Origin of the sequence: Paucibacter sp. JuS9 (assembly GCF_044043925.2) — a bacterium.
Taxonomy (GTDB): domain Bacteria; phylum Pseudomonadota; class Gammaproteobacteria; order Burkholderiales; family Burkholderiaceae_C; genus JAUASW01.
On sequence record NZ_CP194172.1, the window covers coordinates 1,300,938 to 1,354,841 of the forward strand.

The following is a 53,904-nucleotide window of genomic DNA, read 5'->3' on the forward strand; positions in this document are numbered from 1 at the left end:
TGGAGCTGAGCCTGGGTGACTTCATACTCTCTGGCGGCGAGCTGGCTGCTCTGGCCTTGCTGGACGCGATGGCCCGGCTGCAGCCCGGTGTCCTGAACGACGCGGCATCGCACCAGCAGGACAGCTTTTCAGAGGGGCTGCTTGATTGCCCGCATTACAGCCGCCCCGAAGTGCTGACCGGCTTGCCGGATCAAGCGGGAGACCTGCCGGTGCCGCCGGTGCTGATGTCCGGGCATCATGCCAATATTGCCCGCTGGCGCCGCGAGCGCTCGCTGGAACGCACGCTGGCCCTGCGCCCGGACCTGATCGCTGAAGCCCGGGCGGCGGGGCGCTTGAGCCGCAGCGACGAAGCGTTCTTGCGCAGCCTGATTCAGCCCTCAGGCAAGGCCTGAAGGTCGCGCTGAATTTTGTGGCTATAATGGTCGGCTTTTCGATCCTCTGCTGGGCCTAGTGCCGGTCGTCTTTCAAGCCGACCAGCCCCTTTGCAGGCAAGCTGCCATCAGGTTGATGGTCAGAGCCGCGGCGCCAACAAGATCCCATGGAGAAACACAATGGACTTGATCCAAACCCTTGAGCAAGAAGAAATTGCTCGCCTGAACAAGACCATCCCGGCATTCGCTCCTGGCGACACCGTGATCGTCAGCGTCAACGTCGTTGAAGGCACCCGCAAGCGCGTGCAGGCCTACGAAGGCGTCGTGATTGCCAAGCGCAACCGCGGCCTGAACAGCAGCTTCATCGTCCGCAAGATCTCGAGCGGCGAAGGCGTCGAGCGTACGTTCCAGCTGTACAGCCCGCTGATCTCGACGATCGAAGTCAAGCGTCGTGGCGATGTCCGCCGCGCCAAGCTGTACTACCTGCGTCAGCGTTCGGGCAAGTCGGCTCGTATCAAGGAAAAGTTGGCCTGAGGCCAACTTTCGCCGAAGTTAATGGTTCCGACGGAACCGTTAACGCAGGCAGAAGCTGGCTACATTACCAGCAAGCAAAGCCGCCTCCGGGCGGCTTTGTCGTTTGCGCTCTATGCTCTCGCATGGTCCGACCTGCCATCCTCCATCCGCAAGCCGTGCCGGTCACGGCGGTGGATGCCCATCTGCCTGCCGTCGCGCCGGAATCGCTGACAGTCGCTGCCTTGCGCGCGCGCTTTGCCGTGCCGCCGGATTGGCAGGTCGAGATCCCTGGCGATGGTGGCGTCTTCGCGAACCGGCCACCGGCCGCGGCCTCTGTGCTGGTGCCGCTGGTCATGCATGAACAGGGCGTTCAGCTGCTGCTGACCCGCCGCACCGACCATCTGCGTGACCATGCGGGCCAGATCAGCTTTCCCGGTGGCCGCGTCGAGCCTGAAGACGACGACGCCGTTGCCACGGCCCTGCGCGAGACCGAAGAGGAAATCGGCCTGGCGCGCAGCCATATCGAGGTGATCGGCAGACTGCCGATCTACACGACGGTGACCGGCTTCCATGTCACGCCGGTCGTGGCGCTGGTGCAGCCCGATATCGAACTGCGGCTCGACGAGTTCGAGGTGGCCGAGGCCTTCGAAGTGCCGCTCGCCTTCCTGATGGATCCTGCCAACCATCGCCGGCATCGCTTCGAGTTCGAGGGCGGCGAGCGCAGCTTCCTGTCGATGCCCTGGACCAGCCTGGATGCGGTTGGCCAGCCGCGCGAGTACTTCATCTGGGGTGCCACGGCCGCGATGCTGCGCAACTTCTATCGCTTCCTTTGTGCTTGATCCCTGCCGGATGAAAGCGGGGCGCCGCTATCATCGTCGCCCATGAACTTCTTCGCGGTCCTGTTTGCGCTCCTGGTCGAGCAGCTGAAGCCTTTGCCCCACGGCAACAAGGTCCATGATGGCGTGATTGCCTGGGTGCGCTGGACCGGCCGCAACTTCGATGCCGGCCGCGAACACCATGCTGCGGTCGTCTGGACCATCACGGCCGTAGGCCCGGCGCTGCTGGCTGCCGCCATCCATATCGCGATTCGCCAGTTCAGCGACATGCTGGCCCTGGCCTTCACGGTGCTGATGCTCTACCTGACGTTGGGCTTCCGCCAGTTCAGCCATTACTTCACCGACATCCGCGATGCCCTGGAGCGTGGCGACGAGCTGGAAGCGCGGCGCCTCTTGTCCGCCTGGCGCCACCTGGATGCGAGCGAGCTGCCTCGCACCGAGCTCCTGCGCCACGTGGTCGAGCATTCGCTGCTGGCTGCGCATCGCCACGTCTTCGGCGTGTTCTTCTGGTTCGTCGTGCTGTCGACCCTGTGGCTGGGTCCGGCGGGCGCCGTGCTGTATCGCATGGCCGAATTCGCCAGCCGCTACTGGGCATTCAAGAGTCGGACCACCGACGCACCGACCAACGAGCGCCTGATGCGCCTGTCGCGCCAGCTGTTCGGCTTGATCGACTACATACCGGCGCGCCTGACCGCCACGGGCTTTGCCATCGTCGGGAATTTCGAAGAGGCGGTGAATGCCTGGCGGCGCGACGCCAGCCTGTGGATGCATGCCAATGAAGGGATCATCCTCGCGTCAGCCGCCGGCGCCCTTGGTGTGCAGCTGGGTGGCCGTGCGGCACCGGGCGTGACGCCGGACCGCAGCAAGACCTTCGAATCCGGCAGCGATGCCGATGCCACGGGCGCCGCCGGTTCAACCCAGGGCGCACCGCTACAGCTGGGGCATCTGCAAAGCGTGGTGGGCCTGGTCTGGCGGTCGGTGGTCTTGTGGATGCTCCTGCTGGCCTTGTTGACGCTGGCCAATCTCGTGGGCTGAGCTTCTCCGCCGAGCCGGCCAGGCAAGACCGTACCCCAGCTCCGGAATTGGCTTCGCCCGCAGATTGGGGCGCACGAATGCCATCGCCGATTCCCCATCGACCGCAAATGGCCAGCTCAGCATTCTGAGCGGCATCAGCTCTATTCGCTGGCCACGCCCAATGGCGCCAACGTATCGATCCTGCTCGAGGCGCTCGGCCTGCGCATCCCGAGCTGATTCAGAACTGCTCGATCCAGCCCGATTGCAGGGCCGACTGCGGGTTCGATCCGGCTTGTCGCACCGCGGCCATTGCTGCGTCAACCGGCTGACCGTGCGCCTTCAAGATGCAGGCCGCCACGGTGCCGGTGCGGCCGATGCCGGCCGCGCAATGCAGCAGGACGCGCTCGCCCAGCACGAGGCTGTGTGCGATCTGATCCACGCCCTGGCGGAACGCCGCAGGGTCGGCGCCGAGGCCGAAATCGCGCATCGGCAGATGCTGCCAGCGAAAAGGCAGCCGGCCTTCCGCAATCGCCTTGTGATAGGCCGGCGACAGCTGCGCCACCTCATCGAGCGGGTTCAGGCAGACCACCAGGTTCAGGCTCTGCGCCCGCGCCTCGTCGAGGAATGATCCCCAGGGCTCGAGGCGGCCTGGCATCGACTGCAGCCAGAGCTTGCCGGGCAAGTGGGCGGATAGGGTGACAGCGCGGAAAGCCATGGCTCAATTCTCTATCGCTTCGGCGTCAGCCAAGGACCCTGGATTGCCTCGCGCGTCTCCTGCACAGCAATGCTCCACAACTCATCGATGACTTGGTCGTCGAGCTGGTAGTGGCCGCCGTAGCAGCCGTCACCCAGGTACTCGCGCTTGGCCTGCGGGTCGAGAAGAGCCATGTGGCCGTAGTCCACCAAAGGCTTGGGCGCCGAGGGCAGGGCAACGCCGGGCAGGCGCGTCAGCGCAAAATTCTCCATCCAGGATGCATGCGAGGCCTGCGGGTCGTGCTTGCGCACAAAGGCCAGTGTGCGCGGTGCGGCCCACCAGTTGTGCCAACGCAATTGCAGCTGCGGCAATTGCGATTGCAGCTCCGCTGCGATGCCTGCCGCCGGGCTGTTGCCGCCATGTCCATTGACGATCAGCACGCGGTTGAAGCCATGGTGATGAAGCGATGTGACCAGGTCTCGCAGCACGGCCAGCAAGGTTTCAAGCCGCAGCGTCAGCGTGCCCGGATAGGCCATATAGGTCGGCGTGTAGCCATAGGGCTGTGCGGGGAATACCGGCGCCTTGAGCGGCTCGGCGGCTGCGGCGGCCACCGCCTCCGAGAGGAGCGCATCCACTGCCAGCGAGAGGTAGGCATGTTGCTCGATGCTGCCCAAGGGCAGCACGGCCAGGTCACCGCCTTCTTGCAGATGGCGTTCGATCATCATCCAGTTGCAGTCGCGCACGCGCATGCTTGCCTCCTCCTTTGACCGCATTGTGACCCGCCGATGGGCCTGCCAATGTGCCTGTCGAGCCCATGGTTTATAAACGATACGTTTATAAATTGACAGGCATGCGGCATGATCCCGCCATTGCAAAGAACGGGGCCCGAGCCATGATCACGCCGCTGGGGCAGCCACTGAAGCTGCCAATGTCGCTGCCTGAAAACGCCATGCTGCAGGCGGCGCTGAGCGAGGCGCTGCGCCATGGCCCGAACTATGGTGTCGGCGGCCGGAGCCTGAGCAGCCACCTGCCGATGGTGCTGGTGGCGCTGGCCCGCCTGGATGCTCCGGCCGAATCGTTGCGAGCGCATCTCGTGCATTGGGCGGCGCGCTTGCCGCCGGCCGGGCCGGTGCCGAAGCTTGTCCTTGAGCAGGCCTTGCCCAGCCTGCTCCTGGCGCCGGAATCGGCGGCCTTCCATGGTGCGATCCGCCTGGCCTATGCGCTGGAGTCTGGTCATGCCGGCGAGCAAGCCGCGGCGCTGGCAGCCTGGGCCGGCACGCGCTTTTCGCTCGGCCCGGCATTGCCTGCCACGCAAGGCAGCGCCAGCCTGCGCACGACGCTGGATGCAGTCCGTGCGGACCCTGCCATGGCATTGAATCTGCCGGCCGGGCCCTCCACCATCACCGACGACATGAAAGCCGCTGTGGCCTTGCCCCGCTTCGACGACTATCTGCCCATGCCCAGATTGAGCATTGACGAACTGGCCGAAGCGTCGCTGGCCGCCTACCTCTCCACCTGCAACTTCACGGCCCTGCATCTGGTGACCGGCCTGCACGCGCTGCGCATCCTGATCTCGCAGGTGGAGGTCGATGAGGGCCAGGTCTTGCGCCATGCCTGGCGAGCCTGGCTGGCGGCCTATGTGTCGATCGGCCGGCCTGCACTGGCCTGGGCCGCAGTTCATGCGGGGCAAGCGAGCGAAGGCGACTGGGCGGCTCAGCTGCCCGCGCTTCATGCCAGCCTGAACGACCATCGCATCAAGCTTGCTGACAGCGCCCGCGAGGAGTGGCGGCTGCGCGGCTGGCCCGGCTATGCGCTGTGCCTGCAAGCGCAGGGAGCGGCGCGATGAGCGCCGTGCAGGCAACTTCGGCGCCCATCCGCCATCCGCGCCTGGTGCTGGCCGCCGTTTGTGCGCTGGCCTTGATGAGTACGCTGGGTGTGGCCTTGCCCTATCCGATCCTGGCGCCGATCTTCGTGGGCGGGCCGGTCGACAACTTCACCCACTTCGCCGGCCTCGATCCCAAGCTCCTGATGGGCCTGGCGCTGGCGGCCAATCCGCTGGGCATTCTTGTCGGCAGCCTTTTCGTCGGCCCGCTGTCGGATCGCTATGGCCGCCGCGCGGTGCTGAGTGTCACGCTCTCGGCCACTTTGGTGGGGTACCTGCTCACGGCAATGGCACTGGACCAGCGCTGGTACCTGCTGTTCGTGCTGGCCCGCTTCGGCACTGGTCTGACCGAGGGCAACGTGGCGGTGGCGCGCGCCCTGGTGGCCGACATGCATGAGCAGGTTGACCGCACGCAATCCTTCGCCTGGCTCAATGCCTGCCTCTACATGGGCTGGTTGCTGGGGCCCCTGGTGGGCGGCCTGACGCTGCGCTTCGGCGACGCCGTGCCCTTTGTGCTGGCCAGCCTGGCGATGCTGCCCTGCCTGGTCATCCTGGGCCTGGCCGTTCCAGGTGCACAGCGGCGCGCCGGTCCCTTAAAGCTGCTCCAGGCCATGCGCGAGAAGCAGGCGCTCGGGCTCCTGAAGCAGGACAAGGTGCTGGCTGCCTTCTTCGCGCTGCAGCTCAGCTACAGCATGGGTATCAATGCGCTCTATGAATTCGCGCCGCTGTGGATGTTCGAGAACCTGGGTCTGGGCAGCGCCGGCATCGGCTGGGCCACGGCGGCGCAATGCGCAGCCATGACCAGTGCCAGCATCCTTGCCGGTAGGTTGCCGCGCAGCCGGCGGCCCCTGCGTCGTGCCGGCTTGCTGGCGGTCATTGCCGCAAGCGGGCTCACCGCATTGGCCTTGCTGCCGGGCTGGTTCGGGCTGGCTGCCATCGTCGGTCTGGGTGTGCCACTGGCTCTCTACAACGCGGTCTTGCCCGCCTGGATGTCGGAGCGATTTGCCGCGCATGGCCAGGGCCGGGTGATGGGCCTGCTGTCGACGATCTTTTGCCTGGCCAATGTGCTGGTGGCCTTGGCCGGCGGCCTGATCGCGCTCCTGTCGGTCCGCTGGATCATGGGTCTCGGCGGTGTGATGTGCCTGCTGGCAGCGACACTGCTCCTGCGCCTGGCCAAACGCGAGGACGGCAGCCCATGAAGCAGACCGGCGAGCAGTTGCTCTTTCAACTGAAGAGTCGCGGGCCGCAGAGCGCGGCGACGCTGGCGGCCGCCTGTGCGATCACGCCGATGGGTGCGCACAAGCAGCTGCAGGCGCTGCAGGAGCAGGGACTGGTCGATGCCGAAGACCAGGTTCAGGGCCCGGGCCGACCCAAGCGCATCTGGCGGCTCAGCGCTGCCGGCCATGGCCGCTTCCCGGATCGCCATGGCGAGCTGGCGGTGCAGCTGATACGTCAGACGGCAGCCGTCCTGGGCGAGCAGGCCCTCGACCGTTTGATCACGGCCCGCGAGCAGGAGATGCTGGCGGCCTACGCCGGGCGCCTGCAAGGTGCGCGCAGCCTGCAGGCGCGGGTGCAGCGCCTGGCAGAGTTGCGTGCCGAGGAGGGCTACCTCGCTCGCGTCGAGAAAGCGGGCAAGGCCTGGCTCTTGATCGAAGACCATTGCCCGATCTGCGCCGCTGCGAGCGCCTGCCAGGGCTTCTGCCGCTCCGAGTTGTCACTGTTCACGCAGTTGCTCGGCGAGGGCGTCAGGGTCGAGCGCAGCGAACATCTGCTGGCGGGCGCCAGGCGCTGCGCGTACCGGATCTCCCCGGCTTGAACGGGGGCCCAGCGGGCCTATCATCGCCGCGCGCCTTGTCGCGCGAAGCCGAGACCGCCCATGTTGCTACGCCCATTGAAGATGGCCCTTGGACTGCTGAGCCTGAGCCTGCTCACACCCCTCCATGCCGCCACGCCCACCGAGAACCTCCACGCCCTGTTCCAGCAGAGCTGGGATGAGGACCTGGCGCGCAGCCCGCTGTCGGCGACCTACTACGGCGAGCACCGCTACGACGCACTCCTGCCCGACCTGAGCATCAGGGGCACAGACGCGGACCTGCAGCGCAGCCGTCAGCGACTGGCTGCCTTGCGTGCCATACCGAAAGCCAAGCTGCCGCCGGTCGAGCAATTGAATCACCAGCTTTTTGAATACGAGCTGCAGGAGGAAATCGACGCTGCGCCGTTCAAGCTCTACCTCGAAGCCATCGGCCCGCGCGGTGGGGTGCAGACGGCTGGTGAATGGTCGGAGTCCATGCCGTTCGAGAAGCTCGAGCACTACCGCAACTGGCTGTCGCGTCTGCGCGCCTTGCCGCTCTTCGTCAGGCAGACGCAGGCCTTGCTGCAGCAGGGCATGGCTGAGCGGCGCGTGCCGCCGCGCATCCTGATGACGCGGGTGCAAAGCCAGTTGCGCAGCCTGCTGGTGGACAAGCCGGAAGACAGCAGCTTCTACAAGCGTTTCATCACCATCGCGCCGGCAATCCCGGCCGAGCAGGCGCAAGCGCTGCGTGCCGAGGCACGCACGCTGATCCAGGAGCAGTTGCTGCCGGCCTATCGCAGCTTCGAAGCCTTCTTCAGCCAGCAATACCTGCCTGCTTGCCGCGAGACCGTCGGTGCCTGGGACTGGCCGGACGGCGCAGCGCTCTACGCGAACCGGGCGCGGCACTACACAACGACCACGATGACGCCGGAGCAGATCCATGAGGTGGGACTGCGCGAAGTGGCGCGCATCGAAGGCGAGATGGACAAGCTGATCCAGGAGATCGGCTACAAGGGCACTCGCGCTGAATTCTTCAACTGGCTGCGCACCGACCCGCAGCATTTCTTCACCGACCCGCAGAAGCTCTATGAAGCCTATGTGCTGGCCGCCAAGAGGATCGAGCCCGAACTTCCCAAGTTGTTCGGCAAGCTCTACCGAACGCCGTTTGGTGTGCGGGCGATCCCGGACATCACGGCGCCGCACACCTACACCGCCTACTACAACCCGCCTTCGCTGGACGGGCGCCGCGCCGGCTACTACTCGGTCAATCTGTACCGGCCCGAGGTGAGGCCGAAGTGGGAGATCGAGGTGCTCACTGTGCATGAATCCGTGCCGGGCCATCATCTCCAGACAGCCCTGGCGCAGGAACTGGGCGAACTGCCGCAGTTCCGGCGCAGCGCGGGCTACACGCCCTTCGTGGAAGGCTGGGCCTTGTACTCGGAGCGCTTGGGCTACGAGATCGGCCTCTACAAGGACCCGTATTCGCGTTTCGGTCAACTCAGCTACGACATGTGGCGCGCCGTGCGCCTGGTGGTGGACACGGGCATCCATGTCCAGCGCTGGAGCCGCCAACAGGCCATCGACTACTTCATGGCCAAGGCGCCCAAGGCCGAGGCCGACATCATCAACGAGGTCGATCGCTACATCTCCTGGCCCGGGCAGGCCCTGGGCTACAAGATCGGCCAGCTGAAGATCCTCGAACTGCGGGCGATGGCCGAGCAGCAGCTGGGCGCACGGTTCGACCTGCGTGCTTTTCATGACCATCTGCTCGGCGCCGGTGCCTTGCCTCTGGACCTGCTCGAGCGCAGGATGAAGGCCTGGCTTGCATCGCAGATGAAGTAGGACCAGGCTGCGAAGGCACTTGGAGACGTATCAATTGGTGAACGCGTCGACGGCGGCCGGCCCGGCGCGTTACAAAGTGGTCCTAGGAGTCCTTCACATGAAACGCATCATTCTTTCCACGCTTCTGGCCCTTGGCGCCGCCTCTTCGATGGCGGCCGATGTGGGTGTCTCCATCAGCATCGGGCAACCCGGCTTCTATGGCCGGATCGACATCGGCAACATGACGCCGCGCTACTACAACGTCGAGCCGATGATCATCGAGCGTGTCGCGGTGCGCCCGGCGCCTGTCTACCTGCGTGTGCCGCACGGCCACCAGAAGGACTGGCGCAAGCATTGCCGACACTACAACGCGTGCGGCGTGCCGGTCTATTTCGTGCGGGACGACTGGTACGAGCGCGAGTACGTGCCGCGCTACCGCGACCATTACGACCGCGATGCCCGCCGCTGGCGCGATGACGATCGACGCGATGACAGGCGCGACGAGCGCCGGGACGACCGTCGCGATGGTCGCCGGGACGATGATCGTGGCCACGGCAAAGGTCATGGCAAAGGCCATGACAAGGGCCGCGACTGAGCGATCAGTCGCTGGCGACGCCGGCCCGCTCCAGCATCGCGTGCAGCAAGACATTGCAGCCCGCGGTGATGTGCTCGGGCTTGGCGTCCTCGATCTCGTTGTGGCTGATGCCGTCCTTGCAGGGGATGAAGATCATGCCCGCAGGCGCCAGGCGCGCCATGTAGACGGCGTCGTGCCCGGCGCCTGACACCGCCGGCATGTTGGAGTAGCCCAGTGCGGCCGCGGCCTTGCCAACGGCCGCAACGCAATCTGCATGGAAGGGTGCTGCAGGGTAGTGCGACACCAGTTCGATGCTGATCGGCAGGCCGCTCGCAGCGCTTGCATCGGCCACGGCCTTGCGGATGTCCGCGTCCATCTTTTCGACGAGATCATCCGTGGCATTGCGCAGGTCGATGCTGAACTTGACCCGGCCCGGAATCACGTTGCGGCTGTTGGGATGCACCTGCACCATGCCCACCGTGCCGCGGCCATGCGGCGGATAGCGGTGGGCAATGGCCACCACTTCCTGCATGAGCCTTGTCGCCACTTGCAGCGCGTCCTTGCGCAGCGCCATCGGCGTCGGGCCGGCGTGGGCCTCCATGCCGGTCACCACGCAGTCGTACCACTTGATGCCCAGCACGCCGGTCACCACGCCGATGGTGACGTCGTGGTCTTCCAGCACCGGGCCCTGTTCAATGTGGGTCTCGAAATAGCTGCCGATGGGATGGTCGCCGGGTTCCTCGTCGCCGATGTAGCCGATGCGCTCCAGTTCCCCTTTGACTGTCTTGCCCTCGGTGTCAGTCGCGGCGTAGGCGTGCTCCAGCGTGAAGGCCTTGGCGAACACACCTGAGCCCATCATCACAGGCACGAAGCGCGAGCCTTCCTCGTTGGTCCAGAAGGCCACCTCGATGGGCGCCTCGGTCTCGATGCCGAGGTCGTTGAGCGTGCGCACCACCTCGATGCCGGCCAGCACGCCGTAGTTGCCGTCGAACTTGCCGCCGGTGGGCTGGGTGTCGATGTGGCTGCCGGTCATCACCGGGGGCAGGGCGTTGTTGCGCCCCGGGCGGCGCATGAAGCCGTTGCCGATCTTGTCGATGGTGATGCTCATGCCGGCCTCGCGGGCCCAGCCGAGCACCAGGTCGCGGCCTTGCTTGTCGAGGTCGGTCAGTGTCAGGCGGCAGACGCCGCCCTTCTGCGTGGCTCCGATCTTCGCAAGCTCCATCAGCGAGTCCCAGAGGCGTTCGCCATTGATGCGGATGTCTTGCAAGGCGGGCTTGGTCTTCATGTCCATGATTGCTCTCCTCAGCGAGCGACTGCGCTAGGTGCCAGGTCTTGCGAGCGGGCCTTGGCGGCGGCGAAATTCGGGCCGAAGGCCGGGCGCTTGATGTAGCGGCCCGCGCCTTGCACGGCACGCAAATCACCGTTGGCATAGACCAGCTTGCCTTGCGAAATCGTGTGGCTGGCGATGCCGCGCACGGTGCGGCCCTCGAAGATGTTGAAGTCGTTTTTCGAGTGATGCGTCTTGGCCGAAATCGTCTTCGTCCCTTGCGGATCCCAGAGCACCAGGTCGGCGTCCGAGCCTTCGGCGATCAGGCCCTTGCGCGGATAGATGTTGAACAGCTTCGCGCAATTGGCCGAGGTGATGGCAACGAACTCGGAAGGCGTGAGACGGCCGCTGTTCACGCCGGCATCCCAGATCACGGCCATGCGTTCCTCGACGCCGCCGCAACCGTTCGGGATCTTGGCGAAGTTGTCGATGCCGGCGGCCTTCTGCGAGGCGCAGAAGGTGCAATGGTCCGTTGCCGTTGTGTGCAACTGGCCGCTCTGCAGGCCGCGCCACAGGAACTCCTGATGGATCTTGGGCCGGAAGGGCGGGCTCATCACATAGGCCGCCGCGGTGGCGAAATCAGGACGGCGATAGACGCTGTCGTCGATCAGCAAGTGACCGGCCAGTACTTCGCCGTAGACGCGCTGCCCACGAGCCCGCGCCCGCGCAATCGCCTCAGCCGCCTCGATGCAGCTCACGTGCACGATATAGATCGGCACGCCCAGGACATCGGCAATCGCAATCGCGCGGTTGGCTGCTTCGCCTTCCACCATCGGCGGGCGCGACAGCGGATGACCCTCCGGCCCGGTGATGCCCATCTTGGCGACTTCCGCCTGCAGCAAATACACGAGCTCACCGTTCTCCGCATGCACCGTGGGCATGGCGCCCAGTTCGAGCGAGCGCTTGAAGCTGTTCACCAGCGTCTCGTCGTCGCACATGATGGCGTTCTTGTAGGCCATGAAGTGCTTGAAGCTGTTGATGCCTTCCTGGTGCACCAGGCGGCCCATGTCGGCATGCACGCTTTCGCTCCACCAGGTCACGGCGACGTGAAAGCCGTAGTCGGCGGCTGACTTTTCAGCCCAGCCGCGCCATTGCTGGTAGGCGTCCATCAGTGGTTGCTGCGGGTTGGGGATCACGAAGTCGATGATGGACGTGGTGCCGCCGGCCAGGCCCGCTGCGGTGCCGCTGAAAAAATCGTCCTGCGTCACCGTGCCCATGAAGGGCAGTTGCATATGGGTGTGCGGGTCGATGCCACCGGGCAGGAGGTACTGGCCCGTGCCATCGAGCGTTTCGCAGCCGGCCGGTGCCTCGGCCAGGGCGCGCGTGCCCAGGGCCGCGACCTTGCCGCCCACGCACAGCACATCGGCGGCGAATTCGCGGTCGGCGTTGACGACGGTGCCGCCGCGTATCAGCAAGGCATTTGCGGTCATGGTTGTACTCCGGTGAGCCTTCAGCGTTTCTTCGCCGTCAGGTAGTAGTAGGCGCCCGCCACGGCCAGGCTGAAGAACCAGCCGAAGTCGAAGAGGGCCAGCAGCAGCGGCGGCACGGCGGCTTTGTCGATCAGGCCGGACACCGCCAGGTAGCCCGGTAGGCAGGGCAGCACGCCCAGACCGAAGGCGATCAGCGCGTGCACATTCCAGCCGCCCTGGTACTCGTAGTCGCCGCCGCGGCGGTAGAGGTCGTCGAGCTTCAGTTCGGTCTTGCGCACCAGGTAGTAGTCGGCCAGCAGGATGCCGGCGATGGCGCCCAGCAGCGTGCCGTAGCCACCCAGCCAGGTGAACAGGTAGCCGCCCGAGGTGGCCAGCAGCTTCCAGGGCATGAACAGCAGGCCGATCAGGGCCGCGATGAGACCGCCCATGCGGAAGCTGATCCGGTTCGGAGAGAGCTGGCTGAAGTCGTAGGAGGGCGAGACCAGATTGGCCGCCACATTGGTGGTCAGGTTGGCCAGCAGGATCACCACCAGACCGATACCGGCGGCCACCGGCCCCATCTGCGTCAGCAGGCCGTCGGGGAACAGCTGGGCACGGCCGTAGAGGATCTGCGAGACCGAGAAGCCGATCACGCCCACCAGAGAGAAGAGCGCCATCGGCAGCGGCAGGCCGATGGCCTGGCCGATCACCTGCTCGCGCTGGCTCTTGGCGAAGCGGGTGAAGTCGGGGATGTTGAGCGCAAGCGTGGCCCAGAAGCCCACGAGGCCCGTCAACGCTGCCCAGGTCTTGGGCCCGCCCTCGACCACCTTGGCCGGCAGGCTGAAGATCTGCGCCGGCGACACGTTCATCAAGGCCCACACCACCAGGGCCAGCGAGGCCGCGATCATCAGCGGCGCGGCGATCACCTCGAGCAGGCGCACTGATTCCAGGCCCTTCCAGATGAACCCGATGTGCACAGCCCAGAACAGCAGGAAGCAGACCAGCTGCGAGGTCGAGATCGTCTCGCCGGCCGAAGGCGTAGCCAGCCCCATGCCCAGCGTGTTGCAAAGGCCGTGCAGGGCCAGTGCGCCGAAATAGCAGTTGATCGAGAACCAGCCGCAGGCCACCAGACCGCGCAGCACGGCCGGCAGGTTGGCGCCCCTGACGCCGAAGGACGCACGGGTCAGCACCGGAAAGGGGATGCCATGCTTGGCGCCGGCGCGGCCGATCAGCAGCATGGGCACCAGCACGATGCAGTTGGCCGCGAACACCAGCCAGATCGCGCGCTGCCAGCTGAAGCCCTGGTCCAGCATCGAGCTGGCCATGGTGTAGGTGGGCACGCAGATCACCATGCCGACCCACAGTGCGGCAAAGTCCTTCCAGCCCCAGTGGCGCTGGGCGGCGGTGGTGGGCAGCAGGTCGGCGTTGGACAGGTCCTTGTCCGCGTTCTGGATCATCCGGTCGCTCCTCGGTTGAGATGGCTCTGGCGTCGCAATCTTTGTGCCTGCGCGCACAGCGCGCCATGCGGACTTGCCCGCTCGCTCAGGCGGTGCTGCGCATCGGGTTGTTCGGATGCGTCGTCCAGTTGGCGTACTCGCCGCTCACCGGCTTGCCGGTGCGCAGGTCCATCTCCCCGGGTGCGAGCTTTCGCATCGTGATCGTGTCCGGCACCGGACAGATCGAGACGCACAGGTTGCAGCCCACGCACTCGGCCTCGTTGATCTCGAAATGGCGTTGGCCGTCTTTCACGGCAAAGATGGCCTGGTGCGAGGTGTCTTCGCAAACCACATGGCAGCGGCCGCACTGGATGCAGCTGTCCTGGTTGATCACCGCCTTCTCGGTGTGGTTGAGGTTCAGCTGGTTCCAGTTCTTCACCGTGGGCACGGCCAGACCGCGCATCTCGTCGATGCTCTTGTAGCCCTTCTCATCCATGAAGTTGGAGAGGCCCGAGCACATGTCCTGCACGATCTTGAAGCCATAGACCATCGCGGCGGTGCACACCTGCACCGTGCCGCAGCCCAGCGCGATGAACTCGGCCGCATCGCGCCAGGTGGTGATGCCGCCGATGCCGGAGATGGGTAAGCCGGCCGTGGCTGCATCGCGCGCAATCTCGGCCACCATGTTCTGCGCGATGGGCTTTACCGCCGGGCCGCAATAGCCGCCGTGCGAGCCCCAGCCATCGGTGCTGGGGTTCATGATCATGCGGTCCAGATCCACGCCGATGATGGAGTTGATGGTGTTGATCAGCGACACCGCATCGGCGCCACCCGCCTTGGCCGCACGCGCGGGCATGCGCACATCGGTGATGTTGGGTGTCAGCTTCACGATCACCGGCAGGCGGGTGTACTGCTTGCACCAGGCCGTGACCATCTGGATGTACTCGGGCACCTGACCCACGGCCGAGCCCATGCCGCGTTCGCTCATGCCATGTGGGCAGCCGAAGTTCAGCTCGATGCCGTCGGCACCGGTGTCTTCAACCAGCGGCAGGATGTTCTTCCAGCTCTCTTCATTGCAGGGCACCATCAGGGAGACGATCATGGCCCGGTCCGGCCAGGCGCGCTTCACGCGCTTGATCTCCTCAAGGTTGGTGCGCAAGGGGCGGTCGGTGATCAGCTCGATGTTGTTCAAGGCAATCACGCGGCGGTCCTGGCTCATCAGCGTCGTGTAGCGCGGGCCCGATACGTTGACCACCGGCGGGTCTTCGCCCAGCGTCTTCCAGACCACGCCGCCCCAGCCTGCCTCGAAGGCGCGGGTCACGTTGATCTCCTTGTCGGTCGGCGGGGCCGAGGCCAGCCAGAACGGGTTGGGGCTCTTGATGCCCAGGAACTTGCTGCTGATGTCGGCCATGTTCAGCTCCTCAGTGCGGCATCGATGGAAATGGCGGCCTGCTTGCCGTGCTCGACGGCTTCGACCGTCAGGTCGCGCCCGCCGAAACGGCAGTCGCCGCCGGCCCACACCTTGGGGTGATTCGTGCGGCCGGCATCGTCGGTGGCGATGCGGCCGTTCTTCAGGGCGATGTCGGGCACGTCGGCGGGTTCGAAACTCTGGCCGATCGCCTTCAGGACCATGTCGGCTTCGAGCACGAATTCCTCGCCGGTCTCGACAAGCTTGCCTGCGCGCGCCTCGGTCACGGCAAAACGCACGCCGGTGACGCGGCCGCCGCTGGCGATGATCTCCTTGGGTGCGGCCCAGGTGCGCAGGGTCACGCCGTTCTTGCGGGCCCAGTCCTGCTCGTAGCCCGAGGCGCTCAGCGACTCTTCACCACGGCGGTAGACCATGGTGACCTCACGGGCGCCGAGCAGGCGGCTCTGCACCGAGGCATCGACGGCCGTCATGCCGCCGCCGATCACCACCACCTTGCGGCCAACAGCGACTGTGGCCGGATCGGACTGGCGGAGCTCGGCGATGAAGTCCACCGCATTGGCCAGGCCCTTGACCGAGGGCTCGTTCACGCCCAGCGAGTTGACGCCTGATAGACCCAGGCCCAGGAAGACCGCGTCATGGCTTTGCGTGAGCTGGGCCAGCGTGGTGTCGCGTCCGAGTACGGTCTCGTGCCGAACCTCGATGCCGCCGATGGACAGCAGCCACTCGACCTCCTTCTGCGCGAAGTCGCCCGTGGTCTTGTAGGTGGCGAGGCCGTATTCGTTCAGGCCGCCGAGCTTTGGGTTGGCATCGATCAGCGTGACGTCGTGGCCGCGCCGTGCGAGGCCATGCGCTGCGGCGAGGCCGGCCGGACCGGCACCAACGACGGCGATCTTCTTGCCGGTGGCGGCGGCGCGAGTGAAGAGCGGCGCGCCGCCTTTGGCGAAGAAGGCATCGGTCGCATAGCGCTGCAGGAGGCCGATCTCGACCGGCTTGCTCTCGTTGGTGTTGCGCACGCAGCCTTGCTCGCACAGCACCTCCGTCGGGCAGACCCGTGCGCACATGCCGCCCAGCGGATTCGATTCGAGGATGACCTGCGCAGCGCCGCGCGTGTTGTCCTGCGCGATGCGCTGGATGAAGCTCGGGATGTCGATGCCGGTCGGACAGGCGGTGGTGCAGGGCGCATCGAAGCAGTAGTAGCAACGCTCGGCCTCGATCAGCGCCTGGGTGCGGTTCAGCGGCGGGTGGGCATCGCAGAAGTTCTGCGCGTACTGCTCGGCGTTCAGGCGCGCGGCATGTAGGCCCGGCTGGTTGGGGTCCATGGGGATCTCCTGGCTTGGCATGGCAAGACACGGCGGACTGAGCCGCTGACCGTGAATAATTTACCGACTGGTAAAAAATAACCAGTTGGTAAATTCCCGCATGGCGCGCCGGCGCTCTCATGTTGAGATCAGTGCCTGGACGCAGCCGGGATAATTCCTGCCATGCCATTGACGAACAGGAAGAAGACCGCCAGCGCCGTGCGGCCGCCACGCCAGGCGCGGGTGCGCAAGGAAGCCCAGATTCGCGCCGAGGCCGAACGACAGTTCGCCCAGTACGGTTTCGAAGGCAGCTCGCTGGAGATGATCGCGGCCGGCCTGGGCCTGAGTCGCCACAACCTGCTGTACTACTACCCGAACAAGGAAGGCCTGTACCGCGCCGTGCTGGACGATGTGCTGGCCGAATGGCTGCAGCGCATGGAGGGTCTGGTGGCGGGTACCGACCCCGAGGCGGCGGTGCGCGATTACGTCGCCGCCAAGCTGCGCTTTTCGCGCGAGCGCGTGGCCGGCTCTCAGGTGTTTGCGCGGGAGGTCATGGCCGGTGCGCCGCGCTTTCGCGACGCCATCGAGTCGCGCGTGCTGCCGGCCTTGAATGCCGATGTGCAGACCTTCGAGCGTTGGGCGAAGGAAGGGCGCATCGCCTCGCTGGACTTCCGCCACCTGATGTTCAGCATCTGGGCCAGCACGCAGGCCTATGCGGACCTGGGCCCGCAGTTCGCCATCCTCCTGGGCAAGCCGGCGCTGGAGGCCGAAGACTTCGAGGCCGCCGAGGCGGTGATCCTGAAGCAGGTGCTGTCGGCCTTGTACCGCTAGCGCAAGCAGTACAGCACCTGCGCAGCGCCATGCCAGCTAGCTTGGCGAGCGCTTGGAGGCTCTGGCTGTCGCGCGCTGATGGGCGCCGGCACAGACTTCAGAGCAGGCTGAAGCGGTGCCGCAACATCTGGCTTTGCCGGCGTGACACGCTCACGCGGCGCCCGTCGCTCAGCTCGACCACCAGGCTGCCGTCAGGTGCCTGCAGGCCGACGATTGCGTCCAGCCGCACGATGGCCTGGCGACTGAGCTGCAGCCAGCGCTGAGGATCAAGACGCGGCAACAGGCGGGCGAGGCTGCCTGCGAGCAGGTATTCGCCGTCGGGCGTTTGCAGGCTGAGGTAGTTGTCGCGACTTTCGATCAACGTGATGTCGCCGAGTCGCACCAGCGCCATCCGTTCGCCGCGGCGCAACAGCACCCGATGATCGTCGGGCAGCAGGAGGCTGTGGGGCAGTGCCCGGCGTAGCCGTTCCAGCGCCTCGCCCAGCCGGGCCGGTTCCACCGGTTTGACCAGGTAGTCAAATGCGTTCAGATCGAAGGCCTCGACAGCGAAATCTGCATGAGCCGTACAGAAGATGATGCGTGCCTCGACACCCAGGGCCCGGGCCACGGCCAGGCCGTCCATGCCAGGCATCTGCACGTCCAGCAGCAGGGCGTCGGGTCGCAGCTCGCGCTGCAGGGGCAAGACCTGCTCGCCATGGCTGGCCTCGCCGACGATCTCGACCTCCGCATGAGCCGCCAGCAGGCGGCGCAACTCCTGGCGGGCCAGGCGTTCGTCGTCGACGATGAGCAGTCGCAAAGGCGTCATGCGGTGCCTCGCAGTGGCAGCGTCAGTGTGACCCTGAAGCGCTCACCGCCGCCTTCGATGCCGAGGCTGCCGCCGCAGGTCAGTTGCAGGCGCTGGCGCAGGCTGGCCAGGCCGCTGCCGAGGCCTGGCTGGAGTGGAGCGGCGCCTGCGAACGGGTTGCTGACGCTCAATTGCCAATGCTTGGGTGCCAGCAGCGCCGCCTCGATCATCAGCGTGCCCCCGTCCACTCTCGGCGCGATGCCATGCTTGACCGCGTTCTCGGCCAGCGACAGCAGTGCAAAGCGCGGCAAAGGCAGGTCCATGAGGGCTTCCGGCAAGCGCGCCTCGACCTGCAGCCGCTCCTCCAGGCGCAGGCCTTCCAATGCCAGGTAGTGCCGACTCAGCGCCCAATCCTCGCGCAGCGTGACCAGGCCATCGCCGCCGTCCAGGCTGCTGCGCAGCAGGGCTGACAACGAAGTCAGCATGTCTGCCGCGCGCTGCCGGTCCTCGAAGATCATTGCTCGCACACCGTTCAGTGCATTGAACAGGAAGTGCGGATGCAGCTGGCTCTGCAGCATCTGCAGCTGGGCACGCTCGGCCTGGCGGCGCCAGCGCTCTTGCTGACGCCGCTGCCAGACCAGCAGATAGAACAGGGCGGCGGTCAGGTATTGCAAGCCCGTCAGCACCAGCGAGCCACCGGCGGCGATGGCCATCATCTGTTCTCTGCTGAGGCTCAGCTGGTCTTGCGCAATCGCCAGCTCGCGGCCCTGCAGCAGCACGAGCGCGAATTCCAGGGCTACGTCGCCTGCCGCTGCCGCCGCGATGGCCAGCAGGCGCCGTGGCCAGGTCCAGGTTTCGCGTCGGGCCAGCCTGTCCAGCAGCAGCCACAGCAGGCCAGCGCGTAACAGCGCATGGACGGCCGTGACCAGGTCGCGGCCCGTGCCGTGCGGCGGGGCGTTCAGCAGCCAGCGTTCGATGGCGGCCGAGGCCAGGGCCTGAGCCAGGCACAGCCCCAGCAGCAGTAGGGCCAGGCGCCAGCTGGCCCGGGCCGGGCGGCCTTCAGCCGTCCACTCGTTCAATCTCGAATCCCTCCGCCTTGAGCAGGGCGTCCAGTCCATCGCTGCCGCCCAGGTGTCCGGCACCGACGGCGATGAAGAGGCGACGCCCTTCGCGCAGCAGACCGACCAATTTGTCGCGCCATTGTCGGTGCCTTTGCGTCAACAGCCGCTCGTGGGTGGCTGGGCTGAAGGCGGTCTCGCTCAGTTGCTGCTGCATGCCGGCCACATCGCCACGCAGCCAGGCCTCGTAGGAGGCGACGCCATCAGCCCCTTGCCGCTCGAGCAATCGGTCCAGCAGGGCGAGCTGGTCGGTTGCGGGCAACTCGCGCAGCAGGCTCATGCTGGCCTCCATGCCCTCCAGCTCCAAGAATGGCTTGTCCTTCAGTGCCTGATGCACCGCATGGAGGCTACCGGTCTCCGGGTTCAAGCCCTGCTGCACAGCCAGCAGCTTGGACAGGGCGCCCAGCGTGAAGAACGCCGGCATCGCATCCAGCTGCTCGCACGGCAGGCGGCGCTCGCTGCAAAGGACCTGGTAGCGGCGGCTGCGCTCCGGGTCGAGGCCGCCCTTGAACGAGGCGCCTTCCTGGCGCATGCCGACAATCAGCCGGGCCGCGGCCAGCTTGTCCGGCGGCATGCGGACCTCGCTGGCCAGGCCCTCGCTGCCGGCGAGCGCGCGCTGCACATAGGCCGGCAGCGTGGTCTCGCCGGGGCGGGCATAGGGCAGGGCGCCAAACAGCCAGGCGCTACCCCCGCCATTCAGGCGCACGCGCCACAAGGCCGGGCGCGGCATTGCCTGAGCAGCCTCAGCTGCGCGGTTCGATGGCGGTGCGGCGCCGTCTGTGGGGCCGGCCAGGACCTGCTGCGCGGACAGGGCCAGCAGCACCAGGGTCAGCCAGGCCGCGGCCGGTGCCGCCGCTTGCCAGCGGCTTGTGTTTGCTTTCATGGTTTCTCCTCCATGGTGTTGATGAAACGGTGCGGCAGCTTCGGGCATTGCCCCGCTGCCTCGCCAGCGCTTTCGTGGTGAGCGGTCGATACCTTGCGTCGAGCGGCTGACCCTGGTGTCCGCTGCAGCGACAATCGGCCGCATGAATGTCATGGACTATCCCGACGGCTTCCGCCGCGTCAGCCAGGCACTGGAGCAGCGGCAGCACGCCCATCGGCCGCTGTGGCTGGCCGAGGCCGCCCGCACCTCGCAGGAGGCGGCTGACGCCCTGGGCGTTTCCCTGGGCCAGATCGCCAAGTCGGTGGTCTTCAGGCGCAAGGCCGACCAGGCCGCGGTGCTGGTGATCACCTCGGGCGACAAGCGCGTGGACGAGGCCAAGCTGAAGGTCCATACCGGGGCCCTGGGCCGCGCCGATGCGGACTTCGTCAAGGCGCGTACAGGCTTCTCCATTGGCGGTGTGTCGCCGCTCGGTTTTGCACCGGCCGATGGCCAGGCAGCGCCGCAGCTCTTCGTGGACCGCGAGCTGTTCCGCTTCGACATCATCTGGGCCGCCGCTGGCCATCCGAATGGCGTGTTCAAGATGACGCCGGCTGAGCTAGAACAATTGACGGGCGCGCCCGTGATCGACGTGGTCCAGGCGAGCGAATGATGAATCCCTGCCCGCCACCCGTTGCCATCGGCGTTGCCTCGCCGTGCATCAACATCTGCCGCATGCATGGGCCGACCGGCCTGTGTGAGGGCTGTGCCCGCACCATCGACGAGATCGCCGCCTGGTCGCGCATGGAAGATGAAACGAAGCGGGCCGTCTGGGCGCTGCTGCCCGCGCGCCGCGAGCGCTTGATTGACCAAGGCGTGTTCACCGCCGCCACCGACGAGGACATGCCATGAAGACCCTGCGTTTCTATTTCGACCCGATCTCTCCCTACGCCGCACTCGCTTTCGAACAGCTGCCCGAAGCGCTGGCTGATTGCGGCAGCTACGAAGTGGAATACGTGCCCATCCTGTTCGCGGGTCTCCTGATGGCGCACGGCCAGAAAGGCCCGGCCGAGATCGAGAGCAAGCGCCGCTGGACCTTTCGCCAGATTGCATGGCAAGCCCACAAGCTGGGCATCCCCATGCAGACGCCGGCCCAGCATCCCTTCAACCCCTTGCCGCTCTTGCGCCTGGCCTGGGCCTGTGCCGCGCCGGGCAGTACGCCCAACCGTCACCAGGTCGAGACGATCTTTCGCCATGTCTGGCGCGGCGAGGGCGCCAACGCCGTCGATCCGCAGCGCCTGGCCGCGTTGACGCAAGACCTGGCCCCGCGGCAGGACCCGGCAAGCGATGCGATCAAGGTTCAGCTGCGTGAAGCGACCGAAGCGGCCCTCTTGAAGGGCGTGTTCGGCGTGCCGACCATCGAGCTGGATGGTCGCCTGTTCTGGGGCCTCGATTCGCTGGAAATGGTGGCCGGGGCCCTGCGCAGCGATGCCTGGTTCGAAGGCCCGGATTGGGATGCCGCAGGCGCAGAGCGTCCCGGCATCAAACGGCAATGATCTGAGGAAGAAAGGGCGCCTGGGACAAACCCGCGCCCGGCAATATTTCTCACATTGAGAAACAAAATCCTAGGGTTGCTGCGGAGTTTGTCAGCCTGCGTTCAGCCACGCGTCAGAGATCGGTCAGAGCCGGCGCCCATCATCGCGCCGTGGAATCACCGGGCGGTGGTTCTCGCATAAAAGCTTCACCGGAGACAAACATGGCAACTGCATCCGCGGTTTCCACCAACACGCCGATGTCGGCAGAGGAAAAGAAGGTCATCTTCGCTTCCTCGCTGGGCACCGTGTTCGAGTGGTACGACTTCTATCTGTACGGTTCGCTGGCACCGATCATCGCCAAGCAGTTCTTCACGGCTCTGGACCCGCAGGCGGCCTTCATCGCCTCGCTGATGGCATTCGCTGCCGGCTTCATCGTGCGCCCGTTCGGCGCTCTGGTGTTCGGCCGCCTGGGCGACATGATCGGACGCAAGTACACCTTCCTGGTGACCATCCTGATCATGGGCCTGTCGACCTTCATCGTCGGCTGCCTGCCCAATTACGCGACCATCGGAGCCGCGGCGCCGGTCATCCTGATCGGCTTGCGCATGCTTCAGGGCCTGGCCCTGGGCGGTGAGTACGGCGGTGCAGCCACCTATGTGGCCGAGCATGCGCCGCATGGCAAGCGCGGCGCCTACACCTCGTGGATCCAGACCACGGCGACGCTGGGTCTGTTCCTGTCGCTGATGGTGATTCTGGGCACTCGCGAGTATCTCGGCGCCAATGCCGCGACCTGGGGCAAGGATGCCTTCGAAGCCTGGGGCTGGCGCGTGCCTTTCCTGGTCTCCGTGCTGTTGCTCGGCATCAGCGTGTGGATCCGCCTGTCGATGAACGAGTCACCTGCCTTCAAGAAGATGAAGGCCGAGGGCAAGACCTCCAAGGCGCCGCTGTCCGAGTCTTTCGGCCAGTGGAAGAACCTGAAGATCGTCATCCTCGCGCTGATCGGCCTGACCGCCGGCCAGGCCGTGGTCTGGTACTCGGGTCAGTTCTACGCACTGTTCTTCCTGGCCAATGTGCTGAAGGTGGACGCCTCGACGGCCAACATCCTGGTCGCGGTCTCGCTGATCGTCGGCACGCCGTTCTTCGTGATCTTCGGTACGCTGTCCGACAAGATCGGCCGCAAGCCCATCATCATGGGCGGCCTGCTGCTGGCCATCGTCACGTACTTCCCGATCTTCAAGTCGCTGACCGAAACGGCCAACCCCAAGCTCGCCGCCGCCCAGGCCTCGGCCGAGATTGTGGTGACCGTGGATCCGGCACAGTGCTCGTTCCAGGGCAGCCCGATCTCGCGTGACGTGGACTTCGTCTCGCCTTGCGACATCGCCAAGCGTTCGCTGGCCCAGGCTTCGGCCAGCTACAAGACGGTTGAAGTGGCAGGAGCTCCTGGCACGGTGAAGATCGGCGAAAAGGAAATCGCTGCGCCCACCGCCACGACGATTGCTGGCGGCAACAAGTTCTCGGAAGACAGCGCCAAGGCCATCGCCGCCTTCAAGAAGGAAGTGGGCGAGGCCATGAAGGCCGCCGGCTATCCGGCCAAGGCCGATCCGATCCCGTTCGGCTCCGGTCAGTGGTGGAAGATCGTGGTCCTGCTGAGCATCCTGGTCATCTACGTGACCATGGTCTACGGCCCGATCGCCGCCATGCTGGTGGAACTGTTCCCGACCCGCATCCGCTACACCTCGATGAGCCTGCCGTACCACATCGGCAATGGCTGGTTCGGTGGCCTGATGCCCACGATCGCCTTCGCGATGGTGGCTCAGAACGGCAACATCTATCACGGCCTCTGGTACCCGATCACGATCGCCGCCATCACCCTGGTGATCGGCACGCTGTTCGTCAAGGAAACCAAGGACGTGGATATTTACGCCGGTGACTGAACGGTCATAGGCAAACAGATTTGACGAAGTTTGAGGCGGCCTGCGGGCCGCCTCTTTTTTTGTCCTTCTGCCGGCTAAGTTCTGCGTCAGGCAGGCGTCGCACAATCGCGGGCCTGTACCCGTTCATCAAAGAGGTTGATTGCCATGTGGAAGCTGCTTGTGGGTTTTGTCGTTTTTGCGGCCCTCGCCCTGTTCATCCTGTCGCGCGGTGGCGATATCGACATGAGCGGTGAAAAGCATGACGTTGCCGCCCATGCGGAGCCCGCTGCCTCGGTGGCCGCGTCGGCTCCAGAGGCCGCTGCCAGCGCCGCAGCATCGGCTGCCTCGAACTGAGTTCGTCTGTGCCGCGCGATCAACGCGCGCGGCACTTTTGAGCAGCGACTGGACGGTTACTTCAGCTGAGCACCGGTCGAGTCATAGACCTGCACGGTCACCGGAATGCCGGCGGCCACGCTGCGGGTCACGGTGCAATAGTCCTCGAACGAGGCCAGCACCCTGTCCAGGTGTTGGAGCGAGCCGGCTGCGACACCGAGGCGCAAGTCGGCCTGGATGCCGAGCACGCGCACCCGGTTCTCGCTGTTGCGCCCGACTTGCGCCGTGATGCGCGAGCTCAGCGGCTCGGGTGACTGCTTGTACTTGCGCAGCGCGAACAGCAACGAGTTGGACAGGCAATTGCCGACCGCCGCAGCCAGCAGTTGCACCGGCGAAGGTCCGTCTGCTCCGCTCAGCGGCGGCGGCTCGTCGGCCAGCAGCGGTGCCACGCCGTTGCCGAATTCGACTTCAAACTGATAGTCGTGCTGCTGGCGCAGCTCGATGCTGACGGTGGATTCGCTCATGGCGTTCTGTGCCTCTTCAGTTGCCGGCCTTGAGGCCGATTCGGCGCAGTATCGTCTCCATCAGACACCAGCGGCTGAAGCCGCTCTGCAGCAGGTTCACGCCGACGAAGGCGGTGAACGCAAGCCACCATGGGCTGACAAAGATCGGGCTGCCGGGAATGCCGAGGGCCAGCGAGAACGAGGATGAAGCTACCGGCGATCACACGCACGAGTTGCCATGAGGTCATTGAAGTTCTCCTTGGGATGAAACAAGCAGTTCGGGGCGATGCCGGTAGGCCGTGTAGTAAAGCGTCGGAATCACCACCAGGGTCAGCACGGTCGAGACCAGGATGCCGAAGATCAGTGAGATCGCGAGCCCGTTGAAGATCGGGTCGTCGAGGATGAAGAAGGCGCCCATCATCGCGGCCAGGCCGGTCAGCAGGATGGGCTGGGCCCGCGTGATGGCGGAGCTGACGATGGCCTCTTCGAATGCCATGCCGGCGCGCAGTTGCAGCTTGATGAAGTCCACCAGCAGGATGGAGTTGCGCACGATGATGCCGGCCAGCGCGATCATGCCGATCATCGAGGTGGCAGTGAACTGCGCACCCAGCAGCGCATGGCCAGGCATCACGCCGATCACGGTCAGCGGTATCGGCGCCATGATGATCAGCGGCGTGAGGTAGGAGCCGAATTGGGCCACCACCAGCAGGTAGATCAGCACCAGGCCCACGGCGTAGGCCAGGCCCATGTCGCGGAAGGTCTCGTAGGTGATCTGCCATTCACCGTCCCACTTGACCGCGTAGCTGCGCAGCGCGTCGTCGGGCTGGCGGATGAAATGCTCGTCCAGCGCGCCGCCATCAGGGCCGCGCAGCTCGGCCAGCTGCTTGCGCATGCCGAACATGCCGTAGAGCGGGCTGTCCACGGCGCCGGCCATGTCGGCCGTCACGTAGTTCACTGGCAGCAGGTCCTTGTGGTGGATGGGTTGCTCGCGCAGCGAGTCGCTGGGTCGCACCAGCTCACGCACCGGCACCAGCTTGCCGGCGGCCGTGCGCACGACCAGCGAGAGCAGGCTGTCCAGGTCTCCCTGCGCCTCGGGCGGCAGCTGGATCACTGCGGCGGCCGGATACTTGCTCTGGTCGTGCAGATAGGTCGCCGCACTGCCTGAGAACCCGGTGCGCAACGTGGCGACGATGGCCTGCTGCGAGACGCCCAGCAGGGCGGCCTTGGGGCGATCGACCAGCAGCAGCTGGCGCGGCGCGGCGGCGATGCTGGAGTCGTCGATGTCCACCAGGCCCGCAGTTTTCGCAAAGAGTGCACGCAGTTGCCTGGCCACTTGCTGGCGGCCTTCGGCCTCGGGTCCGTAGACCTCGGCCACGATGGGCGACAGCACCGGCGGGCCCGGCGGCACTTCTACGACCTTGACGTTGGCGCCATGGCGCTGGGCAATGGCCTGCAGCTGCTGGCGCACGCGCGTGGCAATCGCATGGCTCTTGTCCTTGCGCTCATGCTTGTCGACCAGATTGACCTGCAGGTCGCCTTGCTCGGGCAGGGCGCGCAGGTAGTACTGGCGCACCAGGCCGTTGAAGTTGATCGGCGCTGCCGTGCCTGCATAGGCCTGGTAGTTCAGCACCTCGGGCACGGTGGCCAGCTCTGCGCCCAGCTCGTGCAGCACGGCGGCGGTTTTCTCCAGCGGCGTGCCGGCGGGCATGTCGAGCACGACCTGGAACTCCGACTTGTTGTCGAAGGGCAGCATCTTGAGCATCACGAGGCCCGCCGCCGGCAAGGCCAGCGAGATGGCGATCAGGCCGGCGATGGAGAGGCCCAGCAGCTTGCGATTGCGGCCGCCAGCCTGAATATCCAGCAGCGGCGTGAAGACGCGGCGGAACAGCGGCGCGAGCTTGGCCGAGAGGCCGTGCAGGGCCTCGGGGTCATGATCGCTGCCGGCGGGCAGGGCCTTCATCCACAAGCGGGCCAGCCAGGGCGTGACCACGAAGGCGATGGCCAGCGAGAGCAGCATGCCCATCGAGGCATTGATGGGGATGGGGCTCATGTACGGCCCCATCAGGCCGCTGACGAAGGCCATGGGCAGCAGGGCGGCGATCACGGTCAGCGTGGCCAGGATGGTGGGGCCACCGACCTCGTCCACAGCGCCGGGGATCAGCTTCCAGAGCGCTTGGCCCGGATGCAGCTGCTGGTGGCGGTGGATGTTCTCCACGACGACGATGGCGTCGTCCACCAGGATGCCGATCGAGAAGATCAGCGCAAACAGCGAGACCCGGTTCAGGGTGAAGCCCCAGGCCCAGGAGGCGAACAGGGTGACCGTCAGCGTCAAGAGCACGGCCGTGCCCACGATGGCGGCCTCGCGGCGGCCGAGGGCGAGGAAGACCAGGGCCACGACCGAGGCGGTGGCGAACAGCAGCTTCTGGATCAGCTTGCCGGCCTTGTCGTTGGCCGTGGCGCCGTAGTTGCGCGTCTCCTCGACGCTGATGCCATCTGGAATCACCGTGTTGTGCAGCTGGGCCACGCGCTTCATCACGTTCTCGGCCACGTCAATCGCGTTCTGGCCGGCCTGCTTGGTGATGGCGATGGAAACGGCCGGGTACTCCTTGCCCTTCTCGCCATGCCAGACATAGCGGGCCGGCGTCGGAGCTCCGTCCTCGACCCGGGCCACCTCGCGCAGGTGGACCGGCCGGCCGGCACGCACGCCGACCACCAGCTCTTCCACATCGCGGGCGGAGGCGAGGAAGGGGCCCGCCTCCAGCTGCACCGCCCGATTGCCAGCCAGCAGCTCACCGAGCGGCAAGCCGGCGTTGGCCGATTGCAGCGCCTGGCTCAGCTCCAGCACCGTGATGCCGCTGGCATTGAGCCGTTCGGCGTCGACCAGCACGCGCAGCTGCCGGCCCGGGCCGCCGAGCGTCGTCACCTCGCGTGTGCCTTTCACGCGCTTGAGCTCCAGCTCCATGCTGTGGGCCACGCGCTCCAGGTCGTAGGCACCCGTGTTGCCTTGGCGGTTGAAGAGCGTCAGGGTGACGATGGGCACGTCGTCGATGCCCTTGGGCTTGATCAGCGGCGCGCCGACGCCCAGTCCCTGCGGCAGCCAGTCGGCATTGGCATGAATGGTGTCGTAGAGACGAACCAGGGCTTCGGTGCGAGGCACGCCGACCTTGAACTGCACGGTCAGCACGGCAAGGCCGGGCTGCGACAGCGACATCACATGCTCGACACCGACGATCTGCGCCAGCACCTGCTCGGCCGGGCCGGCCACCATCTGCTCCACATCCCGGGCGCCTGCACCGGGAAATGGGATCAGCACATTGGCCATGGTCACGTTGATCTGTGGCTCTTCCTCGCGCGGCGTCACCAGCACGGCGAAGATGCCGAGCAGCAGGGCCACAAGGGCCAGCAGCGGCGTGAGCTGCGCGCTCTGGAAGAAGGCGGCGATGCGGCCAGAGGCCCCGAGTTGGCGGGTCATGTCGGACCTCACTTCGAAAGGCGGGCCGCCAGCTGCGGCTCTGCCACCACCGATTCACCGGCCGACAAGCCGCTCAGCACCTCGACCTGCTCGCCCCGGCGTGTGCCCAGGCGCACCTGGCGCAGGATCGGCCGGCCCTTGGCATCGAGCACATAGAGCGCATCGAGCTCGGCCCTGCGCACCAGGGCGCTGGCCGGCACGATGAGCGCACTGCTGGCGTTGCCGGCATTGCTTGCGGTGCTCCGGGCTGCCACACGAGCAGACACGCGCGCGAACTGCCCGGGCACCAGACCGGCGAGCCGGGCCGGCAGGTCCAGGCGCAGCTCCTGGGTCATGGAGCCGGCGTCGACCACGGGCAGCAGCTGGCTGCGCGTGGGCTGGATGGACGCTCCCCCAGCGAGGCCGGGGATCTCGATCTGCCAGGCCGGATCGGCAGGCAGGGCGGCGGCGCTGCTCTGCGGCAAGGCGGCTGTCACGCGCAGCGCCGTGGGGTCGTAGACGGTCAGGAGCGGCCGGCCAGGCATGGCCATATCGCCAAGCATCACGGGGACCTCCGAGACGATGCCGTCATAGGGGCTGCGCACCAGGTACTGGCCACTCACCGTGCGCGCGGCGGCGGCCTGGGCGATCTGGGCGTTCAGCTGGGCGCGCGTGGACTTGAACTGGGCCTCGGCCTGGTCCAGCGCGGCCTGGCTGATGAAGCCCTTGGCGAGCAGCTGCTGCTGTCGCGCGAATTCGCGCTCGGCCAATTCAAGGCCGGCACGCGCGGCGGAGGCCTGGGCCTCGCTGGCCCCGGCGCTCTGTTCGGCGCTGCGCGCATCGATCTGCAGCAGCAGCTGGCCGGCCCGCACGCGATCACCGGCCTTGACTTGCAACTGCACGATGGCGCCCGGCACCTGGGCCGATAGCACGGCCTGGCGCACTGCCTCGACCCGGCCTTCGAAACGTGCGCCCTGCAGCGCCGAGGCCTGGCCGGCCACGAAGCTCTTGAGCGCCGGTTCGGCTGCCGGGCTTGCGCTGGCCAGCAGCAGACCCAGCATGGCGGCAAGCAGCGGATGCGGGCGGAGAGGGGTCTTGCTCATGTTGTAGGTTCCGGCGTTGAATTGTTGATCTATTATTTAACCAATCATGCAAATACGCAAGTAAGCAAGCTAGAATCACCTCAAGCAAGCCGGCCTCTGGCGCGGCAAAGTGCTCGACCACAGCGTCCCATGGAGTCGCCCGCATGCCCAAGAATACGATCAACCCAGTCGCCGTGATGGAAGAGATGCCGCTGCCGGCACTCGAGAAGGTGGCCGCCTATTTCCAGGCCCTGGCCGAGCCCACGCGGCTGCGCCTGCTCAACCTGCTGCGCGGCGGCGAGCGCAATGTGGGCGAGCTGGCCCAGCTGTGCGGCTACACGGCGGCCAATGTCTCTCGCCACCTGAGCCAGCTTCAGCAGCAAGGCCTGGTCGAGCGCGAGAGCCGTGGCACCAGCGCCTATTACCGGATCGCCGATGCGGCGGTCTACGAACTCTGCGACCTGGTCTGCGGCCAGATCGCCCGCCAGTCCGAACGCCAGGCCGATGTACGGGCCGCCTTCACGGCGCCGCCGCAGGCCGCTGCCGCCTCCCGATCCAAACGCTGAACTGGGTGCCCACCATGCATATCCATGACCTGAACCTCGACCCTCCCACCGCCCTGCAACTCCTGGAGCAGGGCCAGACCTGGCTGATCGACGTGCGCGAGCCCCACGAAGTGGCACGCGCGGCCTACGACCATGCGCGCGTAGTGTGCCTGCCGCTCAGCCAGCTGGAGCGCCGCCATGCCGAACTGCCTCGTGACGCCGACCTCGTGATGGCCTGTGCTGCCGGCGGTCGCAGCCAGCAGGCGATGCAGTACCTGCTGCACCAGGGCCATCAGCGTGTGCGCAACCTGGCAGGCGGCATGGGCGCCTGGCGCACCCATGGCCTGCCGGTGAAGCTGGGCGAATGAAGGCCGAGCAGCGCCTGCTGCTGCAGCGCTGCCTGGCCGGTATTGGCGAAGCCCGGCCCGCGGGCGGCCATCCGCTGCTGCTGGACGATCGTGCCATCGGCTGGCTGGACCAGCCTCGTGCGGCGTTGCTGCGGTCGCTGTGGCCGGCACTGCAGCTCGAGGGCAAGACGCTGCGCTGGCGTTCGGCCGGCCGTTCGGTCGATGCCTTGTCCGACGAGATTGGTGCCATTGCCGAAGCCTTGCGTGCGCGCGGCGAGATCAGCGGCTGGCGCAACGAGCGCTACCGCTGCGAGGCCGATGCCCGCAGCGCCGCGCGCGGCCGTGCCTTGTTCCGGCTCGAGCGTGCAGCATTCCGCTTCTTCGGCCTGCGCAGCCGCGCGGTGCATGTGAACGGCTGGACGACGGAGGGCCGCCTCGTCTGCGGTCGCCGTGCGCTGAGCAAGGCCACCGACCCCGGCGCGCTGGACAACCTGGCGGCTGGCGGCCTCCCGGCCGATGAAGCGGTGCTGGCTTGCGCGCGGCGTGAGCTGTGGGAGGAGGCGGGCCTGGCCCACGCGCAGAGCCGCCATCTTCAATGGCGCGGTCTGATCCATGCCCGCCGGATCGAGGCCGAGGGCCTGCACGATGAGCTGCTGCATGTCTACACGCTGCAATTGCCTGCAGCGTTCGAGCCGCGCAATCGCGATGGCGAGGTCAGTGAGTTCCTGAGCCTCACACCAGAGCAGCTCTGCCAGCGCCTCGCCGAGTTCAGCCCCGATGCAGCGGCCGTGGTCGCGCTGGAGCTGCTATTGCAGGGGCGCTGACGAGGCCTGCTGGCGGGCGAGGGCGTCCAGGGCCAGCAGGTGGTCTTCGATGAAGTCTTTCTCGACCCGCTCACGCTGCATCAGCTGCACCTGCTCGGCCAGTTGCTGGCGCAGGCGTTCCAGCTCTCCTCGGGCGGCCTGGCCGTCGCGCTCGGCAAGGTCGGCACGCTGGTCGGCATGCCTCAGCATGTTCTTGCAATCGGCCAGCAGCAATTGGCACTGGGCCAGTTGATCCTGCAGCGTCTTGACCTGGCTGCGCTGCTGCAAGCCTTGCTCGGCGCGCGAGCGGCCGGCCTGGCGCTCGGCCTCGTCGGCCCGCTTGCGCGTGGCTTCCAGCTCGGTCAGCAGGCGGCGGCGCTGCGTGAGCAGGCGCTCCAGCTCCACCTCCTGCAGGCGCCGCCACTCCTCGTAGCCTTCGGCGCTGACGCCGTCCAGCGATTCGAGCGCGCGCAGCCGGGCGGCATCGGGTTCGGGTTCGTCGAGCTCGAAGGTCGGTGCCTGGGTCTGCAGCGGCTGGCGCTGCCAGGCCACGGCACGCTCCGCGCGCTCGATCATGCGCATCAGCTCGTGGGCCACGCCCTTGAGCTGCTGGCCGGCTTCGCGCGATTCGGCCAGCGAGTGGGCGATGTATTGCTGGCGGCGCAGCTCATGCGCATTCATCTTCAGATAGCCGGCAACGGCGATCACCATGAAGCAGCCGTTGGCGGCCAGGACGCCAACGCTGGCGAGACTTTCGAGATTCATCGCTTGCGCCCTCAGGTCAGGAAGATGCTGAGTCGGCCTTCGCCGATGCCAGGCAGGCGCAGCTCGAAATCGCTGCGGCCGTTGTTGCGTTCGATCACGGTGGCCAGCTTGTCAAAAGGCTGGCTGCTCAGCTTGGCGGCATTGAAGGCCGGCACATCCGTGGACGTGCGCTTGCGCAGCTGGCCGGCGAGCGCCAGCATGAAGCGCTTGGCATGCTCGACATGGGGCTGGCTCGGCTGGCCGCGAGCGATGGACTTGCGGATGTCGTCCGGCGGATGGCCGGCGGCCATGCCGCCGATCAGGCAGACGGTGGCGGCGTCCAGCAGGCCCAGTGCATAGGCACCCTTGCGGCCGGCGCTGCTGTAGAGCGCCACCAACTGCGGGCATTGCTCGACCCAGGGGGCCTCATCGAAATGCTTGTTCAGTTCATAGCTGCGTGTGCCCAGATGCATGAAGAGCAGTTGCTGCAATTGCGCCACCGATTCGACGGCGGCCGCGCGGGCCGGGCCGGCGGCGGCAGCTTGAGGCACGGCTGCAGGCGCAGGCGCGCTCGTCGCCTTGGACGCTGGTGTGGTTTCTCCGCGCAAGCATTTCTTCACCGCGCTGCGCAGCACCCGGTCTTCGAACGGCTTGTGCAGGATGAAGGCAGCACCATTGCTGCGCGCCTGGCTGAGGCAGTCGGCTGCGGTTTCGGTGGTGATGAAGCCCACGGCCATGTCGGTGTGGCCCATCTGGCGCAGGGCCTGAAGCATCTCGATGCCGGTCACGCCCGGCATGTGCCAGTCCGAAAGCACCAGGTCGGGCCGGAAGCTGTCGACCTGGTCGAGCGCCTCGGCGCCGTTGCTGGCCGTGCGCACCTGAACCGGCTCCATGTCCCCCGATTCAAGAATGCGCCGGATGATGGCCTGGATGGCCCGACTGTCATCAACGACGAGTACCCGCCGGGGCGCTGTTTCCGCGCCTGCGTTCTGCACCATATCTGTCCGCTCCTATAGCCAGGGCTTGTGGCCCTGGACCTCATTCATTCGGAGCTCCCTGACGTCCTTGTGGCCGCCGGCTTCATGGCCGACTGGTCTCACCGAGCTCAACGACTTCTACCCTTGTCCCGTCCGCTGGTACTGCACGGTGGGGGCGTTGTGGGAGCGGAGTGTCTGACGCCTCGGCGGCTTGCGACTAAGGGTTAACGGTGCGTTTCGCGCACAAATCGATACAGCTGGCGGGAAGCGTGCGTTTTACGCACATCAAAAGGGGGTGACGCGTTGCTTTGCGCCTACGGCTGGCGCTGCCAGCGCTTGTCCACCAGCATTTCGTGCGGCTTGAAATGCGATTTGTAGGCCATCTTCTGGCTGTCGGCGATCCAGTAGCCGAGGTAGAGGTGCGAGAGGCCCAGCTCCTGGGCCTGGGCAATCTGCCACAGCACGTTGTAGGTGCCGTAGCTGGCTTCGTCGTCCGGATCGTAGAAGGTGTAGACGGCCGACAGCCCGTCCGAGAGCACGTCCAGGATGGAGACCATCTTCAGTTTGCCGAGGCCGCCGCCCTCAAGGGGCTCGCGGAACTCCACCAGCCGCGAGTTGATGCGGCTTTGCAGCAGGAACTGGGTGTACTGGTCGATGCTGTCCTGGTCCATGCCGCCGCCCGAGTGGCGGCCGGCCTGGTAGCGCAGGTAGAGCTCGTAGTGCTCCGGCATGAAGGAGAGCGCCATCACCCGCGCCACGAGACCTTCATGCGCTTTCCACGCGCGGCGCTGGCTGCGCGAGGGCTTGAAGTCGGCCACCGGCACTCGCAGGGGCACGCAGCCGTTGCAGCCGTCGCAATAGGGCCGGTAGGTGAACATGCCGCTGCGGCGAAAGCCCGCGGCCACGAGGCCGGAGTAGGCATCGGCGTGGATCAGATGGCTGGGCGTGGCCACTTGCGAACGCGCCATCCGGCCCGGCAGATAGCTGCAGGGATAGGGCGCAGTGGCATAGAACTGCAGTTGCGCCAGCGGAAGTTCTTTGAGCTTGCTCACGATGCCCCGATTCTGGCATCCAGCAAGGCCCAGTCGGCCGGGCGGAAACGCCAATCCGTCGGGGTGGGCTCAGCAACGGTGCGCTCGAGATGGGCCTCGAACTCGGCGCGCGGCCGCTCCCGTGCGCCGAGCGAAGCCAGATGGCCGGTGTTCTGCTGGCAGTCGATCCAGCGGATGCCGTGGCGCCGGCACAGGCAGATCAGGGCGGCCATGGCGATCTTGGAGGCGTCGGTGCGGCGCATGAACATCGACTCGCCATAGAACATCAAACCGAGGTTGACGCCGTAGAGGCCGCCGACCAGCTCGCCGCCCGTCCAGGTCTCGATGCTGTGCAGCAGGCCCAGCCGGGCGAGTCGCATATAGGCCTGCTGCATCTCGGGCAGGATCCAGGTGCCGTTCTGGCCCTCTCGCGGGCTGCTGGCGCAGGCCGCCAGCACGGCTGGCGTGGCGCTGTCCACCCGGATCTCGCAGGCCGGGTCGAGCGCGAAATGCTGCAAGGTCTTGCGCAAGGAGCGAGAGAGCTTGAACTCATCGACCTGCATCACCATGCGCGGGTCGGTGCTCCACCAGAGGACGGGCTGGCCCTCGCCGTACCAGGGGAAGATGCCGCGCGAGTAGGCCAGTTTCAGCCGCTCGGGAGAGAGGTCGCCGCCGGCAGCCAAGAGGCCCGGCGCGTCGCTCTCCGGGCCCAGGGCCATCGAGGTGGGAGGGAAGTCCAGGTCGCGCTCGTCCAGCCAGGGAATCATGGGCGCCGATGGTAACGTTCGCTCCATCATGACGATCACCCTTTATGGCATTCCCAATTGCGACACGGTCAAGCGCGCCCGCCAGTGGCTGGACGCGGCGGGCCTGGCCTACCAGTTCCATGACTTCAAGAAGGCCGGCGTACCCGACGCCGAGCTCCAGCGCTGGCTGGCCGAGCTGGGCTGGGAGAAGGTGATCAACCGCAACGGCACCAGCTGGCGCAAGCTGGACGAGGCGCAGAAGGCGGCCGTCGTCGATGCGCCCAGCGCTGCAGCGATAGCGCACGAGCAGCCCAGCGTGATCAAGCGGCCGGTCGTGCAATGGGCCGATGGCCGGCTCAGCATCGGCTTCAACGAGGCGCTGTTCGACGCCCACCGCTGAGGCGGATTCGCCTTGATGGTGCGATTCGCGCACCGCAATGAACCATTGCGCATTTCCTTGGTGCATATTGGCTCGCAAACCCATGCCCCAAGCTGGGCACTGTTCTTGCTGACTTGGTGCGTCCGTTCACGCGCGCGGTGCATGAGGCATCGCGGTGGTGGGCGGCTGCAGCGAGAGCCCCCATGGAGAACTTCAAGCACAGCGCCGACGCGCTGTTCATCCTGCTCGGCGCCATCATGGTGCTGGCCATGCATGCCGGATTCGCCTTCCTCGAGCTGGGCACGGTGCGCAAGAAGAACCAGGTCAATGCCCTGGTCAAGATCCTGGTGGACTTCGCGGTCTCCACGGTCGCCTACTTCCTGTGCGGCTACACCGTGGCCTATGGCGTGCACTTCTTTACCGGTGCCGAAACGCTGGCCGCGAGGAACGGCTACGAGCTGGTCAAGTTCTTCTTCCTGCTGACCTTCGCGGCGGCCATTCCCGCCATCGTCTCCGGCGGCATCGCCGAGCGGGCCCGCTTCGGCCCGCAGCTGATGGCCACGGCCGTCATCGTCGGCCTCATCTACCCGCTGTTCGAAGGCGTGGCCTGGAACCAGGCCTTCGGCATCCAGCCCTGGCTGAAGGCCACCTTTGGCGCCGAGTTCCACGACTTCGCCGGCTCGGTGGTCGTGCATGCGGTGGGTGGCTGGATCGGCCTCGCGGCCGTGCTGCTGCTCGGCCCGCGCGCCAACCGCTATCGCAAGGACGGCGCCATCAGCGCCCATCCGCCGTCCAGCATTCCCTTCCTGGCGCTCGGTGCCTGGGTGCTGGCCGTGGGCTGGTTCGGCTTCAACGTGATGAGCGCGCAGACGCTGGACAAGATCTCCGGCCTGGTGGCCGTCAATTCGCTGATGGCCATGGTTGGCGGCACGCTGGCGGCCGTGCTGATGGGCCGCAACGACCCGGGCTTCGCCTACAACGGCCCGCTCGCCGGCCTCGTGGCCGTGTGCGCCGGTTCCGACGTGATGCATCCTCAGGGCGCGCTGGTCGTGGGCGCGGTGGCCGGTGCCATCTTCGTCAAGATGTTCACACTGACGCAGAACCGCTGGAAGATCGACGACGTGCTGGGCGTCTGGCCATTGCACGGCCTGTGCGGTGCCTGGGGTGGCATTGCCTGCGGCATCTTCGGCAGCACGGCCGGCGGCGGCATCGGCGGCGTCAGCTTCATGTCGCAACTGCTGGGCACGCTGCTGGGTGTGGCCTGGGCCCTGGCCGGCGGCTTCGCCGTGTATGGCGCGATCAAGCTTTTCTTCGGCCTGCGGCTCTCGGCCGAGGAGGAGTTCGAGGGCGCCGACCTCAGCATCCACAAGATCGGCTCGACGCCGGATCGCGAGGTCAGCTGGTAAGCTTTGCCGCCCCAGTTTCAAGAGCTCGCATCCATGTTCACCGGCATCGTCCAGGGCCTCGCCAGCGTTTCCGCCATCACCGAGCGCCCCGGCTTGCGCACGTTCACGCTGCAGTTCCCGTCCGGCTTTTGCGAGGGCCTGGAGATTGGCGCCAGCGTCGCTTCGGACGGCGTCTGTCTCACGGTCACGCAGTTGCATGAGGGCGACCGCGCCGACTTCGATGTGATGCAGCAGAGCCTGAACCTGACGACGCTATCCGGCCTGACGCAGGGCAGCCGCATCAACGTGGAGCGCGCGGCGCGCGATGGCGCCGAGATCGGCGGCCATCCGCTCTCGGGCCACGTGGACTTCATGGCCCGCGTCGAGAGCATCCGCCGTCCCGAGAACAACCATGTGCTGCGTGTCAAAGTGCCCGCGCCCTGGATGCGCTACATCTTCGCCAAGGGCTACATCGCGGTGAACGGCGCCAGCCTCACCGTGGCCGAGGCCGGCCGCAACGCGGACGGTTCGGGCTGGTTCGAGGTCTGGCTGATCCCCGAGACCTTGCGCATGACCAGCTTCGGTGAGAAGGACGTGGGTGCGGCTCTGAACATCGAGATCGAGCGCCAGACCCAGGTGCTGGTGGACACCGTGCGTGCCACCGTCGAGGAAAGACTGGGGCCCTTGCTGCCGGCGCTGGAGAAGCTGCTGGCGGAGCAGGGGCTGAGCCTGGGCTAAGGCCTTGCTGGGGCTTCAGCCCTTGGCTCGCAGCACATGGTTCAGGGCCTGTGCGTCGACCTCAGCGGCTGTTGCCTGTACGCGCTGAACGAACTCGTCGAGACCGCGCGCCCGGTCGGCCGGGCTCGGGCGGCCTTCTCTTGGCGGATGAATGGGCTTACTTGCCCGGCGTGTAGATCTGGTCGAACAGGCCGCCGTCGGAGAAGTGCGCCTTCTGGGCGGTGCGCCAGCCGCCGAACACCTCATCGACCGTGATCAGCTTGACCGCAGCGAACTGCTTGCTGTATTTGGCGGCCACCTTGGCATCACGCGGACGGTAGTAGTGCTTGGCGGCGATTTCCTGGCCTTCCGGGGTGTAGAGATATTCCAGATAGGCCTGGGCCTGCTTGCGCGTCCCCTTCTTGTCGACGTTCTTGTCCACCACGGCCACCGGCGGCTCGGCCAGGATGGACAGGCTGGGCGTCACGATCTCGAACTTGTCCGGGCCCAGTTCCTTGGTGGCCAGGTAGGCCTCGTTCTCCCAGGAGATCAGCACGTCGCCGATGCCGCGTTCGGTGAAGGTGGTCAGCGAGCCGCGCGCGCCGGAATCCAGCACCTTGGTATTGCTGTAGATCTGCTTGACGAAGGCCTTGGCCGAGTCTGCATTGCCACCGGGTTGCTGCAGGGCAAAGCCCCAGGCAGCCAGGTAGTTCCAGCGGGCGCCGCCGGAGGTCTTTGGATTGGGCGTCACCACCTCGACGCCCGGACGTGCCAGGTCGGTCCAGTTCCTGATGCCCTTGGGGTTGCCCTTGCGGACCAGGAACACGATGGTCGAGGTGTAGGGGCTGGCGTTGCTTGGCAGGCGCTTCTGCCAGTCGGCCGGGATCAGTTTGCCGTTGTCATGCAGCGCGTCGATGTCGTAGGCCAAGGCCAGCGTCACCACGTCGGCATCCAGGCCATCGATCACCGAACGGGCCTGCTTGCCCGAGCCGCCATGCGACTGCTTGACCGTGAGGTCCTCGCCGGTCTTGGCCTTCCATTGCTTGGTGAAGGCGGCATTGAAGTCCTGGTAGAGCTCGCGGGTCGGGTCGTAGGAGACGTTGAGCAGGGCGGTGCCGGCATGGGCGGTGCCGGAGAGCAGGGCGGCGGCCGCCAGAAGGCCGCCAATCAGGGTACGTGTAGCTTTCATGGTCCTCGTCAGCAAGGTTAGGAAGGGGATGTTCGAACTGTAGGAAGCACGGCTGCAGCCGTGAACCAAGAAGTTCTGCTTTGCTTTTTCTTCAGCTCGCTTCAGCGGGCCTCATCAACGGCTCGGCGGTTCAGCGGTGGCGCGAAGGTCTCGATGAAGCTGTAGGCGTAGTCACGCAGATAGGCGTCACGGCGCAAGGCCAGGCGGGTCATGTTGTCGGCGAACAGATGGCGCGCATCGATGGCATGCAGATGCGCGTCGCGTTCCTCGTCGTAGGCGATCGAGGCCACGATGCCCACGCCTATGCCCAGCTCTACATAGGTCTTGATGACGTCGGCATCCATGGCCGAGAGCACCACCTTGAGCGGCAGCCCGGCTTGGGCAAGCGCGGCGTCGATATGCGCGCGGCCGGTGTAGCCGACCTCATAGGTGATGATGGGATAGGCCGCCAGTCGCTCCAGCGTCAGCTCACCCATCGAGAGCTCGTGGCCCAGTGGCAGGATCACGCTGTGCGTCCAGCGGTAGCAGGGCAGGGCCAGGAGCTCTTCGTGCAGCGCGAGTGCTTCAGTGGCAATGCCGATGTCGGCCTCGCCGTCCAGCAAGAGGCGCGCGACCTGCTGAGGCGAGCCTTGCTGGAATTGCAACTCCACCTCGGGATGCTGGGCGCGGAAATCGCGCACCACCGGCGGCAGTGCGTAGCGGGCCTGGCTGTGGGTGGCAGCGATGCGCAAAGTGCCGCTGCTGGCGCGAGCGAAGTCGGCGCCGGCGCGCTTCAGGTTCTCTGCATGCAGGAGCAGTTGCTCGACGATGGGCAAGACCTGGCGTCCCGGCTCGGTCAGCCCGGTCAGTCGCTTGCCGCTGCGGTGGAAGATGGCGATGCCCAGCTCGTCCTCCAGCTCGCGGATCTGGCGGCTCACGCCGGGTTGCGAGGTGTGCAGGGCTTGCGCCACATCGGTCAGGTTGAAACCGCGACGCTGGGTCTCGCGGACGGATCGGAGTTGTTGGAAATTCACTGAAGGCTCGCTGTCTTATTCGTTTTGAATTTTTGCGAGCGAGCCCTGATCTGTCCTCCAAGAAATATTGCTGAGCATTTCCTCACAAGGCGAATTGCCATTCCCGAAAATCCGCATGCAGCGGTCGCTGCTCCCGCGCGGCACGCGAGCGCGCCGCCTCGACCCAGCGCTTGGCCAGAGGAAAGGGACCGAAGCCCGACTCGGCGTTGATGTGGCCGACGTCGCCGAGGTTGCTGTAGCTGGCTCCCCAGCGTGTGGCCCAGCGCAGGGCGCTGCTGGCGCTCATCCAGGGGTCGCTCTGGCTGGCGATCACGCTGACCGAGCGGTCCAGGCGGCCGTGCGGCAGACTTTCCGCGAGGCCGAAGCGGTCCGGTTCGGCCGGCGCCACCAGCAAGGCGCTGCGAATCGGCGAGTCGGGTTGGTCGGCCAGGTGGCGAGCCAGCGCCAGGCATCCGAAACTGTGTGCCACGGCAATCCATTCATGCGCATCGCCGGCATGCTCCAGCGTTCGCTGGATGCGGTCGGCCCAGCGCTCAAGATCGGGCGATGCAAAGTCGCGCTGTTGTACCCGCCGCGAGTCGCGGTATTGCTGCTGCAGCCAGCTCTGCCAATGGGTGGGACCGCTGTCGCGCAGGCCGGGGATGATCAGCAATCGAGGCGTCTTCATGGCGCTCGCCTCACAGCGTGGCGATCGAGACCTCGGTCGACTTGACCAGGGCCACGACTTCCTTGCCGGGCACGAGACCCAGCTCCTTGACCGAGCGGGTGGTGATCACCGAGGTGACGATGAGGCCGCTGGGCGTCAGCACGTCGACCTCGGAGACGACCGGGCCTTCGATGACTTCCTTGATCGTGCCGCGGAACTGGTTGCGGACATTGATGGCGGTGATGCTCATGGCAGGACTCCTGATGCGCTCGTGGCTGATGAAGAAGCCTCTAGCGTAGGAGTGGCGCGTCTCGCGGAGAACGACGCGTTTCGCACCTGCTTAGGCGCTCGGCGCATATGGGGCACCGCCCACCCAGATGGCCGTGTTCGGCACTGAGCAGCCACACGCTCGTTCCTTCTTTCGCGCTGCCGAGGCCATCGGGTGAGGGCTTGTGCTCCTGTCCCCCGGACCGGGCTTCGCCCGATCCTCCTCCTCTACCTCGCCCAAACCCTCACCCGACACCCTCGGCCGAACCTGCGCATGCCACCAGGCGAAGGCCACGGCGGTGCGGATCAGGACGGCAGTGGGTTTCCCGAAGCGAGGTAAAGGAGGAGGACCTGGCGCAGCCAGGGCCGGGGGACACGAGCGCAGGGGAACCCGCTGGCGGCCTGATCTTCGACCAACCGAGGAACAAGAAAACGAATGGCAGCAATGTGCCGGTTGCCGTCCCCTGAAAATCGGCGATGAACCGATTGCCAGCTCAGGCCTCGGTGCCCAGCGCCTCGCGAACCGCGTCCTCGGTCAGCTCGGCCACGCATTCCTGCAGGAAGCGGTAGGCATAGCCGCGCAGGTAGTGGCCGCGCTTGAGGGCCAGGTGCGTGGTGTTGGAGGGGAACAGATGCCCGGCGTTCAACAGCACGAGGCCGGCATCGCGCTGCGGTTCGAAAGCCATCGATGCGACGATGCCGATGCCCAGGCCCACCTGCACATAGGTTTTGATCACGTCGGCATCGAGTGCCGACATCACGATGTCCGGAGCCAGTCCGGCTGCCGCAAAGGTCGCGTCAATTCGACCGCGGCCCGTGTAGCCCTCGTGATAGGTGATCAGAGGCTGTTCGGCCAGCAGCTCCAGCGTCAGGTCCTGTGCGGCCAGCGCATGACCGGTCGGCACGACGACCGCATGCTGCCAGTCGTAGAACGGGAAGGTCACGAAGGCGGGGTTCTGGTCCAGCGCCTCGGTGGCGATGCCGATGTCGGCCTGGCCGGCCTGCAGCAGTTCGACGATCTCCGCTGGGTTCGCCTGCAGAAGCACGAGGTGCACCTTGGGGAACGCAGCCTTGAAGCGCGCCACCACCTGCGGCAAGGCATAGCGGGCCTGCGTGTGCGTGGTGGCGATGGTCAGCTGGCCCACCTCCGCGTCGGCGAACTGATCGGCCAGTCGCTTGATGTTCCTGGCGTCCAGCAGCATGCGCTCGACGATGACCGCCAGCTCCTTGCCAGGTGCAGTCAGGCCCAGCAGGCGCTTGCCGCGCCGCACGAACAGCTCCACGCCCAATTCATCTTCCAGGTCCTTGATGTGCTTGGACACGCCCGACTGCGAGGTGAACAGCGCATTGGCCACCTCGGTCAGGTTGAAGTTCTGCTGGACCGCCTCCCGGATGATGCGGAGTTGCTGGAAGTTCATGATTTTCTCAAGCCGCCGCGACTTCAAACACGCTGAGGCGTGAGGTGTTCAACCGGACCAATTGACCGCTTTGCAGATTCAAGGCCAGCGCCTGTTCACGGCTCAGTTCGGCTTCCAGCGGCTGGCCATCACGGCCAGTCAGTTCGACACGGGCCGCAGCGCCGAAGCTCAAGACGCGTTCAACCGTTGCCAAGAGGCCGTCAGCCGTCGGGTCGGTATGGATCTGCAGCTCATGCGGTCGGGCATAGGCCTGCACCGCGCCGCTGCTGATCTGGCCACTGCCGCTGACCAGCTGCTGGTCGCCGACATGGATGATGCCGCCGTCAGCCCGGCCCTCGAAGCGGTTCACCGCGCCGAGGAAGCCGTAGACGAAAGGCGTGGCGGGGTGTTCGTAGACCTCTTGCGGCGAACCAACCTGCTCGACCTTGCCATGGTCCATCAGCACCACGCGGTCGGCCACTTCCAGCGCTTCTTCCTGGTCATGCGTGACGAAGATGCTGGTGATGTGCAGCTCGTCATGCAGGCGGCGCAGCCAGCGGCGCAGTTCCTTGCGCACCTTGGCGTCCAGCGCGCCGAAAGGCTCGTCGAGCAGCAGCACGCGCGGCTCCACGGCCAGGGCGCGGGCCAGGGCAATGCGTTGACGCTGGCCGCCGGAGAGTTGCGGCGGGTAGCGGTCGGCCAGCCAGTCGAGCTGCACCAGCTTCAGGAGGTCGTGCACCTTGCGGCGGATCTCAACCTCGGACGGCCGCTGGCCGCGCGGCTTGACGCGCAGGCCGAAGGCCACGTTCTCGAACACCGTCATGTGGCGGAACAGCGCGTAGTGCTGGAACACGAAGCCGACCTGGCGCTCGCGCACATGGGTGTCGGAGGCGTCTTCGCCATCGAGCAAGACCTGGCCCCGGTCGGCCGTTTCCAGGCCGGCAATGATGCGCAAGAGCGTGGTCTTGCCGCAGCCCGAGGGGCCGAGCAGCGCGACCAGTTCGCCGGTGGGGAAATCCAGCGTGACGTCGCCCAGTGCGGTGAAGGCGCCGAAGCTCTTGTGGATGTTCTTGACCTGGATGCTCATGGCGCTTCCTTGACTTGGGCGTGGGCACGCCATTCGACAAACTGTTTGAGAACGAGTGTCACCAGCGCGAGCAGCGCCAGCAGCGATGCCACAGCGAAGGCCGCCGCGAACTGGTACTCGTTGTAGAGAATTTCAACGTGCAGGGGCAGTGTGTTCGTCATGCCGCGGATGTGGCCGGAGACCACCGACACCGCACCGAACTCGCCCATGGCGCGCGCATTGCAAAGGATCACGCCGTAGAGCAGGCCCCACTTCACATTGGGCAGGGTCACGCGCCAGAAGGTCTGCCAGCCCGAGGCACCCAGCACCGTGGCGGCTTCTTCCTCGTCGCGGCCTTGGGCCTGCATCAAGGGGATCAGTTCGCGGGCGATGAAGGGGAAGGTCACGAACACCGTTGCCAGCACGATGCCGGGCACGGCGAACACGATCTTCCAGTCATGTTCCTGCAACCAGGGCCCGAACCAGCCTTGCGCGCCAAAGAGCAGCACATAGATCAGGCCGGCGACGACCGGCGAGACCGAGAAGGGCAGGTCGATCAGCGTGATCAGCAATTGCTTGCCGCGGAAGTCGTGCTTGGCAATCGCCCAGGCGGCGCTGACGCCGAACACCAGATTGACCGGCACCGAAATGGCTGCGGCGATCAGCGTCAGCTTCATCGCCGAGAGCGCATCGGTCTCGACCAGCGCCGCGAAATAGACATCCCAACCCTTGCGCAGCGCCTCGCTGAAAACAGCGATCAGCGGCAGCAGCAGAAAGAGGGCGAAGAATGAGAGTCCCAGGCCCAGGAGGGTCCAGCGCACCCAGGGCTGCTCACGCGTGGCCGGGTTGCTTTGGTAGCAACCTTGCTGTCGCGCGGAAATGGAGAGGGCGGTGGACATTACTTGCGGCCCTCCTGGCCATTGCGCTTGGAGCTCCACGCTTGCAGGCCGTTGATGCCCAGGAGCAGCGTGAACGAGAAGATCAGCATCACCGCGGCTATGGCAGTGGCGCCGGTGTAGTCGTATTGCTCCAGCTTGGAGATGATCATCAAGGGCGTGATTTCGCTGACCATGGGCAGGTTGCCGGCAATGAAAATCACCGAGCCGTACTCACCCACAGCGCGTGCGAATGCCAGCGCAAAGCCGGTCAGCAGGGCCGGGGTCAGTGTGGGTAGCACCACCAGGCGGAAGGTCTGCCAGCGGTGCGCACCCAGCGAAGCGGCCGCTTCTTCCAGCTCGGTTTCCATGTCCTCCAGCACCGGCTGCACCGTGCGCACGATGAAGGGCAGGCCGATGAAGATCAGCGCGACCAGGATCCCGAGCGGCGTGAACGCCACCTTGATGCCGAGCGGCTCCAGCCACTGGCCCATCCAGCCGTTCTTGGCGTAGAGGGCGGTCAGCGCGATGCCGGCCACGGCCGTGGGCAGGGCGAAAGGCAGGTCGATCAGCGCGTCCACCAGCTTCTTTCCCGGAAACTCATAGCGCACCAGGCTCCAGGCCAGGATCAGGCCGAAGACCAGGTTGATCGAGGCGGCCAGCAGCGAGGCGCCGAAGCTCAGCTTGTACGAGGCGATCACGCGCGGCGCGGTGGCCGCGGCCCAGAATGCATCGAAGCCATGGCCGGCCGACTTGATGAAGACCGCCGAGAGCGGGATCAGCACCAGCAGCGAGAGATAGAAGAGCGTGAAGCCCATGGTCGGGCCAAAGCCCGGCAGCACTCGGCGAGCCTTTCGCTTCTTGGTGGGTTGCTGCGCCAGCGGCGCAGCCAGGACGGCGGTCGTCATGTCGAGTTTCGATCAGCGCTTGATGTTGGCCACGATCTGGTCGTACTGGCCGCCATCGGCAAAGTGCTGCTTGCTGACCTGGGCCCAACCGCCCAGCACCTGGTCGACGCTGAACAGCTTGATGTCGGCAAAACGCTGGGCATGGCGCTTGAACACGGCCGGGTCGCGGGGGCGGAAGTTGTTCTTGGCGATCAGCTCCTGGGCTTCGGGTGTGTACAGGAAATCCAGGTAGGCCTTGGCCACAGCGGTCGTGCCTTTCTTGGCGGCCACCTTGTCGACCAGGGCCACCGGCGCATCGGCCTCGATCGACGCCCTGGGGTTGACCACGTCGAACAGGCCCTTGCCGAACTCGTTCTCGATCAGCTCGGCCTCGGATTCAAAGGTCAGCAGCACGTCACCCATGTTGCGCTGGGTGAAGGTCGTGGTCGCGCCGCGGCCGCCGCCGTCCAGCACCGGCACATTGGCGAGGATCTTGCTCACGAGCTCGCGGGCCTGCGCCTCGCTGCCGCCATTGGCAATCACGCTGCCCCAGGCGGCGAGATAGCTGTAGCGGCCGTTGCCCGAGGTCTTGGGGTTGGGGATGATGACGCTGGTGCCCGGCTTGGCCAGGTCGGCCCAGTCCTTGATGCCCTTGGGGTTGCCCTTGCGGACCAGGAACAGGATGGTGGAGCTGTATGGCGCGGCGCCATTGGGGAAGCGCTTGCGCCAGTCGGCCGGCGTCAGGCCCTTCTCGGCCAGGGCATCGATGTCGGTCGCCTGGTTCATGGTCACCACATCGGCTTCCATGCCGCCGATCACCGCGCCGATCTGCTTGCTGGAACCGCCATGCGACTGGTTGATCGTCAGCGTGTGGCCGGTCCTGGCCTTCCAGGCCGCGGCAAAGGCCGGGTTGACCTGCTTGTAGAGCTCGCGGCTGACGTCGTAGGACGCATTCAGCAGCACGCTTTCGGCGGGCTGGGCCATGGCGGCGCCAAAGGTCAGCAGGCTGGCTAGTGACAGGATCGAGGTGCGAAGCATGGCGGGCAAGAGTGGGCTTGAGAAGGCCCGCATCCTGCCCGCCATTGCATATTCACCAAACGACAGTTTTTGTATTTGCTTATCTGGAATAAGCAAATTACTCGGCCGGGATTAGGCGGCCTTGGAGGCTCGGCGCAGGGAGACCGCATCGGGCATGGCGCGCTGGCGGTCACGCACGTCGAGCGTGAACACCTTGACCGAGTCGGCCAGGATCTGGGCCCGTTCGCGGCTGGCACCGGCCGAAGCGGCCAGCTGCTCCACCATGGCAGCGTTCTGCTGGGTGAGGCCGTCGAGTTGGGCCACCGCCTCGTTGATCTGCGTGATGCCGCTGAGCTGTTCGCGCGAGGCGCCGCTGATGCCGGTGACCAGTTGCGAGACCTGGCCCACATGGTCGACCGTGCGCGCAATGATCTCGGCCACCTGTTCGGACTGGCGCACGCCGGTCGCGATGGTGGCGTCTGAATGCTCGACCAGGGTCCGGATCTCCTTGGCGGCTGTCGTCGTGCGCTGGGCCAGGGCACGCACCTCGGCCGCCACGACAGCAAAACCGCGGCCCGACTCGCCGGCACGGGCCGCTTCCACGGCCGCATTCAGCGCCAGGATATTGGTCTGGAAGGAGATGCTGTCGATCACGCCCGTGATCTCGTCGATGCGGCGCGAGGCCTCGCGGATGGTCTGCATGGTGGCGCTCATCTCGCGCACGGCGACGGCGCTGCGCTCTGTTTCGCCTGCGGTCTGCGTGGCCAGGCGCGCGGCCTGTTCGGCGCCATCGGCGTTGTTGCGCACCGCGCCGGTGATCTGCTCCATCGAGGCCGCGGTCTGTTGAAGATTGCTGGCCTGCGCTTCGGTGCGGCTCGACATCTCCACATTGCCGGTGGCGATTTCGTTGATCGACAGATCGATCTGGTGCACCTCGCGTCGGGCATCGCCGACGATGGATTGCAGGTTCACATTCAACTGGTTCAGTGCCGTTTCGAGCTCGCCAATGGCGTCCTTGCGATGCGCATGCAGGCTTTGCGTCAGGTCGCCTGCCGCCATGCAGTTGGCGAAATGGACCAGCGCCTTCATGGGCGCCAGCACCAGCTGCGACTGCCACAGGTGCACGGCCATTGCCAGGAGCAGCGCAAGGGCATAGCCCCACCATTGCTGGCCGATCACGCTCGCGCAGACATACACCAGCAGCGAGAGGCTCACGGGCAGCGCCGCTTGCCGGTGACGGCCCAGCAGCTCAATGGCGCGATCAAGGCGGCCGTGCCAGCCGATGCGCACCAGCGCGCCCTGATGCAGCCGCAGGCTCAGCGGTTGGCCGGCCAGCTCTTCGCCGCGGAGCTGGCGGTACAGCGCCTGTGCGCCTTCGATTTCGGCGCGGCTGGGCTGGGTGCGCACCGACATATAGCCGACCGGCTTGCCGCCTTCGAGCAGCGGCGTGACATTGGCCTTGACCCAGTAATGCCCGCCATCCTTGCGGCGATTGACCACGAGGCCGGTCCAGGGGTGACCGTCGGCCACTGTCTGCCAGAGATCCCGGAAGGCTTCCTCGGGCATGTCCGGGTGACGTATCAGGTTGTGGGGCTGACCCAGCAGCTCCTCGCGTGAAAAACCGCTTAGCTCCACGAAGGCGCTGTTGCAATGAAGAATGCGGCCTTTCAGGTCGGTGGTCGAGACAAGCGTCGCTCCGTCGGGGAACTGGTGTTCCTGGCCGGTGATCGTGCCGTTGTGGCGCATGACAGGTCCTTCCTTTGTTAGGCCGGCCGCTGGCCTTGTTCTTGTCGTACCGGCATCACACTAGTTTGAGCAAGATCATGATGCACTGAGTTGATTGAAATCAACCCAGTCATTGCTCAAGTACCATCACCGGCCATGCCGCACAAATTGACCGGCCCGCTGGTACGCGACCTCATCGTTGCCCTGCTCAAGGACGGCGAGCTGTGGCAGCGGCCGTTCGTCGATGCTGCCCGGCACCTGCTGCAGGTGGCGGTCCAGCATGCCCATCTCAGCATTGCGACTCTCTGGCTGCGCGAGTCGGCCACCTCGTCCAATCTCGCTTGCGTGGCGGCGGTGGACGCGGACAAGCCAGGCCCGGGCATGGAAGGTCAGGTCATCGATGGCGACAGCTGCCCCGTCTACATCGCCGCGCTGGGCCGGTACCGCGTGCTGCCGGTCAATGATGTCAGCCAGCATGCGGACTGCCAGGAGCTGCTGAAGTCCTATTTCGAGCCGCAGGGCGTGGTCTCGCTGCTGGATGCCACCCTGCGGCATCGCGGCGAGCTGGCTGGCGTGCTGTGCCTGGAGCAGCGCGGCCAGAAGCGCGAATGGAGCGAGACCGAGATCGGTTTTGCTGCCGACCTGGTGGACCTGATCGGCCAGCTCTGGCTGTTCAGCGAACTGCGTCGCCGTGGCGAATTGCAGGCGCTGCTGCTGAGCATCGCGCCCGAGCTGGGCCGTGACCATTCCGTGGAGCAGTTGGCGCGCCTGGCCTTGTCCAAGCTGCTGCTGTTCTACCCGGGCATGCGAGCCGCTTTCTTCACCTACAACGCGCAGGCACGCGTGGTGGACCTGGTGGCTTTCGATGGCGAGGGTCTGGAGCAGGTGTTCACGCCCGAGCGCAGGCGCCTGCCCGTCGAGGGCACGGTCTCGGGGGCCGCGATAGCGGCAGGGCATATCGTCCAGATTCCCAATTTCGAGCAATCGGCACAAGCCAGCACAAGCACCGGCAAGGTCGCGGCGGCGCGAGGCGTGCGCTGCGCCGTGGGCATTCCCTTGATCCACGAGGGCCAGGCCATCGGCACGGTGACGCTGTGGCTGCGCGACCGCAATGCCTTGCGCGAAGAGGACCTGGAAGCCTTCGAGCTGATCGCCACCACCTTCTCCGTGGCCCTGGCCAATGCGCATCATGTGATCGAGCTGCGCCATCGCACCCTGCATGACGCGCTGACCGGCCTGCCCAACCGCCACAAGCTCTTGCTGGACCTGCAGGAGCTGATGAACGAGCGCAATGGCCAGGCCGAGCCCGCAGGCATGGGCCTGATGCTCTTGAAGCTGCGGCAGCTGGAGCAGGTCCATCATGCGCTGGGCCGCGCCAACGGCGACCGCCTGGTGCAGTTGCTGGCCAGCAAGGCGGACGGCCTGGCCACATCGCTCGGTTGCCAGACCTACCGCCTGGGCGAGGATGAGCTGGCCATCGTCAACCCCGGCCATCTGGCGCCGGGCATGGCGCGCGAGGCGGCCAACCGCATCCAGGAGGCGCTGCAGGAGCCGGTTGAACTCGGTGGCCTGACGCTGATCATGCGGACCCGCGCCGGCAGCGCCAAGTATCCCGACCATGCTCAGAGCGCCGGTGAACTCTTGCGTTGTGCCGATCTGGCCTTGCAGCAGGCCGTCGAGACGCAGGCGCAGCGGGCTCGCTACACGCCCGAAATGCAGGGTGCCGGCCCGAAGGCGATGGAACTATTGGCCGACCTGAGCCGCGCGCTGGAGGGCGAGGAGCTGCAGCTCTGGTTGCAACCCAAGCTTTCGCTGGCGACGGGCCAGCTCAGTGGCTGCGAGGCCCTGCTGCGCTGGCCGCATGCTATCCATGGCTGGATTGCGCCCGACCGGATCGTGCAGGTGGCCGAGAACGGCGACCTGATCGAGCGGCTGACGATGTGGGTGGCAAGGCGGGCCATCGCCGAGCTAGAACAGTTCGATGCCGTGGGCCTCGGCATCAGCATCAGCATCAATGTGTCCACCTACAACCTGATGGACGTGCAGTTCCCCGACAAGCTGCAGCAGCTGCTGGCCAGCCATGGCCTCGCGCCGCGCCGGCTGCGCCTGGAGATCACCGAGACCGCGCTGATGAGCGACCCGGCCCGCGCCAGCGAGGTGGTGGCGCGCCTGGCCGGGATGGGTTTTGCGGTCGAGGTGGATGACTTCGGCACCGGCTATTCATCGATGGCCTATCTGCGCCGCCTGCCCCTGGCCGCCATCAAGATCGACCGCACCTTCGTGGCCGAGATGGTGTCCAGCGAGGAAGATCGCCTGATCACGCAGGCCATGATCAAGCTGGCCCATGGGCTGCAGCTCTCGGTCGTGGCCGAAGGCATCGAGGACGAAGCCACGGCCGCACTCCTGCGAGATGCCGGCTGCGATGAAGGGCAGGGCTGGCTCTACGGCAAGGCGATGCCGCTGCAGCAGTTCCTGGCCTGGGCGGCTGACCGCAAGCCCTGAGTCGGGGCCTCAGTAATGAGGGGGCAACTCGTCGCGCAGGCTGCGCGCGGCGCCGGGCCCGGCCTCGGGCTGCTGCTTGCGCAGCTCCACCAACTCGCGCACCAGCAGGTCGATCTGCTGCTGCTGGCGGGCCACGGTGGCGTTCAGGTGGTCGAGCAGGTCTTCCGTGTAGCTGGCCTTGATCTCCAGCTCGGTGAGGCGGTCTTCCAGCGGATTTGAGTCTTGCATGGCTGTATTGGACTTCATTTGCCGCGGCGCGTCGGCCCGCCGCTTCAGCGGGGCTTCCCCGGCGCGGTGTCAGGGCTGCGGGCGCGCGCTCAGGCGGGTCTCCAGCGCATAGGCGATGCGCGAGAGGCCGAAGCAAAGGATGAAGTAGGTGAGGGCCAGCGTGGCGAAGATCTCGGCCGGCTTGACCAGCACCTGCGCATTGATCTGGTTGGCGATGTAGCTGAGTTCCGACAGGCCGATGATGGTGCCCAGCGATGTCTGCTTGATCGTCGAGACGAACTGGTTGACGAGCGAGGGCAGCATGTGGCGCAAGGCCTGCGGCAGCAGCACCAGGCGCATCGCTTGCGCATAGCTCAGGCCGAGGGACCGCGCGGCCTGCATTTGCCCGCCCGGCAGCGCCTGCAGGCCTGCCCGCACGATCTCGGCGAGATAGGCAGCGTCGAACAGCACGAGCGCCGCGAGCATGGTGTTGAACTGGTTGGTCTTCGAACCCGTGATCACCGGCAGGAAGAAATAGGCCCAGAACACCACCATCAGGAGCGGCGTGCCACGCACGACGAAGACGAGGCTGGATACCGGGATGCGTACCCAGGCCAGCGGGCTGACGCGCCCGAGCCCGAGCAGGATGCCCAGCGGTAGCGCGAGCAGCAGGCCGAGGCTGGCAAGCACCAGCGTCAACGCCAAACCCCCCAGCGGCCCGTTCGGATACTGGCCAACCAGAAAGTACAGCCAGTAGGTATCGACGAGTTCCATCATCTGGCTACCCGCACCGGATAGCGCTGCTGGAAGCCCCAGGCCAGCGCGGTGATGAAGAGGCTGATGCCGAGGTAGGCCACGGTGACCACAGCAAAGGTCTCGAAGCCGCGAAAGCTGGCCGTCTCCACCCGCTGGGCCTGGTACATCAATTCAGCCGCGCCGATGACGGTGGCAATGCTGGTGTTCTTCCAGAGGTTCAGCGTCTGCGAGATCAGCGGCGGCACGGTGATGCGCAAGGCCTGAGGCAGCACCACGAAGCGCATGCCGCCGAGGAAGGACAGGCCCAGCGCGCGTGCCGCCTGCAACTGGCCTTCCGGCACGGCGCGCAGGCCGGAGCGAACGTCCTCGGCCATGTAGGCTGCGGTGTAGAGCGTCAGGGCGATCAGTGCGGCGGCCGCTTCAATATTGGCTGCATACAGCCAGGTCTTGATGTTCTCAGGGAGCAGCTCCGGCGCGCCGAAGTACCAGAACAGCATGTGGACCAGCAGCGGGATGTTGCGGATGGCTTCGACAAAGGCGAATCCCAAGGCGCGCGCCGCCTTCGAAGGGGCCAGGCGCAAGAGCGCGACGACAACGGCCAGTGGCAGCGCCAGCAGCAGCGTCAGCCCGGTGAGCTGCAGCGAGAAGAGAAAGCCGGCCTGCAGCCATTCCAGGTACTGGCCTTGCAGCAGGGCGCTGAAATCGAGATGGGGCATGGGGCGTTCAGCCGTCCACCTTGTCCGAGTCGATCTTGAAGGTGCGGCGCGGGAACTTCAGCTTGCTCGTCGGGCCGTACCATTTGTTGAACAGCCTATCTGCCTCACCGCTCTTCTCCAGCTCACGCAGCACGCCATCGACCTGTGCCTTGAGCTTGGCCTCGCCCTTCTTGATGCCGATGGCCAGCGGCTCGACGCTCAGGTTCTGGTCGAGGATCTGGTATTGCGCCTGCAAGGGCCCCAGCTTGGCGAACTGGTCGAGCAGCGAGACCTCGTCGTTCACCAGGGCGAGGCCCTTGCCCTGCTGCAGCGCCTGGAAGGCCTGCGGGCCGGTCTCGAAGGTCACCACGTCCACATTGGGCACGGCCTTGCGGATATTGGGTTCCTGCGTGCCGCCCTTGACCGTCACCACCTTCTTGCCGGACAGCTGCGGCACGGCCGTGATGCCGCTGGCTTTCTTGACCATCACCTTCTGGCCGGTGACAAAGGTGGTGAGCGAGAAGTCGATGACCGCTTCGCGTTCCTTGGTGTGGGTGAGGGACGCGGCCAGCAGGTCCACGCGGCCTTGCTGCAGCTCGGGAATGCGTGCTGCCACCGCGAGCTGCTTGAGCTTGAGCTTCACGCCCAGTTTGGCGGCCAGCGCATGGGCGAGGTCGACCTCATAGCCGACAAACTCGCGCGTCTTGGCGTCGATGAAGCTGTTGGGCTCGTCGGTGCCCAGCACACCGACCACCAGTTCGCTCTTCTTCTTGATGTCGTCGAGCTGGTCGGCATGGGCGCTTGGCAGACCCGACATCGTGGCGGAGAGGGCAAGCAGGGCGACGGCGTGGCGGCGGTTGAGGCTCATGCGGATTCCTTGGATGACGCGATGGTGCGCAGCTTACCCAAGGTTTGCACAGCTTTACCCGGCCGCGGTGGCAACCCTCATTGTTCGCGCTGTCGGCATGATTATTCTGTCGGCCCCAGTACATCCAGGGCATTTCGATGACACGCCTGACCGCCAAGGACTTCCAGCCAGAGGTTTTGCAACTGTTCGACCAGTTCGTGCACGGCGACATCAATCGTCGCGCTTTCATCGACCGCGCTGCTGGCATTGCCGGCAGTACTGCCGCCGCCACGGCGCTGCTTGCATCGCTGACGCCGCAGTTCGCACAGGCACAGCAAGTCAAGCCGGATGACACCCGCATCGCCACCCGCAAGCAGGGTTTCGACTCGCCTCAGGGCAATGGCCAGGTCAGCGGCTACCTGGCCAAGCCGGCCAGTGCCAAGGGCAAGCTGCCGGTGGTGCTGGTCGTGCATGAGAACCGCGGCCTGAATCCGCATATCGAAGACATCACCCGCCGCCTGGCGCTTGATGGCTTCCTCGCTTTCGCGCCAGATGCCCTGGCGCCGCTGGGCGGCTATCCGGGCGATGAAGACAAGGCCCGCGAGCTGTTCGGCAAGCTCGACCAGGGCAAGACCAAGGCAGACTTCATTGCCGCAGTCCGCGCGCTGCAGGCCTTGCCCGAGGGCAACGGCAAGGTCGGCGTGGTCGGCTTCTGCTACGGCGGCGGCATGGCGAACTTCCTGGCGACGCAGATACCGGATCTGGCGGCAGCCGTGCCCTTCTATGGCGGCAACCCGCCGACCGAGGACGTGGCCAAGATCAAAGCGCCGCTCTTGATCAACTTTGCCGGCACCGACGAGCGTATCAACGCCGGCTGGCCCAAGTACGAAGAGGCGCTGAAGGCCGCCGGCGCTCGCTATGAAGCCTATGTCTATGCCGGCACCCAGCACGGCTTCAACAACGACACCACGCCGCGTTTCGACGCTGCGGCTGCCAAGCTGGCCTGGGATCGCACGATTGCCCACTTCAGGAAGCACCTGGGCTGATTGGGTAGCGGGCTTCAGGCCGTACAGTCGGGGTCCTTCGCACCCCGACTGCCCCTGGCACGATGCTGATCGATCAACTCAAGGCCGAGAACCAGGCGCTCAAGCGCCAGCTTGACGCGCTCTTGCAAGCGGCGCGGGCCAATGAAGAAAAGATGCGCCGCTTCGACCAGCTGGAACACCAGCTGATCGGTGCCGGCTCCTTGCTTGAGCTTTTGCGCATGCTGCTGGGCGAGTACCGGGCGGCCTTCGGTGTGGAGCAGATTGGCGTTGCCCTGGTGGACAGCGAAGGCGAAACCCGTCGCCTGCTGCAGCTCGAGCAGCCGAGCGACAGCACACTGAGCGCCGGCCTTCGCCTGCTGGACACCGCGGCGCCGCTGCAGGCGCTGCATGCCTTGCCCTGGAAGCCCTGGTTGGGCCGGTTCGACCCCGCGCGCCACGCCGGGCTGTTCAGCGCGATGCCGGTGGGCATGCTGCGTTCAGTGGCCTTGCTGCCGCTGTCCCGCCACGGCCAGCTGATAGGCAGCCTGCATTTCGGCAGCACCGACCCGCAGCGCTATGAAGCCGGCGCCGGCACCCAGTTCCTGGAGCGGCTGAGCGCCATCGTCTCGGTCTGCCTGGAAAGCGCCCTGAACCAGGAGCGCGTCAAGCGCGCCGGCCTGACGGACGCGCTGACGGGCGTGCACAACCGCCGCTATTTCGAGCATCGCCAACTGGTCGAGATCAGCCTCAGCATCCGTTACCGCCAGCCGCTGGCCTGCATGTTCCTGGACATCGACCATTTCAAGCGCATCAACGACGGCCATGGCCACGGTGCTGGCGATGCGGTACTGCGCCAGGTGGGGCAGCTGATCCAGGGGCAACTGCGCTTGGGCGACACGATTGCGCGTTGGGGTGGCGAAGAGTTCGTCGTGCTCTTGCCGCGCACCAGCGGCGTCCAGGCCGCCGAGATTGCAGAGCGCATCCGCTCTGCCATCGCGCAGCATGGCCTGCCCCTGCCGGGCGGCGGCGAGTTGCCGGTCACCACCTCGATCGGTGTGGCGATGCTGCGTATCGATCCGAGCATCCGTGAGCCGCGGCTGATTGCCGAAGGCCTGATCAAGAACGCCGATCAGGCCTTGTACGCAGCCAAGGAGGGCGGGCGCGACCGCGTGGTCAGCGGTCCGGAGCCAGGGTCTTTCGAGGGCTGAATCCCGCTCAGCTCTTCGCGTACTTCACCGAACAGCCATAGGGCTTGGTGTTGGCCGGATTGGGCTTGCGGCCCGCCGCCACCTCGGCCAAGGCCAGCTTCAC

56 protein-coding genes and 1 pseudogene (2 of these 57 running past the window's edge) are annotated in these 53,904 nt (G+C 66.1%); 24 read left to right on the plus strand and 33 right to left on the minus strand.

The features are described 5' to 3' along the window. The 4 genes from trmD to ABT392_RS05765 all read left to right on the plus strand — a co-directional run. A protein-coding gene (gene trmD / locus ABT392_RS05750) for a tRNA (guanosine(37)-N1)-methyltransferase TrmD (protein ID WP_334277371.1) crosses the window boundary here: on the plus strand, window positions 1-392 show its 3' end. 403 nt of this gene lie to the left of the window's left edge; only the last 392 of its 795 coding nucleotides appear in the window; its start codon lies beyond the left edge, outside the window; it ends in the stop codon at window positions 390-392. Between the two features lie 159 nt (window positions 393-551). After that, complete coding sequence (gene rplS / locus ABT392_RS05755) at window positions 552-905, plus strand: 50S ribosomal protein L19 (protein WP_282825760.1); 354 nt, start codon at window positions 552-554, stop codon at window positions 903-905. Window positions 906-1,027: 122 nt separating this feature from the next. Continuing rightward, window positions 1,028-1,723 carry a CoA pyrophosphatase gene (locus ABT392_RS05760; protein ID WP_334277176.1) on the plus strand — a complete coding sequence of 232 codons (696 nt, stop codon included), beginning with the start codon at window positions 1,028-1,030 and terminating at the stop codon, window positions 1,721-1,723. A gap of 42 nt (window positions 1,724-1,765) precedes the next feature. Beyond that, window positions 1,766-2,755 carry a CobD/CbiB family protein gene (locus tag ABT392_RS05765; protein ID WP_334277175.1) on the plus strand — a complete coding sequence of 330 codons (990 nt, stop codon included), beginning with the start codon at window positions 1,766-1,768 and terminating at the stop codon, window positions 2,753-2,755. A gap of 217 nt (window positions 2,756-2,972) precedes the next feature. Here the strand turns inward: ABT392_RS05765 and ABT392_RS05770 are convergent, their stop codons facing one another. Then, a complete protein-coding gene (locus tag ABT392_RS05770) occupies window positions 2,973-3,449 on the minus strand; it encodes a protein-tyrosine phosphatase family protein (protein WP_395386356.1) in 477 nt (158 codons plus the stop codon). 11 nt (window positions 3,450-3,460) lie between these two features. Continuing rightward, window positions 3,461-4,177, minus strand: coding sequence for a creatininase family protein (locus ABT392_RS05775; protein ID WP_395386355.1), 717 nt, complete (start codon window positions 4,175-4,177; stop codon window positions 3,461-3,463). A gap of 143 nt (window positions 4,178-4,320) precedes the next feature. On the opposite strand from ABT392_RS05775, the gene ABT392_RS05780 reads away from it, so the two are divergent. From ABT392_RS05780 to ABT392_RS05800, 5 genes are all read left to right on the plus strand, one after another. After that, a complete protein-coding gene (locus tag ABT392_RS05780; protein WP_395386354.1) occupies window positions 4,321-5,274 on the plus strand; it encodes a questin oxidase family protein in 954 nt (317 codons plus the stop codon). Next, the gene (locus ABT392_RS05785) at window positions 5,271-6,509 is read left to right on the plus strand and encodes an MFS transporter (RefSeq protein WP_334277171.1); all 1,239 of its coding nucleotides are present in this window, start codon (window positions 5,271-5,273) and stop codon (window positions 6,507-6,509) included. Before ABT392_RS05780 ends, ABT392_RS05785 begins: the two co-directional genes overlap by 4 nt. Further along, entirely contained in the window at window positions 6,506-7,126 is a 621-nt protein-coding gene (locus tag ABT392_RS05790) for a helix-turn-helix transcriptional regulator (protein ID WP_334277170.1), read from the plus strand. The genes ABT392_RS05785 and ABT392_RS05790 overlap by 4 nt, the downstream gene beginning before the upstream one ends. Before the next feature lie 60 nt (window positions 7,127-7,186). Further along, the gene (locus ABT392_RS05795; protein WP_464970933.1) at window positions 7,187-8,944 is read left to right on the plus strand and encodes a DUF885 domain-containing protein; all 1,758 of its coding nucleotides are present in this window, start codon (window positions 7,187-7,189) and stop codon (window positions 8,942-8,944) included. Window positions 8,945-9,041: 97 nt separating this feature from the next. Continuing rightward, window positions 9,042-9,518, plus strand: a complete 477-nt coding sequence (locus ABT392_RS05800) for a hypothetical protein (RefSeq protein ID WP_334277168.1) — start codon at window positions 9,042-9,044, stop codon at window positions 9,516-9,518. Between the two features lie 4 nt (window positions 9,519-9,522). Here the strand turns inward: ABT392_RS05800 and ABT392_RS05805 are convergent, their stop codons facing one another. The 5 genes from ABT392_RS05805 to ABT392_RS05825 form a co-directional block, all read right to left on the minus strand. Continuing rightward, a complete protein-coding gene (locus tag ABT392_RS05805) occupies window positions 9,523-10,788 on the minus strand; it encodes a Zn-dependent hydrolase (RefSeq protein WP_334277167.1) in 1,266 nt (421 codons plus the stop codon). Between the two features lie 11 nt (window positions 10,789-10,799). Further along, entirely contained in the window at window positions 10,800-12,254 is a 1,455-nt protein-coding gene (gene hydA / locus ABT392_RS05810; protein WP_395386352.1) for a dihydropyrimidinase, read from the minus strand. Between the two features lie 20 nt (window positions 12,255-12,274). Continuing rightward, window positions 12,275-13,690: an NCS1 family nucleobase:cation symporter-1 gene (locus ABT392_RS05815; RefSeq protein WP_395386351.1), complete on the minus strand. Its 1,416-nt coding sequence runs from the start codon at window positions 13,688-13,690 to the stop codon at window positions 12,275-12,277. Between the two features lie 85 nt (window positions 13,691-13,775). Further along, window positions 13,776-15,080 carry an NAD-dependent dihydropyrimidine dehydrogenase subunit PreA gene (gene preA / locus ABT392_RS05820; RefSeq protein WP_395386350.1) on the minus strand — a complete coding sequence of 435 codons (1,305 nt, stop codon included), beginning with the start codon at window positions 15,078-15,080 and terminating at the stop codon, window positions 13,776-13,778. A gap of 2 nt (window positions 15,081-15,082) precedes the next feature. After that, window positions 15,083-16,417 carry an NAD(P)-dependent oxidoreductase gene (locus ABT392_RS05825; RefSeq protein ID WP_395386349.1) on the minus strand — a complete coding sequence of 445 codons (1,335 nt, stop codon included), beginning with the start codon at window positions 16,415-16,417 and terminating at the stop codon, window positions 15,083-15,085. A 162-nt stretch (window positions 16,418-16,579) separates the two neighbouring features. Here ABT392_RS05825 and ABT392_RS05830 point away from each other — a divergent pair, with 162 nt between their 5' ends. After that, the gene (locus ABT392_RS05830; protein ID WP_395386348.1) at window positions 16,580-17,227 is read left to right on the plus strand and encodes a TetR family transcriptional regulator C-terminal domain-containing protein; all 648 of its coding nucleotides are present in this window, start codon (window positions 16,580-16,582) and stop codon (window positions 17,225-17,227) included. A 97-nt stretch (window positions 17,228-17,324) separates the two neighbouring features. Here ABT392_RS05830 and ABT392_RS05835 read toward each other — a convergent pair whose 3' ends face one another. The 3 genes from ABT392_RS05835 to ABT392_RS05845 are packed head-to-tail and all read right to left on the minus strand — an operon-like array spanning window position 17,325 to window position 20,012. Next, window positions 17,325-18,032 carry a LytR/AlgR family response regulator transcription factor gene (locus ABT392_RS05835; protein WP_395386347.1) on the minus strand — a complete coding sequence of 236 codons (708 nt, stop codon included), beginning with the start codon at window positions 18,030-18,032 and terminating at the stop codon, window positions 17,325-17,327. Continuing rightward, on the minus strand, window positions 18,029-19,090 hold the full coding sequence (locus tag ABT392_RS05840) for a sensor histidine kinase (protein ID WP_395386346.1): 1,062 nt from the start codon (window positions 19,088-19,090) through the stop codon (window positions 18,029-18,031). Before ABT392_RS05840 ends, ABT392_RS05835 begins: the two co-directional genes overlap by 4 nt. Continuing rightward, entirely contained in the window at window positions 19,071-20,012 is a 942-nt protein-coding gene (locus ABT392_RS05845) for a TraB/GumN family protein (RefSeq protein ID WP_395386345.1), read from the minus strand. The genes ABT392_RS05840 and ABT392_RS05845 overlap by 20 nt, the downstream gene beginning before the upstream one ends. 142 nt (window positions 20,013-20,154) lie before the next feature. Between ABT392_RS05845 and ABT392_RS05850 the strand changes: the two genes are divergently transcribed. From ABT392_RS05850 to ABT392_RS05870, 5 genes are all read left to right on the plus strand, one after another. After that, a complete protein-coding gene (locus ABT392_RS05850; protein ID WP_395386344.1) occupies window positions 20,155-20,661 on the plus strand; it encodes a YbaK/EbsC family protein in 507 nt (168 codons plus the stop codon). Continuing rightward, the gene (locus ABT392_RS05855; RefSeq protein WP_395386343.1) at window positions 20,658-20,900 is read left to right on the plus strand and encodes a DUF1289 domain-containing protein; all 243 of its coding nucleotides are present in this window, start codon (window positions 20,658-20,660) and stop codon (window positions 20,898-20,900) included. The genes ABT392_RS05850 and ABT392_RS05855 overlap by 4 nt, the downstream gene beginning before the upstream one ends. Next, window positions 20,897-21,544 (plus strand): 2-hydroxychromene-2-carboxylate isomerase, encoded by a 648-nt coding sequence (locus ABT392_RS05860; RefSeq protein WP_334277156.1) that lies wholly within the window; start codon window positions 20,897-20,899, stop codon window positions 21,542-21,544. Before ABT392_RS05855 ends, ABT392_RS05860 begins: the two co-directional genes overlap by 4 nt. A gap of 200 nt (window positions 21,545-21,744) precedes the next feature. Continuing rightward, complete coding sequence (locus ABT392_RS05865; protein ID WP_334277155.1) at window positions 21,745-23,457, plus strand: MFS transporter; 1,713 nt, start codon at window positions 21,745-21,747, stop codon at window positions 23,455-23,457. 144 nt (window positions 23,458-23,601) lie between these two features. Further along, a complete protein-coding gene (locus ABT392_RS05870; RefSeq protein WP_334277154.1) occupies window positions 23,602-23,790 on the plus strand; it encodes a hypothetical protein in 189 nt (62 codons plus the stop codon). Window positions 23,791-23,846: 56 nt separating this feature from the next. Here ABT392_RS05870 and ABT392_RS05875 read toward each other — a convergent pair whose 3' ends face one another. From ABT392_RS05875 to ABT392_RS05890, 4 genes and pseudogenes are all read right to left on the minus strand, one after another. Then, window positions 23,847-24,293 (minus strand): OsmC family protein, encoded by a 447-nt coding sequence (locus ABT392_RS05875; protein WP_395386342.1) that lies wholly within the window; start codon window positions 24,291-24,293, stop codon window positions 23,847-23,849. A gap of 16 nt (window positions 24,294-24,309) precedes the next feature. After that, window positions 24,310-24,520, minus strand: a pseudogene (locus tag ABT392_RS05880) (YgaP family membrane protein). Next, window positions 24,517-27,744, minus strand: a complete 3,228-nt coding sequence (locus ABT392_RS05885) for an efflux RND transporter permease subunit (RefSeq protein WP_334277150.1) — start codon at window positions 27,742-27,744, stop codon at window positions 24,517-24,519. The pseudogene ABT392_RS05880 and the gene ABT392_RS05885 overlap by 4 nt, the downstream one beginning before the upstream one ends. Window positions 27,745-27,752: 8 nt before the next feature. Then, a complete protein-coding gene (locus tag ABT392_RS05890) occupies window positions 27,753-28,826 on the minus strand; it encodes an efflux RND transporter periplasmic adaptor subunit (protein WP_395386341.1) in 1,074 nt (357 codons plus the stop codon). Window positions 28,827-29,002: 176 nt separating this feature from the next. On the opposite strand from ABT392_RS05890, the gene ABT392_RS05895 reads away from it, so the two are divergent. The 3 genes from ABT392_RS05895 to ABT392_RS05905 are packed head-to-tail and all read left to right on the plus strand — an operon-like array spanning window position 29,003 to window position 30,521. Beyond that, window positions 29,003-29,371 (plus strand): ArsR/SmtB family transcription factor, encoded by a 369-nt coding sequence (locus ABT392_RS05895; RefSeq protein WP_395386854.1) that lies wholly within the window; start codon window positions 29,003-29,005, stop codon window positions 29,369-29,371. 14 nt (window positions 29,372-29,385) lie between these two features. Beyond that, window positions 29,386-29,718 carry a rhodanese-like domain-containing protein gene (locus ABT392_RS05900; protein WP_395386340.1) on the plus strand — a complete coding sequence of 111 codons (333 nt, stop codon included), beginning with the start codon at window positions 29,386-29,388 and terminating at the stop codon, window positions 29,716-29,718. After that, complete coding sequence (locus ABT392_RS05905) at window positions 29,715-30,521, plus strand: NUDIX hydrolase (RefSeq protein WP_395386339.1); 807 nt, start codon at window positions 29,715-29,717, stop codon at window positions 30,519-30,521. The genes ABT392_RS05900 and ABT392_RS05905 overlap by 4 nt, the downstream gene beginning before the upstream one ends. Here the strand turns inward: ABT392_RS05905 and ABT392_RS05910 are convergent. The 4 genes from ABT392_RS05910 to aat all read right to left on the minus strand — a co-directional run bounded on the left by ABT392_RS05910 (window position 30,504) and on the right by aat (window position 34,019). Further along, entirely contained in the window at window positions 30,504-31,265 is a 762-nt protein-coding gene (locus ABT392_RS05910; RefSeq protein WP_464970934.1) for a hypothetical protein, read from the minus strand. The two genes, ABT392_RS05905 and ABT392_RS05910, sit on opposite strands and share 18 nt — an antisense overlap. A gap of 11 nt (window positions 31,266-31,276) precedes the next feature. After that, window positions 31,277-32,242, minus strand: a complete 966-nt coding sequence (locus ABT392_RS05915; RefSeq protein WP_395386337.1) for a response regulator — start codon at window positions 32,240-32,242, stop codon at window positions 31,277-31,279. 293 nt (window positions 32,243-32,535) lie between these two features. Then, a complete protein-coding gene (locus tag ABT392_RS05920; RefSeq protein ID WP_334277144.1) occupies window positions 32,536-33,273 on the minus strand; it encodes an arginyltransferase in 738 nt (245 codons plus the stop codon). Next, window positions 33,270-34,019, minus strand: a complete 750-nt coding sequence (gene aat / locus ABT392_RS05925; RefSeq protein WP_334277143.1) for a leucyl/phenylalanyl-tRNA--protein transferase — start codon at window positions 34,017-34,019, stop codon at window positions 33,270-33,272. Before aat ends, ABT392_RS05920 begins: the two co-directional genes overlap by 4 nt. Before the next feature lie 28 nt (window positions 34,020-34,047). On the opposite strand from aat, the gene ABT392_RS05930 reads away from it, so the two are divergent. The 3 genes from ABT392_RS05930 to ABT392_RS05940 all read left to right on the plus strand — a co-directional run bounded on the left by ABT392_RS05930 (window position 34,048) and on the right by ABT392_RS05940 (window position 36,500). Next, window positions 34,048-34,398 (plus strand): ArsC family reductase, encoded by a 351-nt coding sequence (locus tag ABT392_RS05930; protein ID WP_334277142.1) that lies wholly within the window; start codon window positions 34,048-34,050, stop codon window positions 34,396-34,398. 182 nt (window positions 34,399-34,580) lie between these two features. Next, window positions 34,581-35,783 (plus strand): ammonium transporter, encoded by a 1,203-nt coding sequence (locus ABT392_RS05935; RefSeq protein ID WP_334277141.1) that lies wholly within the window; start codon window positions 34,581-34,583, stop codon window positions 35,781-35,783. Window positions 35,784-35,816: 33 nt separating this feature from the next. Continuing rightward, complete coding sequence (locus tag ABT392_RS05940) at window positions 35,817-36,500, plus strand: riboflavin synthase subunit alpha (protein WP_395386336.1); 684 nt, start codon at window positions 35,817-35,819, stop codon at window positions 36,498-36,500. A 157-nt stretch (window positions 36,501-36,657) separates the two neighbouring features. Here ABT392_RS05940 and ABT392_RS05945 read toward each other — a convergent pair whose 3' ends face one another. From ABT392_RS05945 to ABT392_RS05990, 10 genes are all read right to left on the minus strand, one after another. Further along, window positions 36,658-37,668, minus strand: a complete 1,011-nt coding sequence (locus tag ABT392_RS05945; protein WP_395386335.1) for a sulfate ABC transporter substrate-binding protein — start codon at window positions 37,666-37,668, stop codon at window positions 36,658-36,660. A 101-nt stretch (window positions 37,669-37,769) separates the two neighbouring features. Beyond that, window positions 37,770-38,681 (minus strand): CysB family HTH-type transcriptional regulator, encoded by a 912-nt coding sequence (locus tag ABT392_RS05950; RefSeq protein WP_395386334.1) that lies wholly within the window; start codon window positions 38,679-38,681, stop codon window positions 37,770-37,772. A gap of 82 nt (window positions 38,682-38,763) precedes the next feature. Next, window positions 38,764-39,348, minus strand: a complete 585-nt coding sequence (locus tag ABT392_RS05955) for an RBBP9/YdeN family alpha/beta hydrolase (RefSeq protein ID WP_395386333.1) — start codon at window positions 39,346-39,348, stop codon at window positions 38,764-38,766. Window positions 39,349-39,358: 10 nt separating this feature from the next. After that, window positions 39,359-39,577 carry a TOBE domain-containing protein gene (locus ABT392_RS05960; RefSeq protein ID WP_334277136.1) on the minus strand — a complete coding sequence of 73 codons (219 nt, stop codon included), beginning with the start codon at window positions 39,575-39,577 and terminating at the stop codon, window positions 39,359-39,361. Window positions 39,578-40,088: 511 nt separating this feature from the next. Continuing rightward, complete coding sequence (locus ABT392_RS05965; protein WP_334277135.1) at window positions 40,089-41,012, minus strand: CysB family HTH-type transcriptional regulator; 924 nt, start codon at window positions 41,010-41,012, stop codon at window positions 40,089-40,091. 7 nt (window positions 41,013-41,019) lie between these two features. Further along, entirely contained in the window at window positions 41,020-42,078 is a 1,059-nt protein-coding gene (locus tag ABT392_RS05970; RefSeq protein ID WP_395386332.1) for a sulfate/molybdate ABC transporter ATP-binding protein, read from the minus strand. Beyond that, window positions 42,075-42,956, minus strand: coding sequence for a sulfate ABC transporter permease subunit CysW (gene cysW / locus ABT392_RS05975; RefSeq protein WP_395386331.1), 882 nt, complete (start codon window positions 42,954-42,956; stop codon window positions 42,075-42,077). The genes ABT392_RS05970 and cysW overlap by 4 nt, the downstream gene beginning before the upstream one ends. Beyond that, the gene (cysT, locus tag ABT392_RS05980) at window positions 42,956-43,840 is read right to left on the minus strand and encodes a sulfate ABC transporter permease subunit CysT (RefSeq protein WP_395386330.1); all 885 of its coding nucleotides are present in this window, start codon (window positions 43,838-43,840) and stop codon (window positions 42,956-42,958) included. Before cysT ends, cysW begins: the two co-directional genes overlap by 1 nt. A gap of 12 nt (window positions 43,841-43,852) precedes the next feature. Beyond that, on the minus strand, window positions 43,853-44,857 hold the full coding sequence (locus tag ABT392_RS05985; RefSeq protein ID WP_395386329.1) for a sulfate ABC transporter substrate-binding protein: 1,005 nt from the start codon (window positions 44,855-44,857) through the stop codon (window positions 43,853-43,855). A 111-nt stretch (window positions 44,858-44,968) separates the two neighbouring features. Next, complete coding sequence (locus ABT392_RS05990) at window positions 44,969-46,582, minus strand: methyl-accepting chemotaxis protein (RefSeq protein WP_395386328.1); 1,614 nt, start codon at window positions 46,580-46,582, stop codon at window positions 44,969-44,971. 135 nt (window positions 46,583-46,717) lie between these two features. On the opposite strand from ABT392_RS05990, the gene ABT392_RS05995 reads away from it, so the two are divergent. Further along, window positions 46,718-49,063, plus strand: a complete 2,346-nt coding sequence (locus tag ABT392_RS05995; protein ID WP_395386327.1) for a bifunctional diguanylate cyclase/phosphodiesterase — start codon at window positions 46,718-46,720, stop codon at window positions 49,061-49,063. A gap of 9 nt (window positions 49,064-49,072) precedes the next feature. Here the strand turns inward: ABT392_RS05995 and ABT392_RS06000 are convergent, their stop codons facing one another. From ABT392_RS06000 to ABT392_RS06015, 4 genes are all read right to left on the minus strand, one after another. Then, a complete protein-coding gene (locus ABT392_RS06000; RefSeq protein WP_395386326.1) occupies window positions 49,073-49,291 on the minus strand; it encodes a SlyX family protein in 219 nt (72 codons plus the stop codon). Window positions 49,292-49,360: 69 nt separating this feature from the next. Beyond that, window positions 49,361-50,047, minus strand: a complete 687-nt coding sequence (locus ABT392_RS06005; RefSeq protein ID WP_395386325.1) for an amino acid ABC transporter permease — start codon at window positions 50,045-50,047, stop codon at window positions 49,361-49,363. After that, entirely contained in the window at window positions 50,044-50,742 is a 699-nt protein-coding gene (locus ABT392_RS06010) for an amino acid ABC transporter permease (protein ID WP_395386324.1), read from the minus strand. Before ABT392_RS06010 ends, ABT392_RS06005 begins: the two co-directional genes overlap by 4 nt. A gap of 7 nt (window positions 50,743-50,749) precedes the next feature. Next, window positions 50,750-51,589 (minus strand): ABC transporter substrate-binding protein, encoded by an 840-nt coding sequence (locus tag ABT392_RS06015; RefSeq protein WP_395386323.1) that lies wholly within the window; start codon window positions 51,587-51,589, stop codon window positions 50,750-50,752. A gap of 137 nt (window positions 51,590-51,726) precedes the next feature. Between ABT392_RS06015 and ABT392_RS06020 the strand changes: the two genes are divergently transcribed. Next, a complete protein-coding gene (locus tag ABT392_RS06020; RefSeq protein WP_395386322.1) occupies window positions 51,727-52,614 on the plus strand; it encodes a dienelactone hydrolase family protein in 888 nt (295 codons plus the stop codon). 62 nt (window positions 52,615-52,676) lie between these two features. Continuing rightward, a complete protein-coding gene (locus tag ABT392_RS06025; RefSeq protein WP_395386321.1) occupies window positions 52,677-53,801 on the plus strand; it encodes a GGDEF domain-containing protein in 1,125 nt (374 codons plus the stop codon). A gap of 7 nt (window positions 53,802-53,808) precedes the next feature. Here the strand turns inward: ABT392_RS06025 and ABT392_RS06030 are convergent, their stop codons facing one another. Beyond that, on the minus strand, window positions 53,809-53,904 hold the final stretch of the coding sequence (locus tag ABT392_RS06030) for a redoxin family protein (protein WP_334277122.1). 531 nt of this gene lie beyond the right edge of the window; only the last 96 of its 627 coding nucleotides appear in the window; its start codon lies off the right edge, out of view; it ends in the stop codon at window positions 53,809-53,811.

What these genes read in the sequence shown, in the direction of transcription:
- ABT392_RS05910 (WP_464970934.1), bottom strand. Translation starts at nt 31,265, where the DNA reads ATGAATCTCGAAAGTCTCGCCAGCGTTGGCGTCCTGGCCGCCAACGGC.
- ABT392_RS06020 (WP_395386322.1), top strand. Translation starts at nt 51,727, where the DNA reads ATGACACGCCTGACCGCCAAGGACTTCCAGCCAGAGGTTTTGCAACTG.
- ABT392_RS05890 (WP_395386341.1), bottom strand. Translation starts at nt 28,826, where the DNA reads ATGAGCAAGACCCCTCTCCGCCCGCATCCGCTGCTTGCCGCCATGCTG.
- ABT392_RS05885 (WP_334277150.1), bottom strand. Translation starts at nt 27,744, where the DNA reads ATGACCCGCCAACTCGGGGCCTCTGGCCGCATCGCCGCCTTCTTCCAG.
- ABT392_RS05900 (WP_395386340.1), top strand. Translation starts at nt 29,386, where the DNA reads ATGCATATCCATGACCTGAACCTCGACCCTCCCACCGCCCTGCAACTC.
- ABT392_RS05965 (WP_334277135.1), bottom strand. Translation starts at nt 41,012, where the DNA reads ATGAACTTCCAGCAACTCCGCATCATCCGGGAGGCGGTCCAGCAGAAC.
- ABT392_RS05800 (WP_334277168.1), top strand. Translation starts at nt 9,042, where the DNA reads ATGAAACGCATCATTCTTTCCACGCTTCTGGCCCTTGGCGCCGCCTCT.
- ABT392_RS05825 (WP_395386349.1), bottom strand. Translation starts at nt 16,417, where the DNA reads ATGGACCCCAACCAGCCGGGCCTACATGCCGCGCGCCTGAACGCCGAG.
- ABT392_RS05865 (WP_334277155.1), top strand. Translation starts at nt 21,745, where the DNA reads ATGGCAACTGCATCCGCGGTTTCCACCAACACGCCGATGTCGGCAGAG.
- ABT392_RS05850 (WP_395386344.1), top strand. Translation starts at nt 20,155, where the DNA reads ATGAATGTCATGGACTATCCCGACGGCTTCCGCCGCGTCAGCCAGGCA.
- ABT392_RS05970 (WP_395386332.1), bottom strand. Translation starts at nt 42,078, where the DNA reads ATGAGCATCCAGGTCAAGAACATCCACAAGAGCTTCGGCGCCTTCACC.
- hydA (WP_395386352.1), bottom strand. Translation starts at nt 12,254, where the DNA reads ATGACCGCAAATGCCTTGCTGATACGCGGCGGCACCGTCGTCAACGCC.
- ABT392_RS05870 (WP_334277154.1), top strand. Translation starts at nt 23,602, where the DNA reads ATGTGGAAGCTGCTTGTGGGTTTTGTCGTTTTTGCGGCCCTCGCCCTG.
- ABT392_RS05935 (WP_334277141.1), top strand. Translation starts at nt 34,581, where the DNA reads ATGGAGAACTTCAAGCACAGCGCCGACGCGCTGTTCATCCTGCTCGGC.
- ABT392_RS05995 (WP_395386327.1), top strand. Translation starts at nt 46,718, where the DNA reads ATGCCGCACAAATTGACCGGCCCGCTGGTACGCGACCTCATCGTTGCC.
- cysW (WP_395386331.1), bottom strand. Translation starts at nt 42,956, where the DNA reads ATGTCCACCGCCCTCTCCATTTCCGCGCGACAGCAAGGTTGCTACCAA.
- ABT392_RS05760 (WP_334277176.1), top strand. Translation starts at nt 1,028, where the DNA reads ATGGTCCGACCTGCCATCCTCCATCCGCAAGCCGTGCCGGTCACGGCG.
- ABT392_RS05940 (WP_395386336.1), top strand. Translation starts at nt 35,817, where the DNA reads ATGTTCACCGGCATCGTCCAGGGCCTCGCCAGCGTTTCCGCCATCACC.
- ABT392_RS05905 (WP_395386339.1), top strand. Translation starts at nt 29,715, where the DNA reads ATGAAGGCCGAGCAGCGCCTGCTGCTGCAGCGCTGCCTGGCCGGTATT.
- ABT392_RS05780 (WP_395386354.1), top strand. Translation starts at nt 4,321, where the DNA reads ATGATCACGCCGCTGGGGCAGCCACTGAAGCTGCCAATGTCGCTGCCT.
- ABT392_RS06025 (WP_395386321.1), top strand. Translation starts at nt 52,677, where the DNA reads ATGCTGATCGATCAACTCAAGGCCGAGAACCAGGCGCTCAAGCGCCAG.
- preA (WP_395386350.1), bottom strand. Translation starts at nt 15,080, where the DNA reads ATGGCCGACATCAGCAGCAAGTTCCTGGGCATCAAGAGCCCCAACCCG.
- ABT392_RS05785 (WP_334277171.1), top strand. Translation starts at nt 5,271, where the DNA reads ATGAGCGCCGTGCAGGCAACTTCGGCGCCCATCCGCCATCCGCGCCTG.
- ABT392_RS05990 (WP_395386328.1), bottom strand. Translation starts at nt 46,582, where the DNA reads ATGCGCCACAACGGCACGATCACCGGCCAGGAACACCAGTTCCCCGAC.
- ABT392_RS05775 (WP_395386355.1), bottom strand. Translation starts at nt 4,177, where the DNA reads ATGCGCGTGCGCGACTGCAACTGGATGATGATCGAACGCCATCTGCAA.
- ABT392_RS05845 (WP_395386345.1), bottom strand. Translation starts at nt 20,012, where the DNA reads ATGAAAGCAAACACAAGCCGCTGGCAAGCGGCGGCACCGGCCGCGGCC.
- ABT392_RS05945 (WP_395386335.1), bottom strand. Translation starts at nt 37,668, where the DNA reads ATGAAAGCTACACGTACCCTGATTGGCGGCCTTCTGGCGGCCGCCGCC.
- ABT392_RS05815 (WP_395386351.1), bottom strand. Translation starts at nt 13,690, where the DNA reads ATGATCCAGAACGCGGACAAGGACCTGTCCAACGCCGACCTGCTGCCC.
- ABT392_RS05805 (WP_334277167.1), bottom strand. Translation starts at nt 10,788, where the DNA reads ATGGACATGAAGACCAAGCCCGCCTTGCAAGACATCCGCATCAATGGC.
- ABT392_RS05930 (WP_334277142.1), top strand. Translation starts at nt 34,048, where the DNA reads ATGACGATCACCCTTTATGGCATTCCCAATTGCGACACGGTCAAGCGC.
- aat (WP_334277143.1), bottom strand. Translation starts at nt 34,019, where the DNA reads ATGATTCCCTGGCTGGACGAGCGCGACCTGGACTTCCCTCCCACCTCG.
- ABT392_RS06005 (WP_395386325.1), bottom strand. Translation starts at nt 50,047, where the DNA reads ATGATGGAACTCGTCGATACCTACTGGCTGTACTTTCTGGTTGGCCAG.
- ABT392_RS06015 (WP_395386323.1), bottom strand. Translation starts at nt 51,589, where the DNA reads ATGAGCCTCAACCGCCGCCACGCCGTCGCCCTGCTTGCCCTCTCCGCC.
- ABT392_RS05770 (WP_395386356.1), bottom strand. Translation starts at nt 3,449, where the DNA reads ATGGCTTTCCGCGCTGTCACCCTATCCGCCCACTTGCCCGGCAAGCTC.
- cysT (WP_395386330.1), bottom strand. Translation starts at nt 43,840, where the DNA reads ATGACGACCGCCGTCCTGGCTGCGCCGCTGGCGCAGCAACCCACCAAG.
- ABT392_RS05855 (WP_395386343.1), top strand. Translation starts at nt 20,658, where the DNA reads ATGATGAATCCCTGCCCGCCACCCGTTGCCATCGGCGTTGCCTCGCCG.
- ABT392_RS05895 (WP_395386854.1), top strand. Translation starts at nt 29,003, where the DNA reads ATGGAAGAGATGCCGCTGCCGGCACTCGAGAAGGTGGCCGCCTATTTC.
- ABT392_RS06010 (WP_395386324.1), bottom strand. Translation starts at nt 50,742, where the DNA reads ATGCCCCATCTCGATTTCAGCGCCCTGCTGCAAGGCCAGTACCTGGAA.
- rplS (WP_282825760.1), top strand. Translation starts at nt 552, where the DNA reads ATGGACTTGATCCAAACCCTTGAGCAAGAAGAAATTGCTCGCCTGAAC.
- ABT392_RS05915 (WP_395386337.1), bottom strand. Translation starts at nt 32,242, where the DNA reads ATGGTGCAGAACGCAGGCGCGGAAACAGCGCCCCGGCGGGTACTCGTC.
- ABT392_RS05835 (WP_395386347.1), bottom strand. Translation starts at nt 18,032, where the DNA reads ATGACGCCTTTGCGACTGCTCATCGTCGACGACGAACGCCTGGCCCGC.
- ABT392_RS05860 (WP_334277156.1), top strand. Translation starts at nt 20,897, where the DNA reads ATGAAGACCCTGCGTTTCTATTTCGACCCGATCTCTCCCTACGCCGCA.
- ABT392_RS05955 (WP_395386333.1), bottom strand. Translation starts at nt 39,348, where the DNA reads ATGAAGACGCCTCGATTGCTGATCATCCCCGGCCTGCGCGACAGCGGT.
- ABT392_RS05795 (WP_464970933.1), top strand. Translation starts at nt 7,187, where the DNA reads ATGTTGCTACGCCCATTGAAGATGGCCCTTGGACTGCTGAGCCTGAGC.
- ABT392_RS05875 (WP_395386342.1), bottom strand. Translation starts at nt 24,293, where the DNA reads ATGAGCGAATCCACCGTCAGCATCGAGCTGCGCCAGCAGCACGACTAT.
- ABT392_RS05830 (WP_395386348.1), top strand. Translation starts at nt 16,580, where the DNA reads ATGCCATTGACGAACAGGAAGAAGACCGCCAGCGCCGTGCGGCCGCCA.
- ABT392_RS05765 (WP_334277175.1), top strand. Translation starts at nt 1,766, where the DNA reads ATGAACTTCTTCGCGGTCCTGTTTGCGCTCCTGGTCGAGCAGCTGAAG.
- ABT392_RS05960 (WP_334277136.1), bottom strand. Translation starts at nt 39,577, where the DNA reads ATGAGCATCACCGCCATCAATGTCCGCAACCAGTTCCGCGGCACGATC.
- ABT392_RS05790 (WP_334277170.1), top strand. Translation starts at nt 6,506, where the DNA reads ATGAAGCAGACCGGCGAGCAGTTGCTCTTTCAACTGAAGAGTCGCGGG.
- ABT392_RS06000 (WP_395386326.1), bottom strand. Translation starts at nt 49,291, where the DNA reads ATGCAAGACTCAAATCCGCTGGAAGACCGCCTCACCGAGCTGGAGATC.
- ABT392_RS05985 (WP_395386329.1), bottom strand. Translation starts at nt 44,857, where the DNA reads ATGCTTCGCACCTCGATCCTGTCACTAGCCAGCCTGCTGACCTTTGGC.